This is a genomic window from Drancourtella sp. An57, assembly GCF_002161525.1.
Lineage (GTDB): Bacteria > Bacillota > Clostridia > Lachnospirales > Lachnospiraceae > Sellimonas > Sellimonas catena.
The window spans coordinates 1-57,671 of the sequence record NZ_NFHY01000005.1; the positions used below are offsets into that span (position 1 = coordinate 1).

Consider the following 57,671-nt stretch of genomic DNA (forward strand, 5'->3'; position numbering starts at 1 on the left):
TGAGACAGTTCGGTCCCTATCCGGCGTGGGCGTAGGATATTTGAGAGGAGCTGTCCTTAGTACGAGAGGACCGGGATGGACCGGCCGCTGGTGTACCTGTTGCACTACCAAGTGCATGGCAGGGTAGCCAAGCCGGGAAGGGATAAACGCTGAAGGCATCTAAGCGTGAAGCCCCCCTCAAGATGAGATATCCCATACGGAAGTAGTAAGACCCCTTGAAGATGACGAGGTAGATAGGGCAGAGGTGGAAGTGCAGTAATGCATGGAGCTGACTGTTACTAATAGGTCGAGGGCATAACCAAGGAATGGTGGATAGGAAAAAGCAGGATGACAGAAACGTGGACTTATATGTGGTTTTGAAGGTACATGAAGTATCTTGAATATTCCTCCTTAGCTCAGTCGGTAGAGCATGCGGCTGTTAACCGCAGTGTCGTTGGTTCAAGTCCAACAGGGGGAGTTTTCCTTTATAAGGAAAGAATGGCTCCGTGGTCAAGCGGTTAAGACATCGCCCTTTCACGGCGGTAACACGGGTTCGATTCCCGTCGGAGTCATTTAAGTTAATTGTAACTTAAGAATAAAACGCCAACGTGGCTCAATTGGCAGAGCAGCTGATTTGTAATCAGCAGGTTATCGGTTCGAGTCCGATCGTTGGCTTGTTCCTTTAAAGGGGACACTAAAATTGTGGACCTTTAGCTCAGCTGGTTAGAGCAATCGGCTCATAACCGATCGGTCCCGGGTTCGAGTCCCTGAAGGTCCACTTTAATAAAGGTAAACAATATGGCCCGGTGGCTCAGTTGGTTAGAGCGCCGCCCTGTCACGGCGGAGGTCGTGGGTTCGAGTCCCATCCGGGTCGCTTTTTAATTTAAATATTGTTATTTATTTGGGGTCTTAGCTCAGCTGGGAGAGCATCTGCCTTACAAGCAGAGGGTCATAGGTTCGAGCCCTATAGGCCCCATTCACACGTCTGTGTGAAATATGCCACAGTGGCGGAACTGGCAGACGCACAGGACTTAAAATCCTGCGGGACTTATCCTCCCGTACCGGTTCGATTCCGGTCTGTGGCAGGAGGTAAAAGTGAGAGAAACGTTGATTTTATAGCGTTTCTCTTATTTTTTTGCTTCAAAAGCTTGAACACTTCAGAGATGAGGGATTCTTAACACCTTCTTTATTGTATAATCTGAAAAATTAAATTATACTATAAGTATAGTGGATAAAGTGAGTGTTTAGGGGTATCGAAATGGACAAAAAACATAAATTTTTACTTTGTTACTTAATTATTCCTGTATGTTTTTTGATATTAATTATTGTAACTGGTTTGATAAGCGAACATTCTTTGATTGAAATTTATAACGACGGCTTAGGAATTACAGCGTTATATTACCTTTTTCTCAGTTTGTTTATTTACATCCGATGGAACCATTTTTGAATAATTTTTAATTTGTATGTGGAGGAATAGAATGATTCATCTAGAAAAAATAAATGGCGAAAATATCTGGGATATTTTAAAGTTAAATGTCTCAGATAGTCAGAAAAATTATGTTGCCAGCAATGATATTAGTATTATTGAAGCATATATCGCTATTACATCCAACGGATATGCTTTTCCATTTGGAATTTTTGAAGGTAATAATCCAGTCGGCTTTGTGATGATTGGTTATGACAAAGATGACTATTGGAAGGATGCACCTGCCATAGCAGACGGGAACTATAACCTCTGGAGATTGATGATAGATAAGAAATATCAAAATAGGGGATATGGGAAGCAGGCGGTAGAACTTGCTTTAAGATTTATCAGAACATTTCCCTGTGGTAAAGCTGATTTCTGTTGGCTGTCATATGAGTCCAAAAACGCGGTTGCCAAATCATTGTATGCTTCTTTTGGATTTATAGAGACCGGAGAAAAAGACGGAGAAGAACAGATTGCCGTATTAAAACTCTAAGACACCTTCCCATTTATCGTGGCGTTGAACACAGTGAAAAATCCAAAGTTGTGGAGTTCTAAATATGGAAAGGTAGTTGTGATGGATAAATATTTTAAAGCTGAGCAATTCCACAATAGATACATACAATTATATGAGCATTTTGTGGTAGTGACGCTTATAGACGGAACCACTCTTGAAGGTCTGTACAATGATGATTTTTATGAAGACGAGGCAATATTAATAAGTCTTATAAATAGTCCGAATGTAGCAATAGTTAAGATAGATGATATACAGAAAATGGAAGTATCTCCTTTGGACTGAACTTTATGGAGGTAGAGTTCATTATGAAAAAAATAAGTGAATTTTAGATAGTTGAAAAGAAATGCAAAGCAGGGAGAAAAATTCATGGAAGTATTTTTGAGTATATTAGTAGTATTGATTTTTTATCTTATACTGGTCACATTAATTTCATTGATACGGGCACTTTTTAGTATAAGAAAAGGGAAAAAATATGCTAAGGAAACCTTCCTGTTATTGCCGGAGTAATTACTGTTTTCTTTCTGAAAAGAGAGAGTAAATAGTCAACAGAAAAAATCCAGTTTATATAACGAGTATTTGAACGCTGCAGATATTCTTATTCGATTGTCATGGTAATCAGAATATTATCCAGATTTACTTCCTCTTCATCGTAAGGAGTATTCAGACTCAGATCGCGTGAATACGATATACCGCTGTCATTGGTGACAGGATAGAGGCGGTAGTATTGCTCTTCATCGGTATCTTCGATTTCAAATGTCTGAAAGCCGTTTAAAGTGCCCTGAAATCCATTAATTGCAAATTCATAACTGTTGATGTCTTCTGTATAGAAAGTTTCAATATCATTTTCTTCTGCGACATAATTATCTTCGACAATTGCGGTGATCCTGTTTTCACTGCCCTCCAACCGGATATCTGCATAGTGCCCCTTCTCAGGAGAACATAAGAATTCGGTGAGCTTCTCACAGGTGTGCTGCTCCGTATTGGTATGGTAGATATTGAAAACAACCTCCTCATAATCAATGTTGCTCAGATCATAGCCCAGATTTCCATGGTATTCAAGCTTCCTGGAAGAACATCCTGACGGGGAAAAAAGCAGTATTAAAACCAGAGCTGTTATAATCCCATGCTTTGTCCTTCTTTTCATAGATTTCCCTCCTGTTCTGTATTATAAAAGCGGAAAATCAATCATTGTTATTTAATTTTAGTATACTACAAAAAATTTTTTTGTATAGTATTAAGGAAAATCTTAGAAATGTTTTAAATTTTATCCATAAAAAGGTCATAATCATTTGCTATACTTCGTATTGTAAAAAGTAGTTCATAAATATGTAGATGGCAGAGTATTGATAAGGAGGTATTTTTTTGTTAGTTGGTTTTTTAAAAACAGGAAAAGATGGAAATGTCTGTATATTATCAGCTCTGAACGGTGAGGGAAGAAGCATTATCAAACCGGGACAGTATCTATATATTAATGTTGCAAGAGGCTGGATTCCGGTTGAGCTGAAATATTCAGACAGAGAAAAACAGTTCTATTTTGAACATCTGCCAAACCTTCCGGTAAATGGAAGGATGGCTTTGGTAAAATAAGAAAAATGAATAAGATTCTTGTATGAAATCAGCAAGTCATGATACAATAAAGTGTAAGACAATGCTGGTTTTGAAAGGATAGCCACAAAAGCTAAGAACAGACAGCCGGCTGAAACAACAGCCGGCTGTTGTGCTGATTGTCTTTGCAAAGAAGCGCAGTAAGAGTTCATGCACACACCCTCTGAAGGAGAAAATACAGATTTAATCAACATAGCAGGGGTCAGGCAGAAGAAAGGGCAGGGGAATTGTGGAAGAGAAAAAAAAGAAAAGAATCTTATCTCCGGATGATATAAAGGAAGAAGAGGCGAGACTTCTGGAAGATGTCGAAGATGAGGAGACACAGGAAACCGAGGCAGAAACAGTGGACTCTAAAATGTACGGAGACAGTGCAGGAGATTCGATCCGAATGTATCTGAATGAGATCAACAGGATCCCGCTATTGACTCCGGATGAAGAGCAGGAGCTTGCAAGACAGATTGCCGAGGGTGATCTTGAGGCGAAGAAAAAGATGGAAGAGGCAAATCTTCGCCTTGTGGTTTCGATTGCCAAAAAGTATGTGGGACACGGGCTTCAGCTGATGGATTTGATTCAGGAAGGAAATATCGGGCTGATGAGAGCGGTGGAGAAGTTTGATTATCAGAAAGGCTACCGTTTTTCAACGTATGCCTCCTGGTGGATCAAACAGTCCATGATTCGGGCGATTGCGGATCAGTCCAGAACGATTCGTGTGCCGGTACATATGTCTGAAAATATTACAAAAGTCAGGAGAGCTTCCAAGGAGCTTATGACGGAGCTTGGAAGAGAAGCCACACCAGCCGAGATAGCGGCAAAGCTCGGCGACAAGACGGAAGAAGAGGTACGAGATATTCTGGCATATGCCAGAACTCCGGTTTCATTGGAAACGCCGGTAGGAGAAGAAGAGGACAGCAGTCTTGAGAATTTTATCGAAGACAGCAATGCACAGCAGCCTGAGACTGCGGCAATTTCTACGATAGTAGGTGAAGAAATTGAAGAGCTGTTGAAGATTCTGCCGGAACGTGAGCAGGAGGTTATCCGTATGCGTTTTGGCATGAATGGTGAACGTGTCTATACATTGGAGGAAGTTGGACAGAAAATGCATCTGACAAGAGAGAGAATCCGTCAGATAGAAAGTAAAGCACTCAGAAGACTGAGGCAAAGAATGAGAGAGAAAGGACAAAATGAATATTTTGAATAAATATTTACTGTAACCAGGTGAGAAACAATGAAGAATGACTTGTTAACAATTGGCGGGCTGACAGTGCACGGTTATGGACTGATGATAGGAATTGGATTTATTGCGGCTTATCTGATGACAGAGTTCCGGGCCAGAAAATATCGAATGAATACGGATATCGTATTTACACTTTTTATAAGCTCGGTAGTTTTTGGGCTGCTTGGAGCAAAAGTACTATATTATCTGACAATTCTGGATCGGGTTATCAAAGATCCGGGTGTAATCTTAGATGAAATGGAAGGCTTTGTGGTCTACGGAGGAATTATTGGAGGAGTTCTGGCAGGATATGTAGTCTGCAGAATCAAAAAAGAAAAATTCTGGCAGTATTTTGATCTGATTGCGCCGGCAATCGCTCTGGCCCAGGGATTTGGAAGGATTGGATGTCTGCTTGCGGGGTGCTGTTATGGAAAAGAGACGGATTCACCGCTTTCCATTACATTCCACACATCCGATTTTGCACCAAATGATGTGGCGCTGATACCGACGCAGATTTATTCCAGTATTCTGGATTTCCTGAATTGTATTGTGCTTTGTCTGATTGCAAGGTATGCGAAGAAAGAAAGAACAGTTTCAGGATGTTACCTTATTTTCTACAGTACAGGACGCTTTATTCTGGAGTTTTTCCGGGGAGACCTGGAGAGAGGAAGCGTTGGAGTGCTTTCCACATCGCAGTTTATCTCTATTTTCATTTTTGTGATCGGTGCGGCGATACTGTTTACCGGAAAGAAAAAAGCATTAGTAATGAAATAGTAGTTTTTTGTTTCGGAACAGGCAGCAGTCAAAGGAGTAACAATTACAAACGGCAGTAAGGTAGAGCCGCTTGTATTGCTGAAACATTTTGGACCGAACTGTCCGGATGTTCCGCAGATGACAGAAGAATAAAGAACAGCCCAGAATACCGGAAATCTGTATTCTGGGCTTTCTTGATCTATGGTAACCGATGGGAAAGAACAGAGAAAGGAAGGAGACAGACGGATGAAATATTTGGTAGGAATCGATAATGGCGGGACATTTTCCAAGACAGCCTTGTTTGATGAGAAGGGAAAGCAGCTTGCGTCAGCAACTGTTCCGACACAGACACTGACGCCGAAACCGGGATATGCGCAACGGGATATGAATGAGCTTTGGAAAGTAAATGCGAAATCAATCAAAAGGGCGATAGAGGAAAGTGGAGTGGATCCGGAAAAGATCGCCGGAGTATCATTTTCCGGACACGGGAAAGGGCTGTATCTGGTCGGAGCAGACCGGAAACCGTCATATTACGGCATTGCTTCCACAGACACACGTGCCTGGGAGTATGTGGAAAAGTGGAATAAAGATGGAACAAAAGAAAGGGTTTATGAGAAAACATTTCAGGATATTCTTTCTTATCAGCCGGTCAGCCTTCTTTCCTGGATCCGGGATCACGAAGAAGGAGTGCTGGAGAGAACGAAATATATTTTTTCGGTTAAGGATTATATCCGGTTCATGCTGACCGGGGAAGCACGGGCGGAATATACGGATTTTTCCGGCGGGAATCTGATTAATCTGAAGACAAGGAAGTATGACAGAGAACTTCTGGCACTGTTTGGTCTGGAAGAAGTGTATGAGAAACTTCCGGGACTATGCCATTCGGCAGATATCTGCGGTTATGTGACGAAGGAAGCGGCGGAGCAGACCGGACTTCCGGCTGGAATTCCGGTGGCAGCGGGCATGTTTGACGTCAATGCCTGCGGCATTGCATCCGGACTCTGCAGTGAAAAGGAGCTTTGCATGATTGCGGGAACATGGAGCATCAATGAATTTATCCGTAGGGAGCCGGTCACGAATGGCACGGTATCTTTGAATTCCATGTTTTGCATTCCTGGATATTTTCTGGTGGAAGAAAGCAGTCCGACATCCGCGGGAAATATGGAGTGGTTTATACAGAACCTGATGAATTATGAAAAGAGAGAGGCAGAAGAAAAACAGGGATCGGTTTACGATGTGACGAACGACTGGGTCGCTTCCATTGAACCGTGGGACTGCAATGTGATTTTTCTTCCGTTCCTGAATGGATCCAATGTTAATCCGCTGGCCAGGGGATCCTTCGTAGGACTGACAGCATATCATACGAAGAAACATATGCTTCGGGCTGTCTATGAGGGAATTGTCTTTTCGCACGCATTACATGTAAAGAAACTTTTGAAAAACAGGGAGTGCCCGAAAACGATCCGGCTTTCCGGAGGGGCGGCAAAATCGGATGTCTGGGTTCAGATGTTTGCCGATGTGCTTCAGATACCGATTGATGTGATCGAGGACAAAGAACTTGGAGCCCAGGGGGCAGCGATGGCGGCAGGAATTGCGGCAGGTATTTATCGTGATTATCAGGATGCGGCGGACCGGACGGTTACAATCACGAAAACGGTACAACCCCGCACGGAGTATCGAAAGATTTATCAAGAAAAATATGAAGCATACTGTAAGGTTTTAGAGGGACTGGATCAGGTCTGGGAGTACTTTGCAGTCAAATAAACAGGGGGCAGGACCGTGAAGAAGTTTTCGGAGGAAAAATGTAAAGAAATAGAGGGAAAATTCAGTAAAAAAGATTAAAAAAATCTGAGTTTTGTGGTAGAATAAAAAACATAACATAAGAGAGGAGAGCTTAGAAGATGGCAGATAAAAGTTTAAATTTCTTAGTATGTTGTGCAAATGGGGCAGGTTCTAGTTTGATGGCTCAGATGGCACTGGAAAAGGTATTAAAGAAACATGGAATTGAGCCGGGAAAAGTACATCATTGCCCGATTTCAGAAGGCAGAGAGACTGCTCCGCAGTATGATGTGGTGATCTGTGCTCAGCACTTTGCAGATATGTTTACGGAAGCAGAAAAGCAGGGAGCAAAACTCATTGCCCTGCAGAACGTAATATCTGCGTCTGAGATTGAGGCGAAACTGAAAGAAGCAGGAATTCTTGAATAAGGATATTTAGGAGAGGATGCCGGAAGGAAGAACATTATATTTATAAAAGGAGAGTAGCGGTATGGAGAAATATGCAGGAAAATCTATCTTTCGAAAGGTAGCCATCGGCAAAGTGTTTTTCTATGAGAAAAATACGGCAGTGGTAAAGAGGACGAAAATCGATGATCCAAAAGCGGAGCTGGAGCGTTTCGAACAGGCTAAAGAAACCGCAAAAGCGCAGCTTCAGGGCCTGTACGAAAAAGCGCTGCATGAGGTCGGTGATTCAGGCGCGGCAATTTTTGAAGTACACATGATGATGATCGATGATCTGGATTATAACGGATCCATCCAGAATATGATTGAATCACAAAGTGTTAATGCGGAATACGCAGTGGCAATGACAGGAGATAACTTCTCCACAATGTTTGCAGAGATGGATGACGATTATATGAAAGCCCGTGCGGCCGACGTAAAAGATATTTCCGAGCGTCTGGTTTCTGTATTATCCGGATATGACAATGATATGGGGAATCTGGAAGAGCCTGTGATTCTTGTGGCAGACGATCTTGCACCAAGTGAAACTGTTCAGATGGATAAGTCCAAACTTCTCGCATTTGTAACAGAGCATGGATCATCCAACTCCCATACGGCGATTCTGGCAAGAACAATGAATATTCCGGCAATTATCGGTATCCCGATAAAGAAAGAGTGGCATGGCCATATGGCAATTGTGGACGGATATGCGGGATGCGTTATCATTGATCCTGATGAAGAGGAAATTGCAAAAGCCAAAAAAGCGGTGGTTGAAGAAGAAGAAAAACAGAAACTTCTCAAGACATTAAAAGGACAGAAGACGATTACAAAAGATGGAAAAGAAATTCATCTGTATGCAAACATCGGAAGTGTAGCGGATACAGCATCTGTTCTGATGAACGACGCGGAAGGAATCGGTCTGTTCAGAAGTGAATTCCTCTATCTGGAATCCGACACATATCCGACAGAGACAGAGCAGTTTAATGCATACAAGACTGTTGCGGAAAACATGGCCGGAAAGAAAGTGATTATCCGGACACTGGATATCGGTGCTGACAAACAGGTGGATTATTTTGAACTGGATAAAGAGGAAAATCCGGCTCTCGGATACCGCGCAATCCGTATCTGTCTGACGAGAGAAGAAGTATTTAAAACACAGCTCAGAGCACTGTTGCGGGCGAGCGCATACGGAAATATTTCCATCATGTTCCCGATGATTATTTCTGTTGATGAAGTAAGGAAGATTAAACAGATTCTGGAAGAAGTAAAAGAAGAACTTCGAGAGTCCGGAATTCCATTTAAAGATGTTGAAATCGGTGTCATGATCGAGACACCTGCGGCTGTCATGATCAGTGAACAGCTTGCCCAGGAGGTTGATTTCTTCAGTATCGGAACAAACGATCTGACCCAGTATACACTGGCAATCGACCGTCAGAATCCAAAACTGGATGAGTTCTATGATGCACATCATCCGGCAGTGCTTCGCATGATTCAGATGACAATCGAGAATGGACACAAAGGAGGCGCGTGGGTCGGCATCTGCGGCGAGCTTGGAGCAGATCTGGAACTGACAGAGACATTCCTCAGAATGGGAGTGGACGAGCTTTCCGTTTCCCCGACATTTGTACTTCCGGTAAGAAACAGAATAAGAGAGCTGGATCTTTCAGCAGAATAAAAAACGTATAAAAGGCAGCAGCCATCCGGAAATGGAAGGCTGCTGTCTTTATTTGCTCATATGGCGTTTCTCTTTCAGATAAATCAGGGCTGCTTTCATCTGCTCCTCGCTGAGGGAAAGTTTTCCTTTTACCGTACTGACAAGATGTTCCTCTTTCAATTTCTGGATGGTACGGTTAAGTGTTTTGACGGAGATACCGATCTCCTCATAGAGCTGCTGCCGTGTCTTTGGAATCATGCCGGAAGATTTATGTTCTTCAGCAAGATATTTGACAAGATAATCAAGGAGAAGATACTGTGGAGGATAAAAGAGTTTGCTGCCCCGGTTATAAGAGGAGCGGTACAGTTTGTAGGCGACTTTTCTGGAAACAAGACGGAGAAAATGAATGTCATTTTCGATCCAGTCTTCAAAATCTTTTCTGGAAAAATAAAGGACGGTACATTCGGTCAATGTTTCAATCGTCACGGAAGTGCGTTCTTTTTCAGCAAGGATGGTGACTTCCCCTACAAAATCGATGGGATCGTTCCGCTCGATCATGTAGACGTTGCCGTTTTCAAATTCGTTAATTACACGGTGGGAGCCTTCACAGACAATTCCGAAGTATTCCAGTGGTTCATCTTTCTGATGGATAATTGTTCCCGGTGGATAGGTATGTATCCAATAACGCTCGTTTAGTTTGTCAGGCATGTATTTCAGATAATCATTCAGTTCCGGTACACGGACACGCAGTTCTTCCAGCGTCATGTTTCTACCTCTTTCAACTTTTTTTACAGTATACTACAAAAAAATCTCCAAAACATCCCATTTGTCCTTTTTTTAGAAAAAAAGTCTGTGCTAATATGTCCGGGTAGAAAAAAAGAGGAGGAATGAGAGAGATGAAAAAAGAAGCTTTTCAATATCCGTCACTAAAAGCGAGAATGAAAAACGAGTATCGTATCATTCTTGCGGCATTTGTATTTATTTTAATTGCTGATTCAATCGGGCAGATTGAAATCCCGCTTGGACCGGGAAAACTGATTTTATTTCCGATTTTTTATGCCCTGATTCTGGGAGTCCTGTCAGGACCGGAAGTTCTGAAGTTCTTCAGGAAAAAAGAGGTCAAGGCGGCATCTAAGCTTGTGATCGTGGCGATCTGCCCGTTTATTGCAAAGCTTGGAATTAATGCGGGAGCAAGTATTGAAGTGGTGCTTTCCGCTGGACCGGCCCTGCTCTTACAGGAGATCGGAAACCTGGGAACCATTTTCCTTGCCCTTCCGTTTGCATTGCTGCTTGGCCTGAAAAGAGAAGCGATCGGAGCAACACATTCTATCAACAGGGAATCAAACCTCGCACTGATTACCGATATTTTCGGACCGGACTCACCGGAGGCGAGAGGAAGTCTTTCCATCTATGTGGTAGGAGGTATGGTAGGTACGATCTATTTTGGATTTCTCACTACTATGACAGCGGCAGCAGGAATTTTCCATCCATACGCCCTTGGAATGGCATCCGGAGTCGGAGCCGGAATTCTGATGGCAAGTGCGACGGCGAGTATCACGGCTATTTATCCGGATATGGCGGCAGAACTTTCTGCTCTTGCAAGTACAAGTGAGACACTGTCCGGCCTGACGGGAATCTATGTTGCTATTTTTATCGGAATCCCGCTCTGCCAGAAACTGTATACCTGGCTGGAGCCGAAATTTGCAAAACTCAGGCACGAGCCGAGTGAAGTGTTGACACGAAAAGCGGAAGAAAAAGTGGAGGAAGCATAAATGAGATATATCGAATGGATTGTCATGTTTGTAGTCGCAGGCCTTGGAATCGGCCTTGCAAATTTTGTGGGATTTGATGTGAACTTTATGGATTCGCTGCCGGGAATTCTGATTCTTCTTGGAATCTCTCTCGTGGCTGTTCTGGTAAGCAAAATTGTGCCGTTAAAGCTTCCGATTATTGCCTACTGCTCGATTATCGGACTTCTGGTTGCGTGTCCGATCTGCCCGGTGAGAGAGGGAGTCATTGAGGCGGTCAACAAAATCAATTTCACGGCACCGCTTACTATGGTTGGAGCTTTTGCAGGGATCTCGATCAGCGATCAGATCAAATCGTTTCTGAAACAGGGATGGAAAATGATTATTGTTGGAATCCTTGTTATGACGGGAACATTTTTTGGTTCCGCGCTGATTGCTCAGGTCGTTCTGTCACTTACGAATGCAATCTGACAGGAGGAGAAAAATTATGAAAAAGGAAAAGATCGATCTTCTTCTTACGAATGTGGATTTTCTGGATGAGAACTGGGAGATGGTCTATGGAAAGGAGATCGCCGTCAAGGACGGTGTGATCACAGATATCCGGGAGCAGGGAACGTCCGGGGAACACTATGAGTCAGAAGAAACAGTAGACTGCCGTGGAAAGGTGTTTCTGCCGGGGCTGATTGATGCACATATGCATACCGGACAGCAGCTTTTGAGAGGACGTGTACTGGATGAAATGCCGATGATCTGGAAACGGATCATGCTGCCGTTTGAAAGTACACTGAATGAGGAAAAGATGCGGCTGAGCGCATCGCTTGCCGCGCTGGATATGATTCGAAGTGGGACATGCGGATTTATCGACGCGGGAAGCTACTATATGGAAGCGGCAGCGGAGGTCTATGAGAAGAGCGGGCTTCGCGGAGCGCTGTCAATGTCGACGATGGATGAAGACGGACTTCCGGAATCGATTGCCATGACGGCGGAAGAAGCGGTTCAAAGAACGGATGACCTTTATGAGCGTTTTCATGGAAAGGGCAATCTGAAAGTTTTCTATTCTCTTCGTTCTCTCATTTCCTGTTCGGAAGAGCTGATTGAGATGGCGGCTGAGCGGGCAAAAGAAAAGAAGACAACGATTCAGGCACATATGAACGAATATCCGGGGGAAATCAATCCGTACCTTTCCAGGTATCAGAAACGGCCTTATGAATTTCTGGAAGAGAAAGGCGTGCTGGGACCGTGGTTCCTGGGGGCGCACAGTCTGCTTCTGTCGGAAGAGGAAAAGGAACTGATTCGGGAGAGAGGTGTCAGAATCTGTCACTGCCCGTTCAGTAATTGTGGGAAAGCGGTTCCGGATACTCCGTCACTTTTGAAAAAGGGTATCCCGGTAGGACTTGGAACCGACGGGGCGGCTCATGGAGGTCTGAGCATCTGGAATGAAATGAAAATCTTCCGGTCTGTGATGAATGTGACGCACGGGGCGCCTCTTGCAGAACCTGCAGTCATGCCTGCAAAGAAGATTCTGGATATAGCGGTAAAAGGAGGCGCAGCCTGCCTTGGAGAAGAACCGGCTACAATTGCTGTTGGAAAACGGGCGGATCTGATCGGAATTGATATGGATGCACCGCACCTCTGGATTCATGGGAAAATCTCCAATACACTGCTGGAAAGTGTTGGGGCAGGAGATGTGAAAGACATGATTGTTGGCGGAAGATTTCTGATGAGAAACCGTGAGATTCTTACTTTGGATGAAGAAAAAATACGCAGCGAGGCACTTGCTTTTGAAAAAGGAGAATCAAGATGGAGTATCTGATTATTGTCATTGCGAACATTCTGATCGGAGGCATGATCGGGTTGACAGGGATTGCGGGATTCCTGCTTCCGATGCTGTATTCCGGATTTCTGGGAATGTCGACCATGCAGGGACTTGCGCTTAGCTTTTTTGCCTTTCTGATTTCGGGAGTGCTGGGGGCGTACAATTACTACCGGGCGAAAAATCTGGATCTGAAACTGGCGGTCTGGATCAGTATTGGAAGCTTCATCGGCGCCATCGGGGGAGTAAGACTCAACCTTCTGATTGAAGAAGGGATGGTAAAGAAAATTCTGTATCTTGTGGTACTGCTCTCCGGACTTTCCATTCTGCTCAGGAAAGAGCCGGGGGAGGAGAAAGAAAAAGACCAGACAGAACAGAAGATTCCTCCTGTGTTCTGGCTGATCTTTGGAGCGGTGACCGGCCTGATCTGTGCCCTTTCCGGGGCAGGGGGACCGATCCTTGTCATGCCGCTTCTTGTTGTGTTGAAAGTTCCGGTCAGAACAGCGGTCGGCATTGCGCTGTTTGACTCGATTTTTATTGCGATTCCGTCCAGCATCGGCTATGCGATGGGATGCCGTATGCAGGATTTGATCCTGCTGCTTCCATTGAGCCTGATCAGCCACGGAATCGGTGTATGGGCCGGCAGCAGAAATTCCGAGCTGATCCGGCCGGACATACTGAAAAAAGGGGTGGCAGTCTTTTCTGTACTGCTTGCTATTTTTAAACTGATCACCGGTTAGCGGGATTCACCCCGGTAACGGTTCAGGCAGGCATGGATTTCCTGAAGTCTTGGAATGGCATAGCCGCCTGGAATATAAGAATTTCTGAAGAACCCGGAATAGCCGTTCTGTTTTAATTCCTGATAAAGCAGATCTGCGATTTCCGGGATTGTCTTTTTCCCGTCTGAATAGTGATCTTTTGCATATCCAAGGAGCAGGGCAAGGGAAGCAGTCTGCTCGGAATCTTTGATCTGTTCTACATACCGTAGATCGACTTCCTCTTTCCCGATGGAAAATACATCTTTGGAACGCTGACGGATTTTTCCATCCCGCCGGTCTGCCTGTTTTTTGGAAGGCCGGGCGAAGATCCGCTTTGCCGAAGGCATCCGGAACGGAGCCGGTGAGGACGGAGAGAGCGGATAATCTTTGCAGAGTGTTTTGACTTTTTCGGTAATATCTACCGGGTGATAACAGTCCATCTGGATAACTGTATCGGCAATGTGGAAGAAGGCGCCGGAACTTCCGGCCACAAGGATGGTGGAGATACCGGCCTTTTCATAAAGATCCTGAGCACGTTCCAGAAATGGCGTGATCGGTTCTTTTTCCCGGCTGATCACCTGCTGCATAAACGTATCCCGTACCATGAAGTTGGTGGCGGATGTATCTTCATCGATCAGGAAAAGACGGCTTTCGGCCTCAATGCTTTCCACAGTCCCGGCCGCCTGGGAAGTACTGCCGCTTGCGTCCAAAGTAGAGAACGAAGTAGTGTCCCGGCCGTTTGGCAGGTCGTTGATAAACAGGGAAATATCTACGTTTTTGATGATCCGCCCGTCTTCGGAACGGAGTTTTACCGCACTTTCATCAGTGATGACATATTCCCGGCCATCCCCCGCGATATGCGGGTAGACTCCGGTTTCAAGCGCCTTTAAAAGCGTGGACTTTCCGTGATAGCCACCGCCCACAATGAGCGTGATCCCGCGTGGAATCCCCATGCCGGAGAGACTTCCCCTGTGAGGAAGATGTAAGGTAACCCGAAGGGATTCCGGGGAAGAAAAGGCAACCCCGTCTTTCATCGGAAGATCGGAAACGCCGCTCTGACGCGGCAGAATGGATCCATCTGCCACAAAAGCGGCAAGACCAAGACGATGAATTTCTTTTCGGATAAACGTCTGATCTTCCGCAAGCTCAAAGGTTTCGGTCAGCTTTTTCTTGTCGCAGGTCCGGTAAAGACATCCACGTTCTACACAGGACGGGAGAAAATCAAACAGGATCTTCTCAAGTTCGGTGGCATTGATGGTCCGGCCGTTTGCCGGAAAGCCGATATGGAAACGGAAAATCAGCGTACTGTCTTTGGAAGTGCAGATTTCACATGCGGTCCGGGAAAGAATTTCCTGTCCACAGCTGCTCACGGAGAGCAGGCCGCTCTTTCCGGACCCTTTTGCCTGGAAACTGAACTTCCGGATCTGGGAAGCAAACCGTCTCAGGAGATGATCTTCAAAGGCGGCTTTGGTTTCCGGTGTCTTGTAAAGGTCCTTTGGAAACCGGTGGACGGAAAAAGGAATCCGGATGGTTACATGGGAAGGGGAAGCGAACGGATCCCCCTGCACATGATCGATGCTGAGAGTGTACTCGCCAAAATCGTAGACTCCTTTCAAGGATTTATAGGCCGGATAACTTTTCCGGTGTATGGATAAAAGCTGTTTTTTTAAATCAGATGCGTGGTTCATAAATTCAAACTCCTTTCCGTTTGATTATAGCAAAAAAAAGAAGAATGTGGCATAATAAATACAGGGTGCTTTTGACAGAAAATGGAAGAGGCACCACCATGGAGAAAAAACAGGACAAAAGACGAGAAAGGAGTCTGTGGAATGTTGATCAGAAAGCATGTATATTTTTACGGTAGGGTACAGGGAGTTGGATTTCGCTGGCGGGCAATGCAGGCAGCAAAGGATCTGCATCTGACCGGCTGGGTGAGGAACATGTACAACGGCAATGTGGAAATGGAAGTGCAGGGAAACGGAGTCATGATTGAGCGTCTGTTTCAGGAACTGAATTCCGACAGATTTATCCGGATAGAAAAGACAGAGATTCTCCAGATCCCGACCTTGGAGGGAGAAAGTGAATTCTCTGTACGGGGATAGGATATGAGAAAGCGTTATACGACCAGCCGGTTGATTTTTCGTATGGCCGATCCTGCATTTGCCCGGATGACTGCGGAATTTTTTTCGGAGAACCGGGAGCTTTTCGAAAAGTGCGAGGAAAGACGGACGGAGGAATTTTTTCTTCCAGAGTTTCAGGAGATCTGGCTGGACATTCAAAGGGAAAAAGCAAAAAAAGGAGAATGGTATTCCTTTTACCTTTTTGAAAAGGGAAAACCGCACAAGGTGGTCGGGACATTGAGCCTCAGCCAGATTCAGTACGGAAGTCTCTGTTCAGGTGTAATCGGCTATCGAATTGACCGGTTACGTCAGGGAGAAGGGCTTGGAACCGAGGCTGCCCGGGAAGGGACAAGGATCGGTTTTGAGGAGCTTTGTCTTCACAGGATGGAGGCTGACGTGATGCCAGAAAACCTTGCTTCCCTGCGGGTGCTGGAGAAGTGCGGATATGAAAAGGAAGGGTATTTCCGGGAATATTTAAAGATTAATGGGAAGTGGGAAGACCATATTCACATGGCTGTCATACGTACGGAAGAAAGAACAAAAAAACAGGAAATTGCTGTTGTAAATCAAAGTAAGATTGCTATAATATAGAAGTAAATGTCAGACGAAATAAGAGAGGAAAAAACAAATGGGGAAACAAGGAATTGTAAAAGAAGGGCTGTTGATAACATTTGCGATGCTGATTGTTTCGGCAGGTGTATACTTTTTTATGGTGCCAAGCAAGATCGTTGTGGGAAGTGTATCCGGTCTGGCGATGGTTCTTGCTGAGCTTCTGCATATGCAGATGTCTACGATTACATTTATTCTGAATGTGGTACTGTTGCTTGCGGGATTTATCTTTATCGGAAAAGAATTTGGTGCAAAGACGATTTATACATCATTTCTTCTTCCGGTATTCTTATGGATTTTTGAGCAGATTGTTCCGGTAACGGAATCGCTTACAGGCAACAGCGTATATGATCTGGCAGCATATATTCTGATTATTGCTCTCGGACAGGCCATTCTCTTTAATGTGAATGCTTCCTCGGGCGGACTGGATGTTGTTGCCAAGATTATCAGCAAGTATACGCATGCAGAGATTGGAAAGGCAGTGACGATCAGCGGGCTGGTTACAGCGGTTACATCGATTTTTGTATATGATGTGGGGACATTGATTGTCAGTATTCTGGGAACCTATGCCAATGGGATTGCAGTGGATTATTTCATTGACGGATTCAATAAGAGAAAGAAAGTCTGTATTCTTTCTGATGAATATGAGAAAATACAGGAATACATTATGAAGGAATTGAAGCGCGGCGTAACACTTTATTCGGCGCGCGGAGGCTATGACGGGCAGGAGAAGACAGAACTTGTCACGATTATGACGCCAAATGAATATAAGCAGCTTTTAAATTATCTACACAAGTCGGAATTTCAGGCATTTATGACAATATACAATGTCAGCCAGGTAATCGGAAAATGGAATATCAATGTGGATAAAAAGAAAAAAGCAGAATAAAGAGAAAGGAAGAGTGAAACATGCATTGTACTAGAAAAGTAACAGATGGAATTCATTGGGTAGGAGCAAATGACAGAAGGATTGCCAAGTTTGAAAATATGTTCCCGGTTCCAAGAGGAGTTTCCTACAATTCTTATGTGATTCTGGATGAGAAAACAGCACTGATGGATACAGCAGACAGCTCAGTTGCAGAGAGATTTATGGAAAATGTGGAAGCGGTTCTGGATGGACGGACACTCGATTATCTTGTTGTTCAGCACATGGAGCCGGATCACTGTGCAAATATTGTGGCAATCATTGAGAAATATCCGGAAGTTACTGTTGTCGGAAATGCAAAAACCATGCAGATGATCGGACAGTTTTACTCCGGAACAAAGGCAGAAAACACCCTCCTCGTAAAAGAAGGAGACAAGCTGTCTTTAGGAGAGCATGAGCTGAATTTTGTGACTGCACCGATGGTACACTGGCCGGAAGTTATGGTTACATACGAATCAAAGGAGAAAATTCTGTTCTCTGCAGATGCGTTTGGAACATTCGGTGCATTAAATGGAACACTCTTTGATGATGAGATCTTCTTTGACGCCGTCTGGATGGAGGACGCAAGGAGATATTATACAAATATTGTCGGTAAATACGGCCCGCAGGTACAGGCACTCCTGAAAAAGGCAGCCGGACTTGATATCGCCATGATCTGTCCGCTTCACGGACCGGTATGGAGAAATGATCTGGAACTTCTCTTAGAGAAATACGATCAGTGGAGCAGATATGAAGCAGAAGAAGACGGCGTCCTCATTGTTTACGGATCCATGTATGGAAATACAGAAAATGCGGCAGAAGTTCTGGCAGCAGAGATTGCGGAGCAGGGAATGAAAAACATCAAGATGTACGACGCTTCCGTGACGGACTGTTCTTATCTGATCGCAGAAGCATTCCGGTACAACCGAATCGTTGTGGCAGCCCCGACTTACAATGCAGGTCTGTTCGCGCCGATAGAGCATTTTCTCAATGACATGAAAGCACTCAATGTACAGAATAAGAAAATAGCCCTTCTGGAAAACGGCACCTGGGCTCCAATGGCAGGCAAACACATGAGAGCTATCGTTGAGTCTATGAAAAACATGGAAATCGTAGAGCCTGTTATCAGCATCAAATCAGCACTTCAGCCGGCACAGATGGAGGATGTCAGAACGTTTGTAGGAGAACTTCTGAAATAAAAACAGAAGCGAAGATAAAACATAGATAAAAATAAGACTGAAATGTAAAAAAAGTGTTGACAAATACGAAAACATCGTGTAGAATTATTTTTGTTGCTGAGGACAACAGATAACCAAAGCAACAGAAACAATTCTACATTGTGTGGGTTTAGCTCAGCTGGATAGAGCGTTTGGCTACGGACCAAAAGGTCGGGGGTTCGAATCCTCTAACCCACGTATAAAAGAGTTCTGATTAATCAGAACTCTTTTTTTCATTGTAAAACATTGGGGACGTGTTCCGATGCACAGGTACACGACGTAAATGAGCAAAAAATGCTCGAAACCCGCGTAAAATAAGGCAAAAACGGGATTGTCAAATTTTTTTCATCGGGGACAGGTTCCGAAACGCCGGAACACGTCCCCAAAATATTATTTTTTGCACATTCGGATCATCTGCCAGCTGTGTTTTGGGAAGAGGGCGGTGAGTTTTCCGGAATCGAGTGCTGCGTTTTGGCCGGAGACTGGCGTAACTTCCAGAGGGTGATCTTCTGTGTTGACTGCTTTTAAATTTTCGTGTGTGAGAATCTTGTGGTCAACGATTCGGTATTCAGTAAACTGGCGTAGATCACAGGAAATTTCGAGATCTTCTTCCAGGCTTTTGTTCACTGCAAAGAGTGTAAGTTCGTCGTTTTCCTGATTCCATATGAGTACTGAATCCAGGTAAGAAGCATCGCCATATGTTCTGCTTTCATATACAGGGGCGTTCACAATGGTATTCATGACTGTACCACGGCCGTATCGGCTTGTATAGAAAAAAGGATAGAAAATAGTCTGTCTCCAGGCACCTGTATCGGATGTCATGATTGGGGCGATGACATTAACCAGTTGGGCCAGACAGGCAATTTTCACCCGGTCTGCGTGTCGGAGTAAAGTAATGAGCATACTTCCGACGAGCAATGCGTCTTCAAAATTGTAAATATCCTCCAGCTGATGCGGGGCTTTGCTCCATTTTGGAAGTTTTGCGTCGGCGTCATTGGAGTGGTACCAGACATTCCACTCGTCAAAGGAAAGATTGATCTGTTTATTCGTTCGCTTTTTGGCTTTGACGCAGTCGCAAATTGAGATTACAGATGAAATAAATTGATCCATGCCTACGCTGCTGGCGAGGAAATCTGCAGTGTCACCATTTGCGTTCCCATAATATTGATGCAGGGACAGATAATCTACCTGATCATAGCACAGATCCAGCACGGTTTCTTCCCAGGAGCCAAAGGTCGGCATTTCAAGATTGGAACTTCCGCAGGCAACAGTTTCAATAGAAGGATCCAGCATTTTCATCATTCGTCCGGTTTCTTCGGCGGTACGTCCATACTCCACAGCTGTCTTGTGACCGATCTGCCATGGCCCGTCCATTTCATTTCCCAGGCACCAGAGTTTGATATGATGAGGCTTTTCGTACCCATGTTTTTTTCGAAGATCGCTGTAATATGTGCCACTTTCAAAATTACAATATTCCAGAAGATTTTTGGCATCTTCAGGACCTCTTGTTCCCAGATTGACTGCCATCATAACTTCCGTATCCGCTTTCTGTGCCCAGGTCACGAATTCATTTAGTCCAAACGCATTTGTCTCGATGACCTGCCATGCCGGATCCGGCCGGGCTGGACGCAGATCCTTCGGACCTACACCGTCTTCCCAGTGATAACCGGATACAAAATTTCCGCCAGGATACCGCACGACAGGAACCTGAAGTTCACGAACCAGTTCCAACACATCGGTACGCATTCCGTCTGTATCTGCAAAAGGACTCCCGGGCTGATAGATTCCCTCATATACAGCACGTCCAAGATGCTCAATAAAAGATCCAAAGATCCGTTTGTCGACGTCCCCGATAAGAAAATGCCTGTCCACAATAATTTCTGCTTTTTTCATTTAAAATCCTCCTCGTTCTTTTTATGCAATAGTTACGATTTCTTTCAGTGATGTTTCTGTTGAATTTTTTAGAAAATTGGAAATATAGAGCATTATAAGAACAGTATAGCATAAAAACACATAGACTAATACGGATTTCAATTCAAAGGTACACGACGTAAAAGGCTAAAAAATCCCCAAAGCCCGCATAAAATAAGGGGAAAATTGAATTATCAGATTTTTTTCATCGGGGACGGGTTCCGGTGTAGCGGAACACGTCCCCGATAATATATAATTATTCATAGTTCTGAAATATGTGATTGTATATGAGTGAAGTGATCAGGGCGGATATGGAAAATCCGCAGAACATTCCGATCAGTGTAAACAGTCCCAGTACCTGTGGAAAGTGGAGAAGGATGTAGAGTATTGTTCCGTAATACAGGAACAGGAGCAGTGTCCATGGTAAGTGGGCGATGCTGAGAAGGAGAGCATTCTGTAATGCTTTTGTTGTCGGGCTGTTAAAGTGGGATACAACCGGAAATAAATAGAGGAAAATGGCGCATAGAATCAGGGTGATCAGTATCAGGAGGATGCGCAATATGGAAAAATCGGAGCCTTGTGCATTTAATATCCGGTAGTCGTATCCAAGGAAGCAGATCATAATAAGGCAGAAGATCCAAAGGATTGTGCTCTGCCTGAAATTGGAGCGGAAAGCCTCAAAAAAGCCTTTGATGATGTATGGTTCTTTTTTTCTCACTATTTTCAGCGTGACTGTATAAAGGGAACTGATGGATGTTCCGATTGTAAAAACCGGTATACAGCTGATGATAAAAACAATATTCAGCACAACAAGATCAAAGAGTTTTCCGAGCGTCTGCATTACGATATTATCCATATTAAACAGTCGATTCATAGATTTACCTCTCTTTCCGATATAAACTGCCCGGGGACATCAGTCGCCCCGGGTATATAAATGGGTTTTACGGTAGGTGCTGGGTGAAACCCCGGTCATTTTCTTGAATACAATAGAAAAGTACTGTGAGGTATCGAACCCGGTAACAGCTGCGATATTCTGTATTGATTCGGATGTTGATGACAGAAGCTGTTTGGCCTTCTTTATTCGTTCCTGGGAAACATACTCGGACAGGCTGATTCCTGTGAGCTGCTTGAACAGTCGCGAAATGTAGGTCTCATTATAATTTACAACCCGCGAGATTGTGGCAAGATTGATGGTTTCGCTCAGGTGCTGACCGATGTAAAGTTTGATTTTTTGAATCAGCAGATTGTTTTTATCGGTTTTTTTGGAATCCTGTATCTCGAACAGGTGATGTGACAGCGAGCCAATGTAATGAAATGCTTCTTTCCATGAGGAAAAGTCATAAATGTAGTACAGTTGGTAAAGCGCAATTTTAGAAGCAAGGTGTTCCTGAAGCTGATACAGGTCAATGTAGTTTAAAAGCAGCAGGGCGATGGACATATAAATTTTGATCGCCCGAATATCATGCATGCTCCGGATGGTCGTGCATTCTTCTTCGAGTTTCTTCAAAACAGCGGCATAGTCTGTTTCGCTTCCCTGATATAAGGAAAATGTCAGTTCCTGAAGAAGACGATCGATTTCGGTCCGTTCAATATAGTCCCCGGAATGCAGGAATAATGAGGAAGGCTCATCATCCAGAATGTTGACCGAGGAATAGATCAAAGGAGCCTTGGTGATAAAAGAGTCCGCATACTGCTGCAACGTGTAAAAGTTTTTGTATATGTTTTCCCAGTCTGAGGCGGCAGGATAAAGCACAACTGTCACATGGCGGTGCAGGGTATCCGTACAATAATCACTGAAATCATTTGCCAGAGACTCCAGCAGGTCGAATTCGGAAGCAAGGGACGGGTCAAAAGAGGGCTGAAACAGCCACAGCAAGGTACCCTGTTCCAGATCCAACATGGAATAGTGGAATTTATTGACGCACAGCCGGTCCATGAGCTGCAGATATTCCAGCGTTGTCCTGGAATGAATCCGGTATTTTTCCTGAAATGTACGATGATGGATCTGGGTGTACATCAGGAAAACGGGCGAGTTCAGATCAAGTGGAAATTCTGAGAAACTGATCTGAAGAGACTGGATAATTTTATCAATACTTCCACCTGAAAAAATCTCTTTTAAAATGGTTTGCTGCAGCAGATGGGAGAGAAGCATGGACTTCTGACTTGCTGTAGACAACAGATGAAGTTTGGCGGCTTCCGACTGAATTTCCCGGATTGCAGAAAATACTTCATCCCAAATGACCTCATCACTTTCCGTTTTCAGGAGATAGCGGGAGTGGTCAAGCTTGTCAGCAGCATAAATGTGTTCAAAATTATCAAATGCCGTAAGAAAAATGAAACGGCAGTCGGGATAATATCCGGCGATGCCGGAGGCGGTATCAATGCCGGATAATCCGGGCATGTGAATATCCAGCAGCGCCAGATCAATTTTCATGGTCTTTGCAAGATCCATCGCTTCGATTCCCGAGTAACATTTATAAACTTCAAGATCCTCGCCCGCATGTTCTAAAATCAGTGCGGCGAGATAATTTACAATATAGTGTTCATCATCAACGATCAGCAGTTTCATTTGTAAGATCCCCCTTTATTTTTTTGTCCAGTGTAATGGAAACTTTCAGCCCGCCGAGTGAAGAACGCGACACGTGAAGAGAATCATGGGTATTGGAGAAAATGATCAGCCGGCGCTGAATGTTCAGGATACCGGACATTTCAAGATCATAACCGGGTTCTCTGACTTTCATCAGATTTTGTGTAAGCTGCCGGAGCTTCTGGTCCGTAAGCTCTTCACCGTTGTCCTCAATATCAATTCTCAGCAGATCTCCGGATGGATAAAAGCAGACCTGACAGATTCCGTCTTTGATTTTATTTGCAAGCCCATAATTAAACGCGTTTTCCAGAATCGGCTGTAATATCAGTTTCGGAACAACGATGGACTCAAAGCCGTCAGGGAGCTGTTCAAAATCAATCCGTATACGTCCGGCAAAACGAAGCCCCTGTATATATGCATAGTTTTTTGCATGTTCATATTCTTCGGCGAGCGGGACATGATCCATGCTGTTCCTGGTAAGATAGCGGAAATAAAGGCCAAGCGCATTTGCGATATTCTGTGCATCTTCCATATTTTCCGTCTGAATCATACGCTGAAGCATGAAAAAACTGTTATATAGGAAATGTGGATTGATCTGTGCCTGGAGCTGTTTCAGTTCGGCTTTTTGCAGCAGCAGTTTCTGGGTATAGTCTTTTTCAATGAGCTGGCTCAGCTTTTTCGTCATTTCATTGAAAGCATGATATAAATAGGCAAAATCCGGGCTGTTCAGGTTTTCAATCTGCACTTTAAAATTTCCTTTTTCTACTTCGCGGAACGCATTGATCAGCTGGACAAGCGGTCTGTGGACAAGGCGGTAGATTTCCACGAAGAAGACAATGCAGGCAATCGAGATCAACAGCAGAAAAAGCAGATGCAGCAAAGGCGTCATGCTTGCAGCGCTTATGATGTCTGTTGTTGGAATTAAGCGGATATACTGGAAGGAGATATCCGGCATTTCGTAAACGAATGCGTAATACTCCGCGCCGTCCAGAGTGATGACCTCACAGGGAAAACTGCCTTTGGATCCGGAGAACTGTTTTGACATGTCCCGTAATTCATCCTCCATACTGCTGTCCATATTGGACAGTGAGAACTGCGTTCCGATTGTGAAAAGGTAATGCTCATTCTCATAGGAAATGTTATTCTTCATATAGGAATCAAGATCATTTACGGAAAGCACAAATATAAGTCCGTAGGAGGCGTTTGAAAACGGCATCAGGCAGCAGGCAAGTTCGTCCTGTCCGGTGAGCGGGTTCTGATAATAGTGAAATACACCTGTTTCCTGAGAAATTTCTTTGAGAGTACCGCTTTCTTCTTCTGTGATAGTGGTAAAACTTCCAAGCTGATATCCGTCTGAATTGTACATAACTTTCTGGTTTTCAAAGAAAACATGGGCGGACTGGCAGAATGGAAGCGAAAGTGCGGCTGAGGAAAGTTCTTCTCTCAAAAGATTGATCTGGACTGATCTCTGGTAGGTAGACAGACCGGACAGACCATTTGCAAATGTCTGGAGATTAGACTGGCGCACAAGGGTGAATCCGGATCCGTAAATGGTATACAGAGAATTATTCAGATGCGAGATATAGGTTGTATTGTTGGAATCTATGGAAGAAAGAACCTGTTTTCTCAAAATCTGATTGCTGTACTGGAGTGTGAAAAACCATACAATAATCAATGGAAAAACGAGACATAAAAACAGGATGACAATTTTTTTCAGCAATGTATTATTTCGTTTCATTTGGTCCACTCCTTTGATGCTTTCTTATAATAAATGTAGTATATCATGAAAAGGAAACGATTCAATTTGGAAAAGTTATAAAATATTGCGATCTGTATAAAAATATGCTTGTTATATATTTAACTGACAATAAATTATAAAAAAGAAAAGAATTTATATGGTTATTTTCCGCAGGACTCGTGATAATAGAGAAAACCTGACGATCATAAAGAAATGGAGGAGTGAAAATGAAAAAAAGAAAAAAAGTACTTGCAGTCTTGTTGACCGGATGTATGATGGCAGGTTTGCTGGCCGGTTGTATGGAACAGGGAACCGGTGGAGGTTCATCCAAATCCAGTAAAGAAGCCGTAGAGATTCCGGAAGATCCGTGGGATCCATATGAGGAGACGGTGACGATCAGTACAGTTCTTCCTGAAAATGCGGGAATCCAGTTTGCGGAAGGAGACAGTTATGATGACAACCCGTGGTATCGTGCGTATAAGGACTGGTTTAACATTGAGGTTGTAAATGACTGGGTAAGTAATGATTACGATACAAAACTGAATCTGACCATTGCTGATAAGAGTATTCCGGATGTGTTCTGTGTTGACGCACAACAGCTTCGTCAGCTGAAAGAAGCGGATATGATCTACGACCTGACAGATCTTTTTGATGAATATGCATCGGATCTTCTGAAAGGCTATATGGAACAGGAGAGTGCTACATTTGAAACCGGACATCTGGACGGAAAGCTGTATGGAATTCCACAGCTGTCCTATGGAATTATCGACCAACCGAACCAGATCTGGATCAGAAAGGACTGGAAAGAGAATCTGAAGCTGGAAGATCCTCAGACGATGGATGATGTCATTGCGATTGCAAAGGCGTTCCAGGAAAACTACGGAGGATATGGCCTGACAGAAAATCAGGATCTTACATGTTTTAAGATGCTTGCAGTTGCATGGGGAGCACATCCGGATATCTGGGTGGAAACAGCCGATGGCTCTCTTGGATACGGCTCTGTACAGCCGGAGATGAAAGAAGCGCTGGAGGCGTATACACAGTGGTACAAAGACGGAATTGTAGATCCGGAGTTCACTACAAAAGATCTGGAAAAAATGCTGGAAGGCGAAATCAGCGAACAGACAGGTGTCAGCCCGTACTATCAGTATTGGGGATACGATCCGGGCCCGAGTGTCGTACAGAATCTCGGAACAGACGCAATCTTTGAACCGTATAAGATTCCGTCGGCTAACGGTGAAGAAGTTCTTGCAAATGTTACATTTGCAAACTATGGCTATATTGTAGTAAGCAAAGACTGCAAGAATCCAGAAGCAGTGCTGAAGCTCCTTAACTTCTACGCACATGTCATGGATGAAGGAGATCAGGAAGATACTGACTTTATCAACGAACTGTTTGGAAACGCATATACAAATATTCCGTATGCTCTCCGTGTCATCAATCCGGATACAGACTACAATCAGTTTATCAAAGTTACCGATACACTTGCGGTAAGTCTGGACGAAGATCCTGCATCACTTGGCAAAGACGGAGTAAAATACTCCAACTGTGTAGACTTTATCAAAGAAGGTGCATCTACAGGAGTAGGAGATTATCTGCAGCAGGGCGGACCAAAATCGGCATATCGTATTTCCAAGGAGATTATCGATAACGAAGAATATATTCGTGACGCTATGTGGGGACCTCAGACAGAGACACTTCTGAGTGCAGGAAGTACATTGGATGATATCCTGATCGAAGGATTTACCAAAATTATTGTAGGAGAAGAAAGCATTGACTATTTTGATACACTGGTAGCTGACTGGGAGAGCGCAGGCGGTGCAAAGGCGACAGAAGAAATCAATGAAACCTATGGAAACAACTAAGAAGGTGGGCGTATGAAAAAATTAAAAAGACAATGGCAGTATCATCTCATGCTGCTTCCGGGCGTGATTTTGATCTTCATATTCGCATATATCCCGCTTTACGGGGTGATTATCGCATTCGAAGATTACAACCCGGCGCTTGGTTTTTCATCCCCATGGGTCGGTCTGAAAAATTTCGAATATATTTTCAGCCAGCCGGCTTTCCTGAGAACAATCTGGAACACGTTCTTTATTGCGGTGGCAAAGCTGATCGGAGGAATTGTCGTACCGGTTTTCTTCGCACTGCTGCTCAATGAACTGGTTTCCAACAGACTGAAACGAATTTTTCAGACCTTGATTTACATTCCAAACTTTTTGTCCTGGGTTATTATGGCCGGAGTTTTAATCGATATTCTTTCTAATACAGGAGTGATCAATCAGTTCCTTGGAATTTTTGGAGTCGGTCCGGTTAATTTTCTTGGGAATGCATCTATTTTCCCGTGGACAATGATCGTGACAGATATCTGGAAAGGTTTTGGATTCGGGACAGTTGTATATCTGGCCGCATTGACCAGTATTGATCCGGGGCTGTATGAATCGGCGATTCTGGACGGAGCGACAAGATGGCAGCAGATCCGTTATATTACGCTTCCGCTTTTGATGCCTACCATTATCCTGATGCTGGTGCTTGCTCTTGGAAATGTGCTGAATGCAGGATTTGACCAGATTTACAACCTGTATTCACCGATTGTTTACCAGACCGGGGATATTATTGATACATATGTATACCGTCTTGGTATCGAGCAGGCACAGTACTCGGTCGGAGCCGCTATCGGCCTGTTTAAATCTGCCGTTTCTGCAGTACTGGTACTGACATCCTACATTCTTGCTGACAAGTGTGCAGGATATAAGATTTTCTAGGAGGGATGAGATGCAGTATAAGACAAAAGGAAATAAAATTTTTAACTTTGTAAATATTTTTATTCTGACGATTGTATCGCTGACCTGTATCCTTCCGTTTATCAATCTGCTGGCAATTTCCTTTAGTGACAGTGCGGCGGTTTCTGCGGGAGCGGTAGGATTTGTTCCGGTGAACTTCACTTTGAGCGCATATGAGTATGCGCTCAAAGGAGGAAAGTTTTTAAGAGCTCTTTTAATCTCGTTTGAGAGAGTATTTCTGGGAGTGGGGATTAATCTGATCCTCATGATTCTTACGGCATACCCCCTGTCGAAGACAAAAAAACAGGTCACAGGAAGAAGCGTCTATATGGTTTATTTTGTCATTACCATGCTTGTTTCAGGAGGAATGATTCCAACTTATCTGGTTGTAACAGGGCTTGGACTGAAAGATACAATCTGGGCGCTTGTGCTTCCGGGGGCGGTACCGGTTTATAACATGATTATCCTGATGAATTTTATGAGAGGAATCCCGGAAGAGATTGAAGAGGCAGCTGCTATTGACGGGGCAAGTCCGTTCCAGATTCTGGTGAAAGTTCTGCTTCCGGTCTTGAAGCCGGCACTTGCAACCGTGGGGCTGTTTTGTATTGTAACGCACTGGAATGACTGGTTCAGCGGAATGATTTATATGAACAATCCGAACAACTATCCTTTGCAGACCTATCTGCAGACTCTGCTGCAGAGTTTCGAACAGTTGCTTCGATCTGCCCAGGGTTCGGATATTCAGGCGTTGCTGATTCAGATGGATGCCAGAACCGGAAGAGCAGCACAGCTGTTCTTGGGAGCAATCCCGGTTATGATTATCTATCCGTTTCTTCAGAAATACTTCACAAAAGGTTTGGTCCTTGGAAGTGTAAAAGGTTAAAAGACAGAATCGGCATGCGAGGTGAAAGATGAGGCAGATTTATGTAAAAGAGTTCGGGATCATGCCCGGAGATGAGAAAGAAACAACCCTGAAACTGAGAAAGATGCTGCAGGAAATACAGAAAGAAGAAAAGCTGGAAATCCGTTTTGAAAAGGGAATCTACCATTTTTATCCGGATTATGCAGGAGAAAAACTGCTGTACATATCGAACCACGATGAAGACACCATAAAAAAGGTGGCATTTGATTTGAGCGGGATGAAACAGGTCAAAATCAGCGGGACGGATACGCAGTTTCTGTTCCACACGGATATTCTGCCGTTCCATATTGACAGATGCAGGGAGATCTGTATTGAAGGGATCACAATTGACTATGCACGAACCGGATATTCAGAAGGTAAAATTGTAGAAGTGACGGACAAAAAGATGCTTCTTGAGATCAATCGGGAGGAGTATCCGTACCAGGTCATTCACGGGAACATTTTTTTTGAAGAGGAAAATGGAATTGACGAACTATATTGCGGATGTCTGGAAATGGATGCCAAACGTTGTGCACCGGTCTGGCGGGGGCAGGATATCAGCTTTAACAGGCCTTATCAGTCTTCTTATGGAGCTTTCTTTCAAGAAGCAGGGGAGAATCTGGTGGAAATCAGTCTTACAGGGGGGCAGAAGTTTCCCGAAACATCAAAGTCGGGGAATATTCTGATCCTGCGGCATCACTGGAGGACGCATCCGTGCTTTTATCTTACAGACAGCGCAGATGTAACATTAAGACATATTACGATTTATCACTGTACCGGGATGGCAGTCATATCACAGTTTACAAACAATATTACAATCGAACAGGTGGATATACGAAGACACCCGGTAAAGAAGAGAATGTTTACGGCGACAGCGGATGGATTTCATTTTGTGTATGCCGGTGGAAAAATTCAGATCAAAGACTGCCTGGTGGAAAATCAGCTGGATGACCCGGTTAATATTCACGGAATCTACGGAAGAATTCATAAGGTGCTTAACAAAAAAGAAGTCATTGTGGAACTCGTGGAAGGTATGCAAAAAGGAGTAAAACTGGGACAGCCGGGAGAACTATTTGGGATCATTGACAACCGGACGATGCTGGAAAAGGAAAGAGCAGAAGTCTGTGAAGTTACGATGCTGAATAAAGATTTTCAGTATATCGCCTTTCGAGATGAGATGGAATCTCTGACACAGGGGTTTGTAGTAGAGAATAAATCCTATGCGCCGGATGTATTGATTGAGGGCTGTACATTTCGAAACAACCGGGCGAGGGGGCTTCTGCTAACAACCGCGGGGCAGGTGATTGTGCGGAAGAACCGGTTTGAAACACCGGGAGCGGCTATTTTGATCGAAGGAGACTCTAATTATTGGTTTGAGTCAGGAGCGACGAAGTATATTCTTCTAGAGGAGAATGAGTTTATCAACTGTGCGTATGTTCCCCAATGGGGAAGTGCACCGATTCAGGTATCCCCAAGTGCCGGGATCTGGGAAGAAGGACAGAGATACCATCAGTATCTGGAAGTAAGGAAGAATCTCTTTCGATGCTTTGACAACCGCCTGGTTTACGCGGTTAATCTGGAAACACTGATTTTTCAGGATAACAAAATAGAAAAAACAGATCAGTTTCCGCCGATTGCGGGCGAGGCATTTAAGCTGGACGGAGTACTAAAGTTTCAGACAGATTATTATGGATAAAGGAGAACATCATGGGTGAAAAAATCAGAATCGGACTGATCGGACTGGGATGCAGAGGAGCAATGCTTCTGGAGGATGTCTTTCTCAATCATGAGGATGCAGTGATCAGTGCAGTGTGCGATGTATATGAAGACCGATGTGAAAAAGCGGCAAAACTGATCGTGGAGAAGACAGGAAAGGAGCCGTATCAGACTACGGATTACAGGAAGATATATGAATGTTCCGATATTGACGCGGTTATTTTGTGCAGCTCCTGGGAATCACATATCCGTCTGGCCATCGAGGCGATGGAAGCAGGAAAACCGGTCGGTTGTGAAGTAGGAGGCGCCTACTCGATTCAGGAATGCTGGAGACTGGTTGAAACGTATGAGAAAACGGGAACGCCGATTATGTTGCTGGAAAACTGCTGCTATGGGCGGGACGAGATGATGGCATACCATATGGTAAAAAAGGGCGTGTTTGGAAAAATTGTCCACTGTGCCGGAGGATATATGCATGATTTGAGAAAAGAAGTCGCTTACGGGAAAGAAGAACGGCATTACAGACTGAGAAATTATCTTCACCGTAATACAGAAAATTATCCGACCCACGAACTGGGACCGATTGCACGGATTCTTGGAATTAACCATGGAAACCGTATGGTGTCACTGACATCCATGGCGTCGAAAGCGGAAGGACTGGAAGAGTATATCAAAAAAGAAAAGCCGGATGATCAGGAACTTCGTGCAGTCAGATTTCAACAGGGAGATATCGTCACGACACTGATTAAATGTGCAAATGGTGAAACGATTACACTGAAACTGGACACGACTCTTCCAAGGTATTATTCCAGAGGATTTTTTGTGCAGGGAACAAAAGGACTGTTCAATGAGGAGAATGGATCGATTTTTCTGGATGGAGAACATGAGAAGTATGATTTCTCCTGGAAGGATCAATGGGGAAACATCGAAACTTACAGAGAAACATATGAACACCCTGTGTGGAGACGCTATCTGGAAGAAGGAGTAAAGCGTGGACACGGAGGAATGGACTGGCTTGTCTTCTGTGATTTTGTAGAAGCCATCAGAGACCATAAACCGATGCCGATTGATGTATATGATATGGCATCATGGATGAGCATTTCGACATTGGCGGAACAGTCTATTACACTTGGAAGCCAGCCGGTAGCAGTACCGGATTTTACAAACGGCGCATGGATGACGCGATAAATACATGAAATACTGAAGGGCACAGTTGAAAAGCTGTGCCTGTTTTTTTACAATAAAAGAAATGAAAAACGGGAGGAAACAATGGAACAGAAAAAAGAGATGTATGAAATAAGACTTGTAAGTTCTCTGGAGAAAGTTTTTCCGGAGGAAAGGCCGGTTTATCGTCCGGAGTGTATGAAGTTGACTTGCCTGAAGGGGGAAACGATTTCTTTTCAGGCTGCCTGTACGAGTACAGACTCGGAGCGGTGCCGGGTAACAGTGCAGGTAGAATCAGAGATTAAGGATCTGATCCGTGTCAGACAGGTGGAAAATGTACCGGTATGTAAGGCATGCGGAAACAGGACAGATGATAACTACCTGAAAACAAAAGCGGGCTTATATCCGGATCTGTTAAGAGAACTGGAAAATAATGAGACATATATCTACCCTCAGCAATGGAGGAGTTTCTGGATTGATATTGAAACGAGAGAAGATGTTTTGGCCGGAGTATATCCTGTTACGATTATCTTAACGAAAGGACAGGAAAAACTGACGGAAGCAAAGACAACGGTTACTATATACAATGCGGTACTTCCAAAGCAGAAGATCCTGCACACAGAATGGTTTTATGCGGACTGTCTTGCGGATTACTATCATGTACCGGTCTTTTCGGAAGAACACTGGAAGATTATGGAAAACTATATCCGGGAGTATGTAAAACGCGGCGGCAATATGATTCTCACACCGATTTTTACACCGGCGCTTGATACGGCCATCGGGCATGAGCGGACGACAACACAGCTCCTCGATATTGAAGTGAAATCAGGAGAGTATCACTTTGGGTTTGAAAAACTGAAACGCTGGGTCGATCTTTGCAGAAGCTGCGGCATTCAGTATTTTGAAATGAGCCATCTTTTCTCCCAGTGGGGAGCCGCATACGCGCCAAAAGTGGTTGCACTCAAAGATGGAAAAGAGGAGAAAATCTTTGGATGGCATACACCGGCATCAGGAAAGTATACAGACTTTCTGCATGTGCTGCTTCCGCAGCTTACGGGAAAGCTGAAAGAATGGGGGATCGCTGAGGTAACCTGGTTTCATCTGTCCGACGAACCACGAGAGGAAGATCTGGATAGTTACCGTGCGGCGAGAGAATCTATTGAAGACCTGCTGGACGGATTTCATACGATGGACGCACTTTCGGACTATAAATTTTATGAACACGGATTCGTTGAGCAGCCGGTTCCGGCAAATGATGCGATTCAAGAATTCCTGAACCACGGAGTAGAAAATCTGTGGACTTATTATTGTGTGTCGCAGTCTTATGAGGTGAGTAACCGATTTATGGCAATGCCGTCTCTCCGTAACCGGATTTACGGGTTGCAGCTTTATAAATACCGGATTGCCGGAATTCTGCACTGGGGTTATAATTTTTATAACAGTCAGTATTCTTTGGAAAAACTGAATCCGTATCAGGTGACAGACGCAGGGGGATGTTTTGCGGCGGGAGATCCGTTCCTTGTTTATCCGGGAACAGACGGGTATCCGGAGGAATCCATTCGCATGATGGTGCTGGAAGAGGCGCTTCAGGATCTGCGCGCATGTGAACTTCTTGAATCTCTGGCAGGACGTGAAACTGTCATGGAATGCATAGAGGAGAATCTGGCAGAGCCTCTGACATTTACATGTTTCCCGAAAACAGACTATTATCTGATTGCTCTGAGGAACCGGATTAACCGAGAAATCGCAAAACGGATTTAGTCCATAACTATAGATAAAGATGATAAACTGATAGACAAACCTTATTTTACACTCCGAAGTGTACCGACGTATAATAGACGTACTATGAAGTTTGTTTGGGAGGAGGCAGCGGAGCGTTTATGGAGAAGAGGCAGATTTTCTGTGGGATTTGTTCGACCGGGTGTCCGATGGATGTTTATGTGGAGGATGGAAAGGTTGTTTCCGTTGAGGGCCGTGTGGAGAATGGAAAGAGCCGGGGACTTTGTTCTAAGGGAGCGGCGTCAAAGCAGTACCTTTATAATGAGGAGCGGATCCTGTATCCGATGAAGCGCGTCGGGGAGAGGGGAAGCGGAGAGTTTGAGCGGATTTCCTGGGAAGAAGCGTATGATCTGATTGTGGAGAATCTGAACCGGGTGAAGGAGCAGTACGGGGCAAAATCTGTGGTATTTTATGCGGGTTACCCAAAGTGGTACAGACCTGCGCTTCTGCGCTTCGCAAATGCGTTTGAAAGTCCGAATTTCTGTACGGAATCGAGTACCTGCTTTCAGGCTTCGGATCTGGCGTGGAAGTCGGTTTACGGAAACGGGATCTGTTTTCCGGATCTGGCCCATACGAAGACGCTTTTGCTTTGGACGAGCAATCTGTTCCATTCTAATACACCGATGGGAAAGATGTACCGGAGTTTAAAGGAGCGGGGTGTGAAGATCATTGCGGTGGATCCGCGTAATACAGTGACTGTGAAGGAGGCGGATATTCATCTGAAGATCACGCCGGGGACGGATGGAGCGCTTGCCCTTGCGATGGCCCATGTGATTATTGAGGAGAATCTTTACGACAAAGAGTTCGTGGAAAAGTATGTACATGGGTTTGAGGAATATAAGAATTATGTTCGGAAGTTTCCACCGGAGAAGGTACAGGAGATTACCGGGGCGGACGCGGATCTGATCCGGGAGGCGGCAAGGCTCTATGCCGGCAACAAGCCTTCGGGAATCCAGTTTTCGGTTTCTACGATTGTCCATCATATCAATGGTTTTCAGAACTACCGGGCGGTGTTCTGTCTGATTGCGCTGACGGGAAATTATGATATAGAGGGAGGAAACCGCTCGAGGCCGGGGCCTACATCACCGTGCAACGAGTTTGGAAAAGTCATTCGTTATAACGAAGAAGAGGCCATCGGGGAGAAGGATTTTCCGGTGTGGTTCGATCTGCCTTGTCAGGAGGCCCAGTGCACAAGACTTGCGGACTATATCCTGGAGGAGGATCCGTATCCTTTGAAGGCAGTCTTTGCCATGGGACTGAATCACCGGATGTGGCCGCAGCCGGAGCATCTGCAGAAAGCACTTGGAACGCTGGATTTTTATGTCAACACAGAGCTGTTCTGGTCGGACTCTTCCAAAATGGCGGATCTGGTACTGCCTGCCTGCACCACATTTGAACGTGAGGAGGTCAAGGCGCTTCGGGGAGGAATGTTTGCGCTGAATCAGCGGGCGGTGGAGCCTGTCGGAGAGGCGAAAAATGATATTGAAATCATTATTGAACTGGCACGGAGAATGCAGTTGAAAGATAAAGTACTGACTGGAGGCTACGAATCCTACATGAATTATATTCTGGAACCGTCGGGTCTGACGCTGGAGGATCTCCGTAGCCATCCGGCCGGAATGAGAGGGAAAGTAATTTTTCCGCCGAGGGAACGGACTTACGAGGATGAGCCGTTTCATACGCCGTCCGGGAAGGTGGAATTTTCCTCACTGGTACTTGAAAAATACAAAGAAAGTAGAGGATATGATCCGCTGCCTGTTTACAAAGATTTCCGGGAACAGGATCAGGTGGACCGGAAGGAGTATCCGCTGATTTTAAATACCGGAGCCAGAAAGCCCCAGTTTTTCCATGCGAGAATGTACCGGCTTCCATGGCTTTCCGGTCTGGAAACGAACCCGATGGTGGAGATTCATCCGGATGACGGAAAGACTTACGGAATCGCAGACGGAGATCCGGTGAAAGTGACCTCTCCGGCCGGAGAAATGAAGGGAACTGCTGTGTATTCCATTACTGGAAATCCGGGTATAGTTTATATTTATCATGGAAATAAAAAAGGGGAAGCGAACAATCTGATTGACCGGAATTATCTGGATCCCTATACCGGTTTCCCGGGATATAAAAGCTATTTCTGCAAAATAGAAAAACAAGCGGAGGTGAAAGGAAATGCCGTATCGATTGAAGTTTAATGCCGCAGAATGCGTTGGATGTTATGCGTGCCATACGGCATGTCTGGATGCGCATCACGGTGCAGAAGAAATTCATGCAAGAAGTTTTCGGACGATCCGTAAGGTGACAGATGAGGAAAAGGGATTTTCCTATGAGATCTGTCCGGGCTGCACACATTGCGGAGTATGTGCAAAGGTATGCCCGTCAGGCGCGCTCTACCGGGATCCGGAATACGGATTGATTCTGGTTGACAAGGAGAAGTGTATCGGCTGCGGAGCATGTGAAAAGGCGTGTCCGAACCATATGATTTTTCTGGATGAAAATAAAAAAGCAGCGAAATGTGACGGCTGCATTGAGCGGCTGAAAGAAGGAAGGGAGCCGGCGTGCGTGTCCGTCTGCTGTCTGGATGTAATTACACTGGAGAAAGAATAGATGAGCAAACAGAGAACCGATCTGGCCGGATACATTCTGGCGGGAGGCAGAGGAAAAAGGATGGGCGGACGGCAGAAGCTCTATCTGCGCTATCAGGGGAAGTATCTATGCCTCTGGACAATGGAGACGCTCCGATCTCTGGAGGACTTTTATATTTCGGTGGCTGAGATTCCAAATGAGACCGTGGGAAGTGCCGGATGGATTACGGATCTCTATGAGGAAGCAGGACCGCTTGGAGGAATCTTGAGCGGTCTTTTGCTGTGTCCTAAGGATGCCCTGTTTGTTGTTCCGTGTGATACCTTTGGACTTGATGAAGAGATGGCAGAAACGCTGATCCGGGAATATGAGAGGAGTGGACGTCCGGTATTTTACCGGACAGAAAAAGGGCCGGAACCGTTCCCGGGTATTTATACAAAAGAAATGCTTCCCGTTATGGAACGGCAGCGGGCAGCAGGAAATTACAGAATGAAGAGCCTGTTTGAGACAGAAGAAGCGAAGGAATATACGTTTCTGGACGGGACAAAGCAATTGAAAAAACTCGTCAATCTGAATACAGAGCAGGAATGTCGAAGACTTCAAAGGAGGAACGATGGACGGGAATATAGTGACAGTAAATGAAGCGCAGGAACTGATCAGAAAGGTGACTGCAAGGGAAGTGGAGACAGAGAAAGTCAGCCTGATGGATGCGGGAGGGAGAATTCTTGCTGAAGAAATCCGGGCCTGGAAGGACAATCCTCCGTTTCCAAGATCTCCCTATGATGGGTATGCCCTCCGTGCGGAAGATATCCGGGATGCCGGAAAAGAGACGCCGGTCTGCCTGCGGGTTGTGGAAAAACTGTGGGCGGGAGAATATCCGAAGCGGGAAATCAGGCCGGGGGAAGCAGCGCGGATCATGACCGGGGCACCGATTCCAAACGGGGCGGATACTGTTGTCAAACAGGAAGAGACTGACGGTGGAGAACGGAAAGTACAAATAAGAAAAAGCCAGAATGCATATGACAATTACTGCCCGGCAGGAGAGGACTTCCGAGAGGGAGACCTTCTGCTTGAAAAAGGGATCAGGCTCGATGCCATCCGAATCGGAATCGCGTCTGCAGCGGGGTACCATACCGTCCGGGTGCGAGAGAAAGTGAAAATTGCGGTACTGACCACCGGGAATGAACTGTGCTTCCCGGGAAAAACGCTTTGCCCCGGGCAGATTTACGACTCCAGTCTGTTTATGATTGCAGAGCGGATGCGGGAGCTTGGAGGAGAAGTTGTGCTGGCAGAAGAAGTGACGGATGAGGAAGAGACAATCCGGAAAAGCCTGAGAAAAGCGGCCGGCTGCGCCGATCTGGTTGTGACGACGGGCGGAGTCTCTGTGGGGGAAAAAGATCTGGTAAAGGATGTCCTGAAACAGGAAGGAGCAGACTTCCTGTTTGAACGTGTTCTCGTAAAGCCAGGTTCCCCGACAGCATGTTCCGTCTTACAGGGGACGCTGGTCGTAAGCCTTTCCGGCAATCCATTTGCGGCGGCAGTTCATATGGAGCTCTTTGTAAGATATGCGGAAGCATGTCTTTCTGGATGTGAGGACCTGCTTCCAAAAGAAGAACAGGGGATTTTGATGACGGCCTTTCATAAGACATGCAAAACAGACCGCTACATCAGAGGGAGAGAAGAGTCCGGCAGAATTACCATTCCTCAGGATAAAGAAAAATCAGGGATTTTAAGTTCTATGAATGGCTGCAACTGTCTGGTAAAAATCGAGAAAGGCAGAGAGCAGATTGAAAAGGGAGAACAGGTATGGTATATCAGAATATAGCAGGACATCCGGTGCTCTTTGGAATAGCCGGGGAGAAAAATTCCGGGAAGACAACGCTGATGGAATCACTCATCCGGATTCTCACCGGAAGAGGCTTTCAGGTTGCGGCCATAAAGCATGACGGCCATGACTTTGAGGCGGACCGGGAAGGAACGGACAGCTGGAGGCACTATCAGGCAGGTGCCTATGCATCCGCAGTTTTTTCTTCCGGAAAATATCAGCTTGTGAAAAATCAAAGAGGTACGAAACTGGAAGAACTGACCGCATTTTTTCCTGAGGCGGATGTGATTTTGATTGAGGGAATGAAGGACGCGGATCATGAGAAATACTGGTGCTGTGATCCGAAGGAACTGCCGGATGCAGAAAAACTTGCGGATCGGATTGAAAAGAAGATACGAAAAGAGAGGAGTCAGATGATGGAGCTGGAAACATTGATGGAGAAGATTCAGCTTCCGGAGGAGGGAAGGAACTGTGCGGGATCCTTTCCGATGACGGAGACAGTTTATCAGAACTGGAAGAATTTATTTTACGAGGATACAAAGACATTTTTTGAGGAAGCAGATAAAAGGACGGACAAAGAACAGTTCTATCTCTGTCTGTACCTGCGTCTGGCATGCGATCTGTACCCGGCATTTATGGAGAAAGGGATTTCCGACCGCGTTTATTTTGATACCTTTTATGATCTTACGATCTGGTACAGGCGGTGCATGAAAACGAAGGGAATTCCGGGTATTGTGGAAGAACGCTGGCTGTCGCTCCCGTTGCAGATGAAAATTTTCCGGCTTGGAAGACTTCAGTTTGAGCCGGATCCGGAGAATAAGGTTCTGCATGTGCACATTCCGGAAGGAGAGCCGCTTCTGGATGAGGAATGCGGAAAATCATTTGCGGAGGCAGACCGCTTTTTCGGACCGGAGTATACGATGTATGACTGTGAATCGTGGCTGCTCTCGCCGAAGCTTCAGAAACTCTTAAAACCGCAGAGCAACATTCTGAAATTCCAGAACCGGTTTGAGGTGGAAAAGATCATCTATCCTTTCCGCCAGGCGGAGGAAAGGGTATTTGGCGAAATACGGGAAGATAAAGAAAACTATCCGGAACAGACAAGCCTGCAGAGAGCTGTGAAACAGCTTGTGATGACAGGAGAGGACGTCGGAATCGGCTATGGTGTGATTGATAGAAATAAACTATAAAAGACCCCGTATATTTGTAATTTCAATTTGCTAACCCTTCCAGGGAAACAGTATAGTAATAGAAGAACATTATAACCATGGAGGAAAAGTAATGACAAAGCAAGAGACAGTTTATGAGATGAGGCTTGTAAGCTCTCTGGAAAAAGTGTTCCTGGATGAGAGACCGGTTTACCGGCCGGAGTGCATGAAAATGACGGGACTGAAAGGGGAGACCGTGTCCTTTCAGGTAGCCTGTACCTGTACCGGGTTTGCGAAAAACCGTGTGAAAGTGCGAATTGACTCAGAGCTGAAAGATCAGATTCATGTGCGTAAGGTGGAAACGGTTCCGGTGGGAAGGACCTGCGGACCGGTTGTAGATGATAATTATCTGAGAACGGATTCCGGCGTATACCCGGATCTTCTGCGGGAACTGAAGGATGATGAGGTAGATATCTATCCGAGGAAATGGAGAAGTATCTGGATCGACATCGAGATCACAGAAGAGGTGAAAGCAGGAACGTATCCGATCACGGTAAGTTTGGAGAAAGACGGAGAGACGCTTGTAAGTGCACAAACCGAAGTGACTATCTATGATGCCGTGCTTCCAAAACAAAAGATCATGCATACGGAATGGTTTTACCTGGACTGTCTGGCCGACTATTACCATGTGCCGGTATTCTCAGAGGAACATTGGGAGATTATTGAAAATTACCTTCACGAGTATGTGAAACGGGGCTGCAATATGATTCTTACTCCGCTCTTTACACCGGCCCTGGATACGGCGGTCGGAGCTGAGCGTACGACGACCCAGCTTCTGGATGTCAAGGTGGAAAACGGGGAATATGTATTTGGCTTTGACCGGGTGAAACAGTGGGTTGACCTCTGTCAGTCCTGCGGAATCGAGTATTTTGAGATGTGCCACCTGTTCTCTCAGTGGGGAGCAAAATACGCGCCAAAAGTTGTGGCAATAGTGGACGGCGAGGAAAAACAGATTTTCGGATGGCATACGCCGGCAGTCGGAGAGTATACGAAATTCCTCCATGCACTGCTCCCTCAGCTGACCCAGAAGCTTAAAGAATGGGGCATTGACAAGGTGACGTACTTCCATCTGTCCGATGAGCCAAGAGAGGAGCATCTGGAGAGCTACAGGGCCGCGAAAGAGTCGATCGAGGGACTGCTGGACGGATTCCACACCTTTGATGCGCTTTCCAGCTATGAGTTCTATAAGCACGGTCTTGTAGACAAGCCGATTCCGGGAAATAATGAGATCGAAGAATTCCTGGAGCACGGACTGACCGACATGTGGACCTACTACTGTGTAGGACAGTTCTATGAAGTGAGCAACCGGTTTATGTCCATGCCGTCTCTCAGAAACCGGATCTACGGGCTGCAGCTCTATAAATACAAAATCATCGGAATTCTTCACTGGGGATACAACTTCTACAACAGCCAGTTCTCACTTGAGAAGATCAATCCGTATCAGGTGACGGATGCAGGCGGAGCATTCCCGTCCGGGGATGCGTTCCTTGTATATCCGGGAGAGGACCGGCATCCGGAAGAATCCATCCGTATGATGGTGCACGAAGAGGCACTTCAGGACATGCGGGCATGTGAACTGCTGGAATCCCTGGCAGGACGTGATTTTGTCATGGAGTGTATCGAAGAAGATCTGGCGGAGCCTTTGACATTCAAGCGCTTCCCGAAATCGGATCATTACATGATCGCTCTTAGAAACCGGATCAACAGGGAAATCGCAAAAAGAATATAGAAAGAGGGTCGCGCAGGATGCAGCTACAGCATCCTGCGCTTTTGTAGGAAAAGATATTATCCCGGGGAACCAGCGCTGCCTATCGTAAAGAAAAGAGCAACTCGTCGTAAGTTGGATATGGCAGGTAACTCCCCGGAATGATGGCTTCAGCCTGATCCACGGAGGCACGGAGGGTATCCATGTCTTTCAGAATTGTATCATGATAATAGCGTGCGGTCTCAAGTGGTTCCTCCATCTGTTCTGCCTTTTTTGTGTCCTCGGTGAGAGCGGCCAGAGCAAGTACGATCTGTTCGGAAGATTCGGTCAGCGTCTGGACGATTTTTTCTTCGTAGGACGCGGACAGGGACGGAAGGAGTTTCCGTTTGTCGAGCGCTTCCTTTGTCACATCGGATACATAGGCAAAAAGTGCCGGTGTGAAGTCTTTTTTCACCATGTCCTGCATGGTCAGAGACTCGATATGGATCGTCTTGGAGTAGTTTTCCAGAATGATTTCATACCGTGAGTAGATCTCTTCTTTTGTAAAGATCCTGTGTTTTATAAAGAGATCAATATTCTTTTCCGCGATAAACTGCGGCAGAGCGTCCGGCAGAGATTTCAGGTTGAAAAGCCCGCGCTTTTTCGCTTCTTCCACCCATTCATCGGTGTATCCGTTTCCGTTAAAGAGAATACGCTTATGCTGTGTAATCATGGATTTTAAAAGTTCCTGAATCTGTTCTTCCATCTGTTCTTCCGGGACGTCTTTGAGCACTTCGTAGATCCGGCTCAGAGATTCTGCGACAGCGGTATTTAAGATGACGTTTGGCTCTGCGACGGACAGGGCGCTTCCCGGCATACGGAACTCAAATTTGTTTCCCGTAAAGGCAAACGGTGAGGTACGGTTCCGGTCAGTTGTGTCTTTGGCAAAATGCGGCAGCACTTTTGCACCGATCTCCATAAGAATCTGCTTCTGCTTGAGGAAGTCGGTTCCTTCTTCGATGGATTTCAGTACGGAGGTCAGTTCATCGCCGAGGAAGATGGAGACGATGGCCGGAGGCGCTTCGTTGGCTCCAAGCCGGTGGTCATTTCCTGCACTTGCAACGGAGACACGCATCAGATCTGCGTAATCGTCCACAGCCGCGATAACTGCCATCAAAAAGACAAGGAACTGTGTATTTTCCGCCGGAGTTTTCCCGGGATCGAGAAGGTTCTCGCCGGAATCCGTGACGAGGGACCAGTTGTTATGCTTTCCGCTTCCGTTGACACCTTCAAATGGTTTTTCATGGAGAAGGCAGGCAAGATGATGGGAGTCAGCGATTTTTTTCATCATTTCCATGGTCAGCTGGTTGTGGTCGACCGCCACGTTTGCTGTATCGAATACCGGTGCAAGTTCGTGCTGTGCCGGTGCGACTTCGTTGTGCTTCGTCTTGACCGGAACACCGAGTTTCCAGAGCTCTTCGTCCAGATCATGCATATAGGCAGCCACCTTCGGTTTTAAGACACCGAAGTAGTGATCTTCCATTTCCTGTCCTTTCGGGGCCGGAGCGCCGATCAGCGTCCGTCCGCAGAAAAGCAGGTCCTTCCGTTTTTTATAAAGATCCTTGTCTACCAGAAAGTATTCCTGCTCGGACCCGATGGTCGTATCGACTTTTTTCACTTTTGTATTGCCAAGAAGATGAAGAACTTTCAATGCCTCCTTGTTCAGAGCTTCCATGGAGCGAAGCAGAGGAGTTTTCTTATCCAGGGCTTCACCATTGTAGGAACAAAAGGCAGTCGGAATATAGAGAGAGCCGTCCTTGATAAAAGCAGGGGAAGTCGGGTCCCAGGCGGTATATCCTCTTGCCTCGAAGGTGGCACGCAGGCCGCCGGAAGGGAAGCTGGATGCATCCGGTTCTCCTTTGATCAGTTCTTTCCCGGAAAACTCCATGATGACCTGTCCGCCGCCCACCGGGGAAATAAAGCTGTCATGCTTTTCCGCTGTAAATCCGGTCATCGGCTGGAACCAGTGGGTAAAATGGGTTGCGCCGTGCTCGATGGCCCATTCTTTCATGGCAGCGGCAACGGTATTTGCCACATCAAGCTCCAGGTGTGTTCCGTTCTGTATGGTTTTGTGAAGTGCCTTGTAGGTGTCTTTTGGAAGACGTTCGCGCATGACTTTGTCATTGAATACAAGACTTCCGTAAAGTTCCGGTATGGTTTTTGATACTTCTTTCATCATATAGAGACTGCTCCTTTCATTTCCTGAAGAAATCATGCATGAATCCGCGGATCCATACAACAGAAAAAGGCACTTCGGACAATGTCCAAAGCGCCTTTGCTTTATGCTGTGTAGTATAAACACAAAACAAGAAATCTGTCAATCCTTTTTTTGAAAAATAATAAAAAAAGAAAAAAACCCTTGCAAAACCGAAAAAGACCATTAAAATGTCTTAATATGAACGCGGTAGGTAATAACCACTTTGTTTTTTCTATTACAAGATGATGAGATCAATGGACGGAGGAAGGAAAATGAAGACATGTTTACAATATGATCAGTATCAGGAAACCGGAGTCAGAGAAGAGTGCGGTGTGTTCGGCATTTACGATTTTGACGGGAATGATGTTGCGTCATCGGTTTATTACGGGCTCTGTTCTCTGCAGCACAGAGGACAGGAATCCTGCGGTATCGTTGTATCCGATACAAAAGGAGACAGGGGAAACATCGCATATCATAAGGATCTTGGACTTGTCAGCGAGGTATTTAAGCCGGATACGCTGTCATCTCTCCATGGAAATCTTGGAATCGGACATGTCCGGTATTCAACAACGGGAGGCTCTACAAGAGAGAATGCACAGCCTCTTGTTTTGAATTATATCAAGGGGACGCTGGCTCTTGCGCATAATGGAAATCTGGTCAATGCTGCAAGTCTGAAAGAAGAACTCGTATACGGAGGTGCCATTTTCCATACAACGACAGATTCCGAGATGATTGCATATTATATTGCGCGCGAGAGAGTCCATACCAGAAATGTGGAGGAGGCTGTTCTCCATACAGCAAGACGGATCCGGGGTGGATATGCTCTTGTCGTGATGAGCCCGAGAAAACTGATCGCCGTGAGAGATCCGTTCGGTCTGAAACCGCTCTGTATCGGAAAGAGGAACAATGCTTACATTGTCGCATCGGAGAGCTGTGCCCTTGCATCCGTAGGAGCAGAGTTTATCCGGGACATTGAGCCGGGAGAGATGGTTGCAATTACGGAAAAAGGCATCACGTCCAATAAGGAACTGCAGCAGAAGGAGCGGGCACACTGTATTTTTGAATACATCTATTTTGCGCGTCTGGACAGTGAGATGGACGGCATTAAAATCTATGATGCCAGAATCCGTTCCGGACGGGCCCTGGCAAAAGCGTGGCCTGTGGATGCGGATCTTGTGACCGGTGTTCCGGAATCCGGACTTACGGCAGCAAAAGGATATGCCATGGAGGCAGGACTTCCATTCGAAATCGCCTTTTACAAAAACAGCTATATCGGAAGAACCTTTATCAAACCGACACAGAAAGAAAGAGAATCCAGTGTCAAGCTGAAATTGAACGTTCTGGAATCTGTTGTAAAGGATAAACGGATTGTACTGGTGGATGATTCCATCGTTCGGGGGACCACGATGGCCAACCTGATTCAGATGCTGAAAAAGGCAGGGGCAAAAGAGGTTCATGTACGCATCAGCGCCCCTCCGTTTCTGTATCCATGTTATTACGGAACGGATGTACCGTCCAATGAGCAGCTCATTGCGGCGGACCATACAACAGAAGAAATCCGTGAAATTATCGGTGCAGATTCCCTCGGATACATGAAAATTGAGGACCTGCAGACAATGGTAGGAGATCTGGGGATTTGTAAAGCATGTTTTGACAACCACTATCCGGTTCCTGCGGAAAGCGAAAAAAAGGGATTTACAAACGAAGAAAATTAGAGTATAGTAATGGAATAATAAAAAAAGAAAAGAGCATATGGCAATAAAGGCGGCAAAGGTGTCGATAAAGAAACGCAGGACGAAAGCGGTTTCGGGCACTTTTGCCCCCTTTTTATTTGAAATTCCATCCTGCCGGATGGAGGAAAGTCGTAAGGAGGTAACAGAAAGAATGGTAAAATATGTATTTGTAACAGGCGGAGTGGTATCCGGACTGGGGAAAGGAATCACGGCAGCGTCACTTGGAAGGCTGTTAAAAGCAAGAGGATATCAGGTGACCATGCAGAAATTTGACCCGTATATCAATGTGGATCCGGGAACGATGAATCCAATCCAGCACGGGGAAGTGTTTGTGACGGATGACGGAACGGAGACGGATCTGGATCTGGGACATTATGAGCGGTTCATTGACGAGAGCCTGGATAAGAATTCCAATGTCACCTCCGGAAAGATTTACTGGTCTGTGCTAAATAAAGAGCGCCACGGAGATTACGGCGGAGGCACTGTTCAGGTGATTCCGCATATTACAAATGAGATCAAAGAACGGTTTTACCGGGCGAAAGATCCGGGAGAGGACCGGATCGCCATCATCGAGGTGGGAGGCACTGTAGGGGATATCGAAAGCCAGCCGTTCCTGGAGGCGATCCGCCAGTTCCAGCATGATGTGGGAAAGGAGAATGCGATCCTCATCCATGTAACGCTGATTCCGTATCTGAAAGCGTCCGGAGAAATGAAGACGAAACCGACCCAGGCAAGCGTTAAGGAACTGCAGCGGCTTGGAATCTGGCCGGACATTCTGGTCTGCCGTTCCGAGTATCCGGTACCGCAGGAGATGCGGGACAAAATCGCACTCTTCTGTAATGTGCCGTCAGAAAATGTTCTTCAGAACCTGGATGTGGACTATCTCTATGAAGCGCCGCTTGCCATGGAAAAAGAGCATCTGGCACAGGCGGTTTTAAAATGCCTGCATCTGGAAGACAGAGAGCCGGATCTTCAGGACTGGATCGAAATGACCGAAGCGCTCCGTCATCCAAAGCAGGAAGTCGAGATTGCCATCGTAGGAAAATATACCCAGCTTCACGATGCCTACCTCAGTGTGGTGGAAGCATTGAAGCACGGCGGAATCAGCTGCCATGCGGATATTCAGTTTAGATGGACGGACTCGGAGGAGATTACAGAGGAAAACCTGGAGGAGAAGCTTGGAGGCGTGGACGGAATTCTCGTACCGGGCGGATTCGGAAAGCGTGGTACGGAGGGAATGATTCTTGCGGCGGACTATGCGAGAAGAGAGAATATCCCGTATCTTGGTATCTGCCTGGGCATGCAGATGGCGATCGTTGCCTTTGCCCGGTATGTGGTCGGCTATCACGATGCGGACAGTATCGAGTTCCATCCGGAGACGCTGCATCCGCTGATTGCGCTGATGCCGGATCAGAAAGATGTGGAAAACATCGGCGGAACACTCCGTCTTGGTGCATATCCATGCGTACTGGATGAACATTCCAGAAGCTGTGCGCTCTATGGCAAAACAGAGATTTCCGAGCGGCACAGACATCGTTATGAAGTCAATAACGATTACAGGGAAGTGCTGGAAAAGGCAGGGCTTCATCTGGCAGGACTGTCACCGGACAAACGGATTGTGGAAATGATTGAGATCACAGATCATCCGTTTTATATCGGAACTCAGGCTCATCCGGAATTCAAATCCCGTCCAAACCGTCCGCATCCGCTGTTTGCGGGCTTTGTCAAAGCGGCGGCAGAGCATCAGAAATAGAAACGAAGCGAAAGGAAGAATCAGATGAAAGGAAAACAAGGATTGTACTGCCCGATGCTGGAGCACGATAACTGCGGAATCGGCGCAGTCGTAAATATAAAGGGAAAAAAGACACACCGGGTAGTCAGCCAGGCGCTTGAGATTGTGGAAAATCTTGAACACCGGGCGGGGAAAGACGCAGAAGGAAAGACCGGAGACGGAGTCGGAATTCTGCTTCAGATTTCCCATTCTTTTTTCCGCGAAGCATGTAAAAAAGCACAGATCGATATCGGGGAAGAACGGGAGTACGGAATCGGGATGTTTTTCTTCCCGCAGAATGAACTAAGGAGAAACCAGGCCCGAAAAATGTTTGAGACCATCGTGAAAAAAGAAGGACTTACCTTTCTTGGGTGGCGGGAAGTCCCGGTCTGCCCGGAAGTACTCGGAAAGAAAGCAAAAGACTGCATGCCGAAAATTATGCAGGGATTCGTGGCAAAGCCGGAGGATGTAGAAAAGGGGCTGGACTTTGACCGCAGGCTTTACGTTGTAAGGAGAGAGTTTGAGCAGAGCACAACAGAAACCTATGTGGTCTCTCTTTCCAGCAGGACGATCGTGTACAAAGGGATGTTTCTCGTAGGACAGCTTCGCACCTTTTTCACGGATCTGCAGGATGAGCGGTATCAGTCCTCGATTGCACTGGTACACTCCCGGTTCAGCACCAATACGGAGCCGAGCTGGCAGAGGGCCCATCCATATCGGTTTATTGTGCATAACGGAGAAATTAATACCATTCAGGGCAATGCGGATAAGATGCTGGCAAGAGAGGAAAACATGTCCTCCCCGTATTTTGAGGGCAAGCTTCACAAGATTCTGCCGGTAGTGGACCGGAGCGGTTCTGATTCCGCGATGCTGGATAATGCGCTGGAATTTCTTGTGATGAATGGTATGGATCTGCCTCTTGCGGTCATGTCTGTCATCCCGGAGCCATGGGCAAACAATGATACACTGACACAGGCGAAGAAAGATTTCTATCAGTATTATGCGACCATGATGGAACCGTGGGACGGTCCGGCATCGGTCATGTTCAGTGACGGAGACATTCTCGGCGCAGTACTGGACCGGAACGGTCTCCGCCCTTCGAGATACTATATTACAAAAGACCATCACCTTTATCTGGCCTCCGAGGTCGGTGTGTTAGAGGATATCCGGGAGGACCAGATCCTGGAGAAAGGAAGAATTCATCCGGGGAAAATGCTGGTGGTGGATACAATCGGACAAAGGATCATCAACGATGATGAGCTGAAAGAATACTATGCGAAGAGACAGCCGTACGGCGAATGGCTGGATCAGCATATGGTGGAGCTGAAGGATCTGAAGATTCCGAACAGGAAGGTGGAGCAGTATACAACGGAAGAATGTGCAAAGCTCAGAAAGGCTTTTGGATATTCTTATGAGGAATATCATGATTCCATCCGGACCATGGCATTAAACGGTGCGGAAGGCATCGCGGCGATGGGAGTGGATACCCCGCTTGCAGTGCTTTCAAAAGAGCATCAGCCGTTGTTCTATTATTTTAAACAGCGGTTTGCGCAGGTGACGAACCCTCCGATCGATGCGGTCCGGGAGGAGATTGTGACATCTACAAGCGTGTACATCGGAAAAGAAGGAAACATCTTAAAAGAGCAGCCGGAAAACTGTCAGGTTCTGAAAGTCAACAATCCGATTCTTTCCGACACGGATCTTCTGAAGATCAAGGACATGAAAAAACCGGGATTCTGCCCGGCGGAAGTTTCCATCATCTGTTTTAAGAACATGCCGATGGAAAAGGCGCTGGACCGTCTTTTTATTGAAGTGGACCGTGCCTATAAGGACGGGGCTACAATCCTGATTTTGACAGACCGGGGCGTGGACGAAAACCATGTGGCGATTCCGTCGCTTCTGGCGGTTTCCGCAGTGCACCATTATCTCGTGCGGACGAAAAAGAGTACGTCCATGCCGATCATTCTGGAGTCTGCAGAGCCAAGAGAAGTCCATCATTTTGCGACGCTTCTCGGATACGGCGCAAGCGCGGTGAACCCGTATCTGGCGCATGAGACCATACGGGAGATGATTGAAAACGGACTTCTGGAAAAAGATTATTATGCGGCAGTTTACGATTACGATCAGGCAATTTTGAATGGAATTGTCAAGATCGCTTCCAAGATGGGAATTTCCACAATCCAGTCTTATCAGGGATCCCAGATTTTTGAGGCTGTGGGAATCTCCAAAGAAGTGATCGACAAATATTTTACCCATACCGTCAGCCGGGTGGGAGGCATCACCATGAAGGAAATCGAAGAAGATGTGGAACGGCTCCACAGTCAGGCATTTGATCCGCTGGGGCTGGATACGGACCTGACACTAGAGAGCATCGGACGCCACAGTTTCCGAAGCCAGGGAGAACATCACCGGTACAATCCGGAGACGATCCACCTGCTTCAGCAGTCGGTATGGCAGAACGATTACCAGATGTTTAAGGAATATACCGGGAAGATTGACAAGGAGAAAACCGGGTATCTGCGAAGTCTGATGGAGTTCAACTATCCGGAAAACGGCGTCCCGATCGAGGAAGTGGAAAGCGTCGAATCCATTGTGAAACGGTTCAAGACCGGCGCTATGTCCTACGGTTCCATTTCCCAGGAGGCACATGAGGCACTGGCCCTTGCTATGAATGCGATCCATGGAAAATCCAACAGCGGGGAAGGAGGAGAGTCGCCGGAACGTCTCCTGACCAAGGGGACAAAGGAGAACCGGTGCTCTGCCATCAAACAGGTGGCAAGCGGAAGATTCGGCGTGACGAGCCGGTATCTGGTGAGCGCCGACGAGATCCAGATCAAGATGGCACAGGGGGCAAAACCGGGAGAGGGCGGACATCTGCCGGGAAGGAAAGTGTATCCGTGGATTGCAAAAACACGGTACTCCACACCGGGCGTGAGCCTGATTTCCCCGCCGCCTCACCATGATATCTATTCTATCGAGGATCTGGCACAGCTGATCTACGATCTGAAAAATGCGAATAAGGATGCAAGAATTTCGGTGAAACTCGTATCCGAGGCAGGAGTTGGAACGATTGCGGCCGGCGTTGCAAAAGCGGGAGCGCAGGTCGTGCTGATCTCCGGATATGACGGTGGAACCGGAGCTGCTCCGGGAAGTTCCATCCACAATGCAGGGCTTCCATGGGAGCTGGGACTTGCGGAGGCACACCAGACTCTTCTGAAAAACGGTTTGAGGAACCGGGTGCACATCGAGACGGACGGAAAGCTCATGAGCGGCCGGGACGTAGCGGTAGCAGCGCTTCTTGGAGCGGAAGAATTCGGATTTGCAACGGCTCCGCTTGTGACTCTTGGGTGTGTCATGATGCGTGTATGCAATCAGGATACCTGCCCGATGGGCGTGGCAACACAGAATCCGGAGCTGCGGAAATGTTTTAAAGGGAAACCGGAGTACGTTATTCATTTCATGGAATTTATCGCACAGGAACTTCGGGAATATATGGCAAAACTTGGTGTACGGACGATTGATGAAATGGTAGGCCGCACGGATCTGTTAAAAGCAAAGGAACAGCCGGAAAACGAGCGTGGCAGGACCATTGATCTGAGTGCGGTCCTGGATCATCCGTATACCGGAGAAAACAATATCAAAGGGGAGTATGATTTCGGGCTGGAAAAGACGCTGGATGAAACGGTGCTGATCAGGGAACTTGGAGAAAAGCTTGCCAAGGAAAAACCGGGCCGGGTGGAGGTCCGCGTAAAAAATACAGACAGGACATTCGGCACCATGTTCGGTTCCGAGATTACCAGACGGCATCCGGAAGGGGTGCAGGAAGATATGTATACAGTGGAATGCACGGGAACCGGAGGACAGAGTTTCGGAGCATTTATTCCGGCAGGGCTTACGATCCGCCTGTCCGGGGACAGTAATGATTACTTCGGAAAAGGACTCTCCGGCGGGAAGCTGGCCGTGTATCCGCCGAAAGAAAGTACTTATCGGGCAGATGAAAACATGATTGTCGGAAATGTGGCGCTTTACGGCGCAACTTCCGGAAAAGCATTCATCTGCGGAATGGCCGGAGAGCGGTTCTGTGTGCGCAACTCCGGAGCAACAGCAGTGGTGGAAGGCGTGGGAGACCACGGATGCGAGTACATGACAGGAGGAAGGGTTGCCGTTATCGGCAGGACCGGAAAGAACTTCGCGGCAGGTATGAGCGGCGGTATCGCCTACGTGCTGGATGAGGAGAATTCGCTGTACCGGAACATCAACAAGTCCATGATTTCCATGGAGGAGATTACGTGGAAATCCGAGGCGGAAGAATTAAGAGGGATGATCCGGGAACATGTGGAGGAGACCGGTTCTTTAAAAGGCCGGATGATTCTGGAACATTTTGATGAGTACCTTCCGAAGTTTAAAAAGATCATTCCAAATGACTATAAAAAGATGCTTGTCCTGAGCAAACACTATGAAGAGATGGGACTTGGAAGCGAGCAGGCCCAGATCGAAGCATTTTATGAGAGTACAGGACAGAAAAAGATGGGAGGGAACCAGTAGCGATGGGAAAACCGACAGGATTTTTAGAATATGAAAGGCAGACCGGGAAAGAACGGCTCCCGAAAGAGCGGATTGTTGATTTCCATGAATTTCACGAACCGCTCCCTCCTGCAAGGCAGAAAGAGCAGGGCGCGAGATGCATGGCCTGCGGCGTGCCGTTCTGCCAGTTCGGAGGAAATCTGAACGGGATGGCTTCCGGGTGCCCGTTAAATAATCTGGTTCCGGAATTCAATGATCTGGTATACCACGAGCAGTACGGGCAGGCCTACAAACGGCTTCAGAAGACGAACTGTTTCCCGGAGTTTACCTCCCGGGTATGTCCGGCACTGTGTGAGGCGGCCTGCACCTGCAATGTGAATACAGATCCGGTGGCGACAAAAGAAAATGAGCGTGCGATTATCGACAGAGCATTTGCCGAAGGCCTTGTTGTGCCGCATCCTCCGAAAATCCGGACCGGAAAAACGGTTGCGGTGATCGGAAGCGGGCCGGCAGGTCTCGCGGCGGCGCTTCTTCTGAACCGGAGAGGCCACAGCGTGACGGTATTTGAACGGCATGACCGGATCGGAGGGCTCCTGATGTACGGAATTCCCAACATGAAGCTGGAAAAATCAGCCATCGAGCGCAGGCGGAAGCTTATGGAGGAGGAAGGCGTTGTCTTCCGGACGAATACCGATGTGGGACGGGATCAGGACGCAAAAGAGATTCTGGCATCCTTTGACCGTGTCATCCTTGCCTGCGGAGCTTCCAGGCCAAGAGACATCGATGCGCCGGGAAGAGATGCCAAAGGCATCCGGTTTGCGGTAGATTTCCTCTCAGAAGTGACAAAGACCCTTCTGGATTCGGATTTCGCGAAGGTACCGTATGAGCTTGCCAAAGATAAAAACGTTGTCATTATCGGGGGAGGGGATACCGGAAACGACTGTGCCGGAACGGCCGTGCGCCTGAGCGCAAAATCGGTGGTACAGCTTGAGATGATGCCAAAACCGCCTGAAAAGCGGAGCGAAAATAATCCGTGGCCGGAGTGGCCGAGGGTTTTGAAAACCGATTACGGACAGCAGGAAGTGATCGCTCTTTCCGGAAACGATCCGAGGATTTATCAGACGACGGTAAAAGAATATATCAAAAACGAGGCCGGGGAAGTATGCGCCATCCGGACAGTCCGGCTGGAACCGAAGAAAAACAAGAAGACCGGGCGGATAGATATGGTTCCGGTCAAGGGAAGCGAACAGACGATCCCGGCGGATCTGGTGCTGATCGCTGCCGGGTTTACCGGGGCGGAGGACTATGTGATGGACGCATTTCAGGTCAAAAAGACCGGCAGGAACACGGTAGAGGATACGGGATTTGCATCCAGTGTTCCGAATGTGTTTACGGCAGGCGATATGAGACGCGGACAGTCTCTCGTTGTATGGGCAATCCGGGAAGGAAAGGAAGCAGCAAGGGAAGTAGATCTTTCCCTGATGGGCTATACCAATCTTTCCTGACAGGAGTGAAGATCATAAAAGAATAGCAGGATATGAAAGAACAAGGGCGTTCTTACCGGAATATGAGCGGTAAGTGCGCCTTTTTTCAGTGCTTTGACAGCAATAGAAAAGACAGGGGTGTGAATTGGATGGAAAAGATAACTGGTATGACAAAGGATTCGGCCGGCGCGGCTGCGGCATTAAAGGCCATGGAAGAAGGAGCGCATGTAAAAGTAAAGGGTGCGGTCCATTCCGTCAGAAGGATGGGAGAGATTACCTTTCTCATTCTGCGGAGGCGGGACGGCCTGCTGCAGCTTGTCTGTGAAGAAGGAAAAACAAAGGAAGGGTACCGGGAGGTCCGGGAAGGAGATACCCTGAAAGCAGAAGGAACCATTCGGAAAGAAGAACGTTCGCCCGGCGGACTGGAAATTGTGACAGAAGAAGTCACAAAACTTTCCGAGTCGAAGAAGGCTTTCCCGCTTCCGGTATCCAGAAAAAAACTGAATACTTCACTGGAAGCGAAACTCTCCGTGCGGCCGTTATCTCTCAGAAATCTCAGAGAGCGGGCAAAATTTAAGATTCAGGAGGGGATCTGCCGGGCTTTCCGGGAGTATCTTTTTCAGAACGGATTCACGGAAATCCATACGCCAAAAATCGGAGCAAAAGGAGCAGAGGGAGGAGCCAACCTCTTCCGGCTTGACTATTTTCACAAAAAGGCGGTACTGGAGCAAAGTCCCCAGCTGTACAAACAGATGATGGTGGGGGTGTTTGACCGGGTATTTGAAACGGGACCTGTTTTCCGGGCAGAAAAACACAATACAAAACGACATCTCAATGAATATACCAGCCTGGATCTGGAGATGGGCTATATTGATGATTTCACCGATGTGATGGAAGTGGAAACCGGATTTTTGCAGTATATGACCCGCCTTCTGGAGCAGGAGTACCGGCCGTGGCTGGATCTTCTTGGCGCCCGGCTTCCGAAGACGGATGAGATCCCGTCTGTCCGGTTCGATGAGGCGAAACAGCTTGTTGCGGAAGTTTACCAAAGACCGATGCGGGCACCGTATGATCTGGAACCGGAGGAGGAAGAACTGATCGGCCGTTACTTTAAAGAGACATACGGCGCGGATTTTGTCTTTGTCACCCATTATCCTTCCAGAAAACGCCCGTTCTATGCGATGGATGATCCGGCGGACCCAAAGGTGACATTGAGCTTCGATCTTTTATTTCGGGGACTGGAAGTGACAACCGGAGGCCAGCGGATACATGATTATGATAAGCTGACCGCAAAAATCGGAGAAAAGAAGATGACGACAGAAGGACTGGAAGATTATCTTTCTGCCTTTTTATATGGAATGCCGCCTCACGGCGGGCTTGGAATCGGGCTGGAACGGCTGACCATGCAGCTTCTGGGGGAAGAGAATATCCGGGAGACCTGTCTGTTTCCGAGAGATTTGAAACGGCTGGAGCCGTAGAAAGGAGATAGCAATGAAAAAAATCAGCTGGGATGAAACTATGGAATATCTGGAAATCCTTTCCCAGATCAGTCTCACGGAAGAAGAAAAGCAGGAGACAGCCGGAGAGTTAAAAAAAATCCTTGCCTATATGGAAAAGCTGGAAGAGCTGGATACGGACGGGGTGGAACCCATGTCCCATGTCTTTCCGGTACAGAATGTATTTCGTGAGGATATTGTGGAACGGGAAGATCAGCGGGAAGCACTGCTTGAGAATGCTCCGCAGAAAAAAGAGGGGCAGTATCTGGTGCCTAAGACAGTATAGAGGAGGAATGGTATGGGAGAAGAATATCTGACATGGACGGCCGGGGAGCTTGCCCGAAAGATTCAAAAAGGGGAGATCCGCCCATCGGAGGCTGTGGAAGCTTCCCTGTTACAGATAGAAAGGATGGAACCGCAGATCGGAGCATTCCTGCAGATTGACCGGGAAGGAGCGCTTGCCCGGGCAGAGGAAGTGGAGCAGGGTATCCGATCCGGAAAATATCAGGGGCCATTTGCCGGAGTGCCGGCAGCGGTCAAGGATAATATCTGCACAAAAGGTATGGAAACAACGTGTGCATCCAGGATTTTAAGCGGTTTTTACCCACCCTATGATGCCTGTGCGGTAGAAAAACTCAAAGAGGCAGGCATCATTATTCTCGGGAAGACCAACATGGATGAGTTTGCCATGGGAAGCACGACGGAGACTTCTGCGCGGAAGGTGACAAAAAATCCATGGAATACCGGACATGTGCCGGGCGGCTCTTCCGGGGGTTCCTGTGCGGCAGTGGCGGCGGATGAATGTTTTATTGCCCTGGGATCGGATACCGGAGGATCCATCCGCCAGCCAAGTTCCTTTTGTGGAGTGACGGGAATCAAACCGACCTACGGGACTGTTTCCCGGTACGGTCTGATCGCATATGCATCCTCGCTGGATCAGATCGGACCTATTGGAAAAGATGTGGCGGACTGTGCGCGGATGCTTTCCCTTCTGGCCGGGCAGGACAGAAGAGACAGTACTTCTTTGAAGAGGGAGACGCTGGATTTTGAGGAGGATCTTGCGGGAGATATCCGCGGAATGAAGGTTGGGATTCCGAAAGAATATCTGGACGAAGGAATTGATCCGGAAGTGCGGGATGCTTTGAAGAAGACCATGGAGATCCTGAAAGAACGGGGAGCATCAGTGGAAGAGTTCTCCCTTGGCATGACAGAATATGTCATTCCTTCTTATTATATTATTGCCTCGGCAGAGGCAAGTTCCAATCTGGCCCGGTTCGACGGTGTCAAATATGGATACCGGAGTCCTCATGCGGACTCGCTCCATGAGATGTACAAAATGACCCGTTCGGAAGGATTCGGAACGGAAGTGAAACGGAGAATTTTTCTTGGCTCCTTTGTTTTAAGTTCGGGCTATTATGATGCATATTATCTGAAAGCACTGAAAGCCCGTGCCGTCATCAAGGAGGCATTTGACCGGGCATTTGCCGCTTACGATGTGCTGCTTGGCCCTGCAGCACCTCAGACTGCACCGAAAATCGGAGAAAGCCTTTCGGATCCGCTTCAGATGTATCTGGGAGATCTCTACACAGCGGCAGTCAATCTGGCAGGCCTCCCGGCCATATCCGTACCGTGTACGGTGTCAAAGGCGGGCCTTCCGATCGGAATCCAGCTGATTGGAGACTGCCTGCAGGAGAAGAAGATTATCCGTGCGGCAGCCGCTTTTGAAAAAGAGAGAGGCATATTTCCGAAGGCATATTCTGGAACAAAAAGGGGGAAAATCTGACGATGAGAAAACAGTATGAGACCGTGATTGGTCTGGAAGTGCATATTGAACTTTCCACAAGGACAAAGATTTTCTGCGGCTGTCCGACCGCATTCGGCGGAGAGCCCAATACCCATACCTGTCCGGTGTGCACCGGAATGCCCGGATCCCTTCCGGTTCTGAACAGGAAGGTCGTGGAGTACGCATTGAAGGCGGGACTTGCCATGAACTGTAAAATCCATACTTTCTGCAAATTTGACCGGAAAAACTATTTTTATCCGGACAATCCTCAGAATTACCAGATTTCCCAGCTGTATCTTCCAATCTGCTATGACGGATATGTGTCGGTTGATACGGCACAAGGAGAAAAAAGAATCCGGATTCATGAGATGCACATGGAAGAAGATGCCGGAAAACTGGTCCACGATCCATGGACGGACAGCTCCCTTGTAGACTATAACCGAAGCGGCGTGCCGCTGATTGAGATTGTATCGGAACCGGATATGCGAAATGCCCAGGAGGTCATCGCCTATCTGGAACAGCTCCGGATCATGGCTCAGTATCTGGGAATTTCAGACTGCCGGCTGGAAGAAGGCTCCATGCGTGCGGATGTTAACCTGTCCGTTCGGGAAGCGGGGACAGAAAGCTACGGCACCAGGACAGAGATGAAGAACCTGAACTCCTTTAAGGCCATTGCGAGAGCAATTGAAGGGGAGACCATACGGCAGATTGAACTTCTGGAAGAAGGAAAAGAAGTGATTCAGGAAACAAGGCGGTGGGATGACAATAAGGAATGTTCCTTCCCGATGCGCTCCAAAGAGGACGCTAAAGATTACCGGTATTTTCCGGATCCGGATCTTCCTCCGGTCGTGATTGACGATGCATGGATCGGACGGCTTAAAAAGGAACAGCCGGAACTGCGGGAAGAAAAGAAAAAACGGTTTATCCGGGAGTTTTCTCTTTCGGAATACGATGCCCGGATTTTGACAGAGTCCAGAAATATGGCAGATCTGTTTGAAGAGACGGCAAAAATCTGTTCGCAGCCAAAGAAGGCTGCAAACTGGATGACTCAGGACGCCATGAAGCTTCTGAAAGAAGCAGGAAAAAGTCCGGAGGAGATGAAGTTTTCTCCAGACCACCTGGCAGCGTTGATCCTGGTAGAAGAAGAGCAGAAGATCACTCACAAAGGTGCAAAGGAAGTTTTTGAACAGATTTTTGACCACGATGAAGAGCCGCTCGCCTACATTGAGGCACATCATCTGTCCACTGTGGCAGACACAAACGTGCTGGAGCAGATCATCGAGGAAGTGATCCGTGAGCATCCGGATTCTGTGGCACAGTACCGGGAAGGAAAAGAAAAGGTATTCGGATTTTTTGTCGGGCAGGTCATGAAAAAGATGAAGGGAAACGCGGATCCGGCAGTTACGCGGGAACTTCTGCGTGAGAAACTCAGATAGAGAATTCAGGGAAAATATCTGTCATAGTTCTTGCCCTGAAGTCCTGATGCGGAATATAATAAGAACATCAGGGAATTGAGGCAGTCGAAAGATGGAGGAAATCAATATGGCGAAATATGAAACTTGGGAAATTCTTCAGATGATCGAAGAAGAAGATGTAAAATTCATACGTCTGCAGTTTGTGGACATTTTCGGGACCATCCGGAATATTGCTGTGACGGCGGGCCAGATGGAGAAAGCGCTTGCGGGGAAATGTATGGTGGACGGATACAGCATTGCCGGGATGAAAGAGCTTGGATATGACAGAGTTTATCTGAAACCGGACATTGATACATTTACGATCCTGCCGTGGAGGCCGCAGCAGGGAAAGGTGGCAAGATTCCTCTGTGATCTGATGGATCAGGAAGGGAATGATATTGCGGAGAGTCCAAGATATATTCTCAGACGTGTACTGAAAAAGGCAAAGCAGCAGGGGTACAGTTTTGATCTGGACCCGGAGTGTGAATTTTTCCTTTTCGAGACGGATGAAGAAGGGAACCCTACAACACGGACGAGAGAGAAGGCGGGCTATCTGGATGTGGCGCCTCTTGATCAGGGAGAAAATGCGAGACGAGACATGATTCTGACGCTGGAGGAGATGGGATTTGAGATCGAGTCTTCCCATCATGAGGATGCCCCGGCACAGCACGAGGTGGATTTTAAGCAGGCACAGGGCGTGAAGGTGGCGGATCAGATTGTGACAT

45 protein-coding genes, 8 tRNA genes and 1 rRNA gene (1 of these 54 running past the window's edge) are annotated in these 57,671 nt (G+C 46.6%); 46 read left to right on the forward strand and 8 right to left on the reverse strand.

The window, feature by feature from the left end; translation table 11 throughout:
• The 10 genes from B5G11_RS05005 to B5G11_RS05055 all read left to right on the forward strand — a co-directional run.
• Positions 1–302 (forward strand): 23S ribosomal RNA (locus tag B5G11_RS05005); the annotation flags it as partial.
• Positions 303–384: 82 nt separating this feature from the next.
• Positions 385–457: transfer RNA gene (locus tag B5G11_RS05010), tRNA-Asn, on the forward strand.
• Between the two features lie 22 nt (positions 458–479).
• A tRNA-Glu gene (locus tag B5G11_RS05015) sits at positions 480–551 on the forward strand.
• Positions 552–581: 30 nt separating this feature from the next.
• Positions 582–654 (forward strand) — tRNA-Thr (locus B5G11_RS05020).
• A 29-nt stretch (positions 655–683) separates the two neighbouring features.
• Positions 684–757, forward strand: a tRNA-Ile gene (locus B5G11_RS05025).
• A 22-nt stretch (positions 758–779) separates the two neighbouring features.
• A tRNA-Asp gene (locus B5G11_RS05030) sits at positions 780–853 on the forward strand.
• Positions 854–882: 29 nt separating this feature from the next.
• Positions 883–955, forward strand: a tRNA-Val gene (locus tag B5G11_RS05035).
• Positions 956–977: 22 nt separating this feature from the next.
• Positions 978–1,064: transfer RNA gene (locus B5G11_RS05040), tRNA-Leu, on the forward strand.
• Positions 1,065–1,457: 393 nt separating this feature from the next.
• Entirely contained in the window at positions 1,458–1,940 is a 483-nt protein-coding gene (locus tag B5G11_RS05050; protein WP_087168170.1) for a GNAT family N-acetyltransferase, read from the forward strand.
• A 78-nt stretch (positions 1,941–2,018) separates the two neighbouring features.
• Positions 2,019–2,243: a hypothetical protein gene (locus B5G11_RS05055; protein WP_204229568.1), complete on the forward strand. Its 225-nt coding sequence runs from the start codon at positions 2,019–2,021 to the stop codon at positions 2,241–2,243.
• Between the two features lie 313 nt (positions 2,244–2,556).
• Here B5G11_RS05055 and B5G11_RS05060 read toward each other — a convergent pair whose 3' ends face one another.
• Complete coding sequence (locus B5G11_RS05060) at positions 2,557–3,105, reverse strand: hypothetical protein (RefSeq protein WP_087252406.1); 549 nt, start codon at positions 3,103–3,105, stop codon at positions 2,557–2,559.
• Positions 3,106–3,323: 218 nt separating this feature from the next.
• Between B5G11_RS05060 and B5G11_RS05065 the strand changes: the two genes are divergently transcribed.
• From B5G11_RS05065 to ptsP, 6 genes are all read left to right on the forward strand, one after another.
• Positions 3,324–3,548, forward strand: a complete 225-nt coding sequence (locus tag B5G11_RS05065; protein ID WP_087168167.1) for a hypothetical protein — start codon at positions 3,324–3,326, stop codon at positions 3,546–3,548.
• A gap of 247 nt (positions 3,549–3,795) precedes the next feature.
• Complete coding sequence (locus tag B5G11_RS05070; protein ID WP_275532796.1) at positions 3,796–4,764, forward strand: sigma-70 family RNA polymerase sigma factor; 969 nt, start codon at positions 3,796–3,798, stop codon at positions 4,762–4,764.
• Between the two features lie 27 nt (positions 4,765–4,791).
• Entirely contained in the window at positions 4,792–5,553 is a 762-nt protein-coding gene (lgt, locus tag B5G11_RS05075; protein ID WP_087168165.1) for a prolipoprotein diacylglyceryl transferase, read from the forward strand.
• Between the two features lie 225 nt (positions 5,554–5,778).
• The gene (locus B5G11_RS05080; RefSeq protein ID WP_087252506.1) at positions 5,779–7,296 is read left to right on the forward strand and encodes an FGGY-family carbohydrate kinase; all 1,518 of its coding nucleotides are present in this window, start codon (positions 5,779–5,781) and stop codon (positions 7,294–7,296) included.
• A gap of 137 nt (positions 7,297–7,433) precedes the next feature.
• A complete protein-coding gene (locus tag B5G11_RS05085; protein WP_087168164.1) occupies positions 7,434–7,739 on the forward strand; it encodes a PTS sugar transporter subunit IIB in 306 nt (101 codons plus the stop codon).
• Positions 7,740–7,800: 61 nt separating this feature from the next.
• Complete coding sequence (ptsP, locus tag B5G11_RS05090; RefSeq protein WP_087252407.1) at positions 7,801–9,426, forward strand: phosphoenolpyruvate--protein phosphotransferase; 1,626 nt, start codon at positions 7,801–7,803, stop codon at positions 9,424–9,426.
• 48 nt (positions 9,427–9,474) lie between these two features.
• Here the strand turns inward: ptsP and B5G11_RS05095 are convergent, their stop codons facing one another.
• On the reverse strand, positions 9,475–10,170 hold the full coding sequence (locus B5G11_RS05095) for a Crp/Fnr family transcriptional regulator (protein WP_087168162.1): 696 nt from the start codon (positions 10,168–10,170) through the stop codon (positions 9,475–9,477).
• 131 nt (positions 10,171–10,301) lie between these two features.
• On the opposite strand from B5G11_RS05095, the gene B5G11_RS05100 reads away from it, so the two are divergent.
• The 4 genes from B5G11_RS05100 to B5G11_RS05115 are packed head-to-tail and all read left to right on the forward strand — an operon-like array spanning position 10,302 to position 13,706.
• Complete coding sequence (locus B5G11_RS05100; RefSeq protein WP_087252408.1) at positions 10,302–11,177, forward strand: DUF3100 domain-containing protein; 876 nt, start codon at positions 10,302–10,304, stop codon at positions 11,175–11,177.
• Positions 11,178–11,624 carry a hypothetical protein gene (locus B5G11_RS05105; RefSeq protein ID WP_087168160.1) on the forward strand — a complete coding sequence of 149 codons (447 nt, stop codon included), beginning with the start codon at positions 11,178–11,180 and terminating at the stop codon, positions 11,622–11,624.
• A 16-nt stretch (positions 11,625–11,640) separates the two neighbouring features.
• Positions 11,641–12,966: an amidohydrolase family protein gene (locus B5G11_RS05110; protein WP_087168159.1), complete on the forward strand. Its 1,326-nt coding sequence runs from the start codon at positions 11,641–11,643 to the stop codon at positions 12,964–12,966.
• On the forward strand, positions 12,954–13,706 hold the full coding sequence (locus tag B5G11_RS05115) for a sulfite exporter TauE/SafE family protein (protein ID WP_087168158.1): 753 nt from the start codon (positions 12,954–12,956) through the stop codon (positions 13,704–13,706). Before B5G11_RS05110 ends, B5G11_RS05115 begins: the two co-directional genes overlap by 13 nt.
• Here the strand turns inward: B5G11_RS05115 and B5G11_RS05120 are convergent.
• On the reverse strand, positions 13,703–15,412 hold the full coding sequence (locus B5G11_RS05120) for an ABC-ATPase domain-containing protein (RefSeq protein ID WP_087252409.1): 1,710 nt from the start codon (positions 15,410–15,412) through the stop codon (positions 13,703–13,705). The two genes, B5G11_RS05115 and B5G11_RS05120, sit on opposite strands and share 4 nt — an antisense overlap.
• 141 nt (positions 15,413–15,553) lie before the next feature.
• Here B5G11_RS05120 and B5G11_RS05125 point away from each other — a divergent pair, with 141 nt between their 5' ends.
• The 5 genes from B5G11_RS05125 (at position 15,554) to B5G11_RS05145 (ending at position 18,772) form a co-directional block, all read left to right on the forward strand.
• On the forward strand, positions 15,554–15,826 hold the full coding sequence (locus tag B5G11_RS05125; RefSeq protein WP_087252507.1) for an acylphosphatase: 273 nt from the start codon (positions 15,554–15,556) through the stop codon (positions 15,824–15,826).
• A 3-nt stretch (positions 15,827–15,829) separates the two neighbouring features.
• Complete coding sequence (locus tag B5G11_RS05130; RefSeq protein WP_087252410.1) at positions 15,830–16,435, forward strand: GNAT family protein; 606 nt, start codon at positions 15,830–15,832, stop codon at positions 16,433–16,435.
• 37 nt (positions 16,436–16,472) lie between these two features.
• Positions 16,473–17,342 (forward strand): YitT family protein, encoded by an 870-nt coding sequence (locus B5G11_RS05135; RefSeq protein ID WP_087252411.1) that lies wholly within the window; start codon positions 16,473–16,475, stop codon positions 17,340–17,342.
• A 20-nt stretch (positions 17,343–17,362) separates the two neighbouring features.
• Complete coding sequence (locus B5G11_RS05140) at positions 17,363–18,556, forward strand: FprA family A-type flavoprotein (RefSeq protein ID WP_087252412.1); 1,194 nt, start codon at positions 17,363–17,365, stop codon at positions 18,554–18,556.
• Positions 18,557–18,698: 142 nt separating this feature from the next.
• Positions 18,699–18,772 (forward strand) — tRNA-Arg (locus B5G11_RS05145).
• A gap of 192 nt (positions 18,773–18,964) precedes the next feature.
• Here B5G11_RS05145 and B5G11_RS05150 read toward each other — a convergent pair.
• The 4 genes from B5G11_RS05150 to B5G11_RS05165 all read right to left on the reverse strand — a co-directional run bounded on the left by B5G11_RS05150 (position 18,965) and on the right by B5G11_RS05165 (position 24,810).
• A complete protein-coding gene (locus B5G11_RS05150) occupies positions 18,965–20,467 on the reverse strand; it encodes an alpha-N-arabinofuranosidase (RefSeq protein WP_087252413.1) in 1,503 nt (500 codons plus the stop codon).
• Between the two features lie 274 nt (positions 20,468–20,741).
• Positions 20,742–21,359, reverse strand: coding sequence for a YesL family protein (locus B5G11_RS05155; protein WP_087252414.1), 618 nt, complete (start codon positions 21,357–21,359; stop codon positions 20,742–20,744).
• Positions 21,360–21,398: 39 nt separating this feature from the next.
• The gene (locus tag B5G11_RS05160; RefSeq protein WP_087252415.1) at positions 21,399–23,054 is read right to left on the reverse strand and encodes a helix-turn-helix domain-containing protein; all 1,656 of its coding nucleotides are present in this window, start codon (positions 23,052–23,054) and stop codon (positions 21,399–21,401) included.
• Positions 23,035–24,810, reverse strand: coding sequence for a histidine kinase (locus tag B5G11_RS05165; RefSeq protein ID WP_087252416.1), 1,776 nt, complete (start codon positions 24,808–24,810; stop codon positions 23,035–23,037). Before B5G11_RS05165 ends, B5G11_RS05160 begins: the two co-directional genes overlap by 20 nt.
• Positions 24,811–25,037: 227 nt before the next feature.
• On the opposite strand from B5G11_RS05165, the gene B5G11_RS05170 reads away from it, so the two are divergent.
• The 12 genes from B5G11_RS05170 to B5G11_RS05225 all read left to right on the forward strand — a co-directional run bounded on the left by B5G11_RS05170 (position 25,038) and on the right by B5G11_RS05225 (position 40,489).
• Positions 25,038–26,675: an extracellular solute-binding protein gene (locus B5G11_RS05170; RefSeq protein WP_087252417.1), complete on the forward strand. Its 1,638-nt coding sequence runs from the start codon at positions 25,038–25,040 to the stop codon at positions 26,673–26,675.
• A gap of 12 nt (positions 26,676–26,687) precedes the next feature.
• Positions 26,688–27,575, forward strand: a complete 888-nt coding sequence (locus tag B5G11_RS05175; RefSeq protein ID WP_087252418.1) for an ABC transporter permease subunit — start codon at positions 26,688–26,690, stop codon at positions 27,573–27,575.
• A 10-nt stretch (positions 27,576–27,585) separates the two neighbouring features.
• The gene (locus B5G11_RS05180) at positions 27,586–28,476 is read left to right on the forward strand and encodes a carbohydrate ABC transporter permease (RefSeq protein ID WP_087252419.1); all 891 of its coding nucleotides are present in this window, start codon (positions 27,586–27,588) and stop codon (positions 28,474–28,476) included.
• A gap of 28 nt (positions 28,477–28,504) precedes the next feature.
• Positions 28,505–30,190: a right-handed parallel beta-helix repeat-containing protein gene (locus B5G11_RS05185; RefSeq protein ID WP_087252420.1), complete on the forward strand. Its 1,686-nt coding sequence runs from the start codon at positions 28,505–28,507 to the stop codon at positions 30,188–30,190.
• Between the two features lie 11 nt (positions 30,191–30,201).
• Positions 30,202–31,398 (forward strand): Gfo/Idh/MocA family oxidoreductase, encoded by a 1,197-nt coding sequence (locus B5G11_RS05190; protein WP_087252421.1) that lies wholly within the window; start codon positions 30,202–30,204, stop codon positions 31,396–31,398.
• An 81-nt stretch (positions 31,399–31,479) separates the two neighbouring features.
• Positions 31,480–33,135: a DUF4091 domain-containing protein gene (locus tag B5G11_RS05195; protein ID WP_087252422.1), complete on the forward strand. Its 1,656-nt coding sequence runs from the start codon at positions 31,480–31,482 to the stop codon at positions 33,133–33,135.
• Between the two features lie 119 nt (positions 33,136–33,254).
• On the forward strand, positions 33,255–35,339 hold the full coding sequence (locus B5G11_RS05200) for a molybdopterin-dependent oxidoreductase (RefSeq protein ID WP_087252423.1): 2,085 nt from the start codon (positions 33,255–33,257) through the stop codon (positions 35,337–35,339).
• Complete coding sequence (locus tag B5G11_RS05205) at positions 35,317–35,751, forward strand: 4Fe-4S dicluster domain-containing protein (protein WP_087252424.1); 435 nt, start codon at positions 35,317–35,319, stop codon at positions 35,749–35,751. Before B5G11_RS05200 ends, B5G11_RS05205 begins: the two co-directional genes overlap by 23 nt.
• The gene (locus tag B5G11_RS05210) at positions 35,752–36,369 is read left to right on the forward strand and encodes an NTP transferase domain-containing protein (RefSeq protein ID WP_087252425.1); all 618 of its coding nucleotides are present in this window, start codon (positions 35,752–35,754) and stop codon (positions 36,367–36,369) included.
• Positions 36,341–37,552, forward strand: a complete 1,212-nt coding sequence (glp, locus tag B5G11_RS05215) for a gephyrin-like molybdotransferase Glp (protein WP_087252426.1) — start codon at positions 36,341–36,343, stop codon at positions 37,550–37,552. The genes B5G11_RS05210 and glp overlap by 29 nt, the downstream gene beginning before the upstream one ends.
• Entirely contained in the window at positions 37,534–38,742 is a 1,209-nt protein-coding gene (mobB, locus tag B5G11_RS05220; protein ID WP_087252427.1) for a molybdopterin-guanine dinucleotide biosynthesis protein B, read from the forward strand. Before glp ends, mobB begins: the two co-directional genes overlap by 19 nt.
• A 91-nt stretch (positions 38,743–38,833) precedes the next feature.
• Complete coding sequence (locus B5G11_RS05225) at positions 38,834–40,489, forward strand: DUF4091 domain-containing protein (RefSeq protein ID WP_087252428.1); 1,656 nt, start codon at positions 38,834–38,836, stop codon at positions 40,487–40,489.
• 79 nt (positions 40,490–40,568) lie between these two features.
• Here the strand turns inward: B5G11_RS05225 and B5G11_RS05230 are convergent, their stop codons facing one another.
• Entirely contained in the window at positions 40,569–42,680 is a 2,112-nt protein-coding gene (locus B5G11_RS05230; RefSeq protein WP_087252508.1) for a glutamine synthetase III, read from the reverse strand.
• A 293-nt stretch (positions 42,681–42,973) separates the two neighbouring features.
• Between B5G11_RS05230 and purF the strand changes: the two genes are divergently transcribed.
• The 9 genes from purF to B5G11_RS05280 form a co-directional block, all read left to right on the forward strand.
• On the forward strand, positions 42,974–44,416 hold the full coding sequence (gene purF, locus B5G11_RS05240) for an amidophosphoribosyltransferase (protein ID WP_242958942.1): 1,443 nt from the start codon (positions 42,974–42,976) through the stop codon (positions 44,414–44,416).
• A 169-nt stretch (positions 44,417–44,585) separates the two neighbouring features.
• Positions 44,586–46,187, forward strand: a complete 1,602-nt coding sequence (locus B5G11_RS05245) for a CTP synthase (RefSeq protein WP_087252509.1) — start codon at positions 44,586–44,588, stop codon at positions 46,185–46,187.
• A 24-nt stretch (positions 46,188–46,211) separates the two neighbouring features.
• The gene (gene gltB / locus B5G11_RS05250; protein ID WP_087168138.1) at positions 46,212–50,750 is read left to right on the forward strand and encodes a glutamate synthase large subunit; all 4,539 of its coding nucleotides are present in this window, start codon (positions 46,212–46,214) and stop codon (positions 50,748–50,750) included.
• Positions 50,751–50,752: 2 nt separating this feature from the next.
• Positions 50,753–52,234 carry a glutamate synthase subunit beta gene (locus B5G11_RS05255; RefSeq protein ID WP_087252430.1) on the forward strand — a complete coding sequence of 494 codons (1,482 nt, stop codon included), beginning with the start codon at positions 50,753–50,755 and terminating at the stop codon, positions 52,232–52,234.
• Between the two features lie 128 nt (positions 52,235–52,362).
• Complete coding sequence (gene aspS, locus B5G11_RS05260) at positions 52,363–53,691, forward strand: aspartate--tRNA(Asn) ligase (RefSeq protein WP_087252510.1); 1,329 nt, start codon at positions 52,363–52,365, stop codon at positions 53,689–53,691.
• A 13-nt stretch (positions 53,692–53,704) separates the two neighbouring features.
• On the forward strand, positions 53,705–53,995 hold the full coding sequence (gene gatC / locus B5G11_RS05265) for an Asp-tRNA(Asn)/Glu-tRNA(Gln) amidotransferase subunit GatC (protein WP_087252431.1): 291 nt from the start codon (positions 53,705–53,707) through the stop codon (positions 53,993–53,995).
• A 12-nt stretch (positions 53,996–54,007) separates the two neighbouring features.
• On the forward strand, positions 54,008–55,492 hold the full coding sequence (gene gatA / locus B5G11_RS05270) for an Asp-tRNA(Asn)/Glu-tRNA(Gln) amidotransferase subunit GatA (RefSeq protein WP_087168135.1): 1,485 nt from the start codon (positions 54,008–54,010) through the stop codon (positions 55,490–55,492).
• Between the two features lie 2 nt (positions 55,493–55,494).
• Complete coding sequence (gatB, locus tag B5G11_RS05275; protein WP_087252432.1) at positions 55,495–56,928, forward strand: Asp-tRNA(Asn)/Glu-tRNA(Gln) amidotransferase subunit GatB; 1,434 nt, start codon at positions 55,495–55,497, stop codon at positions 56,926–56,928.
• A 106-nt stretch (positions 56,929–57,034) separates the two neighbouring features.
• Positions 57,035–57,671: the start of a glutamine synthetase family protein gene (locus B5G11_RS05280; RefSeq protein WP_087252433.1), read on the forward strand. 653 nt of this gene lie beyond the right edge of the window; the window shows 637 of its 1,290 coding nt (coding positions 1–637); the start codon lies at positions 57,035–57,037; its stop codon lies beyond the right edge, outside the window.

Coding starts and splice junctions, on each gene's coding strand:
- B5G11_RS05200 (WP_087252423.1), top strand. CDS start 33,255: ATGGAGAAGAGGCAGATTTTCTGTGGGATTTGTTCGACCGGGTGTCCG.
- B5G11_RS05180 (WP_087252419.1), top strand. CDS start 27,586: ATGCAGTATAAGACAAAAGGAAATAAAATTTTTAACTTTGTAAATATT.
- aspS (WP_087252510.1), top strand. CDS start 52,363: ATGGAAAAGATAACTGGTATGACAAAGGATTCGGCCGGCGCGGCTGCG.
- B5G11_RS05170 (WP_087252417.1), top strand. CDS start 25,038: ATGAAAAAAAGAAAAAAAGTACTTGCAGTCTTGTTGACCGGATGTATG.
- B5G11_RS05050 (WP_087168170.1), top strand. CDS start 1,458: ATGATTCATCTAGAAAAAATAAATGGCGAAAATATCTGGGATATTTTA.
- B5G11_RS05095 (WP_087168162.1), bottom strand. CDS start 10,170: ATGACGCTGGAAGAACTGCGTGTCCGTGTACCGGAACTGAATGATTAT.
- mobB (WP_087252427.1), top strand. CDS start 37,534: ATGGTATATCAGAATATAGCAGGACATCCGGTGCTCTTTGGAATAGCC.
- B5G11_RS05225 (WP_087252428.1), top strand. CDS start 38,834: ATGACAAAGCAAGAGACAGTTTATGAGATGAGGCTTGTAAGCTCTCTG.
- gatC (WP_087252431.1), top strand. CDS start 53,705: ATGAAAAAAATCAGCTGGGATGAAACTATGGAATATCTGGAAATCCTT.
- B5G11_RS05205 (WP_087252424.1), top strand. CDS start 35,317: ATGCCGTATCGATTGAAGTTTAATGCCGCAGAATGCGTTGGATGTTAT.
- B5G11_RS05100 (WP_087252408.1), top strand. CDS start 10,302: ATGAAAAAAGAAGCTTTTCAATATCCGTCACTAAAAGCGAGAATGAAA.
- B5G11_RS05085 (WP_087168164.1), top strand. CDS start 7,434: ATGGCAGATAAAAGTTTAAATTTCTTAGTATGTTGTGCAAATGGGGCA.
- B5G11_RS05155 (WP_087252414.1), bottom strand. CDS start 21,359: ATGAATCGACTGTTTAATATGGATAATATCGTAATGCAGACGCTCGGA.
- B5G11_RS05105 (WP_087168160.1), top strand. CDS start 11,178: ATGAGATATATCGAATGGATTGTCATGTTTGTAGTCGCAGGCCTTGGA.
- B5G11_RS05165 (WP_087252416.1), bottom strand. CDS start 24,810: ATGAAACGAAATAATACATTGCTGAAAAAAATTGTCATCCTGTTTTTA.
- B5G11_RS05150 (WP_087252413.1), bottom strand. CDS start 20,467: ATGAAAAAAGCAGAAATTATTGTGGACAGGCATTTTCTTATCGGGGAC.
- purF (WP_242958942.1), top strand. CDS start 42,974: ATGAAGACATGTTTACAATATGATCAGTATCAGGAAACCGGAGTCAGA.
- B5G11_RS05140 (WP_087252412.1), top strand. CDS start 17,363: ATGCATTGTACTAGAAAAGTAACAGATGGAATTCATTGGGTAGGAGCA.
- B5G11_RS05135 (WP_087252411.1), top strand. CDS start 16,473: ATGGGGAAACAAGGAATTGTAAAAGAAGGGCTGTTGATAACATTTGCG.
- B5G11_RS05255 (WP_087252430.1), top strand. CDS start 50,753: ATGGGAAAACCGACAGGATTTTTAGAATATGAAAGGCAGACCGGGAAA.
- glp (WP_087252426.1), top strand. CDS start 36,341: ATGGACGGGAATATAGTGACAGTAAATGAAGCGCAGGAACTGATCAGA.
- B5G11_RS05185 (WP_087252420.1), top strand. CDS start 28,505: ATGAGGCAGATTTATGTAAAAGAGTTCGGGATCATGCCCGGAGATGAG.
- gatA (WP_087168135.1), top strand. CDS start 54,008: ATGGGAGAAGAATATCTGACATGGACGGCCGGGGAGCTTGCCCGAAAG.
- ptsP (WP_087252407.1), top strand. CDS start 7,801: ATGGAGAAATATGCAGGAAAATCTATCTTTCGAAAGGTAGCCATCGGC.
- B5G11_RS05080 (WP_087252506.1), top strand. CDS start 5,779: ATGAAATATTTGGTAGGAATCGATAATGGCGGGACATTTTCCAAGACA.
- B5G11_RS05175 (WP_087252418.1), top strand. CDS start 26,688: ATGAAAAAATTAAAAAGACAATGGCAGTATCATCTCATGCTGCTTCCG.
- gatB (WP_087252432.1), top strand. CDS start 55,495: ATGAGAAAACAGTATGAGACCGTGATTGGTCTGGAAGTGCATATTGAA.
- B5G11_RS05130 (WP_087252410.1), top strand. CDS start 15,830: ATGAGAAAGCGTTATACGACCAGCCGGTTGATTTTTCGTATGGCCGAT.
- B5G11_RS05125 (WP_087252507.1), top strand. CDS start 15,554: ATGTTGATCAGAAAGCATGTATATTTTTACGGTAGGGTACAGGGAGTT.
- B5G11_RS05210 (WP_087252425.1), top strand. CDS start 35,752: ATGAGCAAACAGAGAACCGATCTGGCCGGATACATTCTGGCGGGAGGC.
- gltB (WP_087168138.1), top strand. CDS start 46,212: ATGAAAGGAAAACAAGGATTGTACTGCCCGATGCTGGAGCACGATAAC.
- B5G11_RS05245 (WP_087252509.1), top strand. CDS start 44,586: ATGGTAAAATATGTATTTGTAACAGGCGGAGTGGTATCCGGACTGGGG.
- B5G11_RS05110 (WP_087168159.1), top strand. CDS start 11,641: ATGAAAAAGGAAAAGATCGATCTTCTTCTTACGAATGTGGATTTTCTG.
- B5G11_RS05060 (WP_087252406.1), bottom strand. CDS start 3,105: ATGAAAAGAAGGACAAAGCATGGGATTATAACAGCTCTGGTTTTAATA.
- lgt (WP_087168165.1), top strand. CDS start 4,792: ATGAAGAATGACTTGTTAACAATTGGCGGGCTGACAGTGCACGGTTAT.
- B5G11_RS05120 (WP_087252409.1), bottom strand. CDS start 15,412: ATGAACCACGCATCTGATTTAAAAAAACAGCTTTTATCCATACACCGG.
- B5G11_RS05160 (WP_087252415.1), bottom strand. CDS start 23,054: ATGAAACTGCTGATCGTTGATGATGAACACTATATTGTAAATTATCTC.
- B5G11_RS05190 (WP_087252421.1), top strand. CDS start 30,202: ATGGGTGAAAAAATCAGAATCGGACTGATCGGACTGGGATGCAGAGGA.
- B5G11_RS05195 (WP_087252422.1), top strand. CDS start 31,480: ATGGAACAGAAAAAAGAGATGTATGAAATAAGACTTGTAAGTTCTCTG.
- B5G11_RS05115 (WP_087168158.1), top strand. CDS start 12,954: ATGGAGTATCTGATTATTGTCATTGCGAACATTCTGATCGGAGGCATG.
- B5G11_RS05230 (WP_087252508.1), bottom strand. CDS start 42,680: ATGAAAGAAGTATCAAAAACCATACCGGAACTTTACGGAAGTCTTGTA.